Here is a 57,671-nt window from a genome sequence, read left to right as displayed (position 1 = left end):
TGTGCTCAGCGGGGGACTGGGTGCCGGCTCGCGTCTCGGGAGATTCGGCCCCGTCCTCAGCCAACACGGAATCTCCTTCGGTGGTCCGGCGATCCAGTCGGTCAGGGAGAACGTATTGAGGATAGCGGCGGGAATCAAAAAGTTACTTAAGCACGGGTGAACGAAGAGTTACCTGGTATTTGATTACTCAGTGTCATCGAATCCGTTACGCTTCGCTACCAGGCTCATCGTGAGTTGACTACCTGACCCTGGAGTCCTGATGTACGAAGATCATATTTTCCCTATCCATTCGCGAGCGCGCCGCGCTCGTACCCGGCTGGTGGCGCTCGGCGCGGCCGCCGTTGTCAGCCTCGGGCTGGTTCCGGCCATGACCCCGCCGGCCGGCGCTCAGGTTCCGTCCACCGCCACGACGGCGGCCAAGCCACCGGTCTTCGCCTACTACTACCTCTGGTGGAGCGCCAACCACTGGAAGAGCGCGCTCGGCCCCAATTACCCCATCACGGCAAGCCCGTTGCCGCTGCCGGCGACGCTGGACTCGACCGGCTGTGGCGCCAGGACCCGGTACGTCGGCAACACCCTCACCGATGTGCCCAGCCGGATCTACAGCCAGGATGACCCGGGCTTCATCGAGGCCGATGTACGCCAGGCGGCCGCGGCGGGCCTGACCGGGTTCCTGGTGAACTGGATCGGAACCGGGTCGGCAACCCAGTCCACTACCAGCAACCCGTACAGCAAGCGGCTGCAGGTGCTGGTGAACGCGGTGCACAAGGTGAACGCCGCCGGCATTCCGTTCAAGCTCTGGCTCAGCTACAAGGCCTCGGCCAACGTGCTGACGGCCCCCTACATCAGCAACGATCTCGCCTACTTCGTCAGGACATATGGTTCCGATCCGGCATTCGACCGGGCGCAGTCTCCCAAGGTCACGATGATCTGGCAGGGCAGTCGCAAGTACCCCGCCTCGACGCTCTCCTCGGTCGGTGGCCCGCTGCGCTCGAAGCTGCGGATCCTCGGTGACGAGACGACCTGGTCCGCCAGCCGGGCGCCGTTCCTGGACGGCAACGCCTACTACTGGTCCTCGCAGAATCCGTACAGCAACCCGCAGTCCTTCCAGCAGCTGGCCACCCTCGCGGCCGCTGTCCGGGCCTCGGGCGCCAATCCGGACGGCACCGCAAAGGTATGGGTGGCGCCGATCATCCCCGGTTACAACAAGCAGTTGGCCGGTGGCTCCGCCTGCGTTCCGCGACGCGGCGGCCAGACCATCAAGACCCTGTACACCGGCAACGGCGCGACACATCCCAATGCCTTCGGGCTGATCAGCTGGAACGAGATCAGCGAGGGCTCCTACATCGATCCGATGACCCGGTACGGCTACCAGGACCTGAATGCGCTGAGTTCCCTGATCAGGTAGTGGGCAGATCCGTCGCGATCGAGCTGATCGCGGCGGAGAGGCTGCCTGCCGCGCGGCGTTGGCCGGTGCCCGACAGCGGTAACCGGTGTAGGCTGGGGCGCATCGCGGCTAGGCAAGCGGGGGCCCCAGCCGCTGACGGTGGAACAGCTGCCGGCTGACGCTCTGCCGCGCGGGAGACTGCAATGAGCGAACCCATTCGAGTGCTCGTAGTGCAAACCGGCGGCATGATGCGCCAGGCCGTCGTCCAGCGACTGCAGGCCAGTGGAGCGACGGTGGTCGGCCAAGCCGAGAACAACGCCGAAGCGCTGGTGGAATACGCCCAACGGCATCCGGATGTGGTGACGGTCGACGTCCGGCTGGGCGCCGAATCCGGCTTCGTCCTGATCGAGGACCTGCTCGAGTTCCACCCCGACGCCGTCGTGCTGGTGTATTCCGGACACGGTGACGCCCGCCTTGCCCGGCAGGCCCTTGCGGTGGGAGCCGCCGGCTATGTGTGCCGCGGCGCCAGCCGGGCAGAGCTGCGGGACTACCTGGAGTCGGCGGTGGCCGGAGTCCGGCCGGTGCTGGACCAGCGATTGGTCGAGGTGCGGTCCCAGGCCGCTCCGGAATCGGACACCGGCGCCGGCTCGCCGCCACCCCAGCTCACCGCCCGGCAGCGCCAGGTGTTGCACCTGGTGGCGGCCGGAACCACCTCGAACAAGGACCTCGCCAAGGAGCTCTTCATCTCGGAGAAGACGGTGAAGAGCCACATCGAGCGGATTGCCGCCAGCCTCGATGTCTCGCGCCGCACCCAGCTGCCGCTGCGAGCGGTGGAGCTCGGGCTGCTCCCCGTGCCGGACAAGCCGCCGGCCCGGGCCCAGCCCGACCGGACGGCCACGGCGCTGGCCGAATCGCGGCGGACAGGCTAGCCGCCTGTTTCGGCCGCGCTGACCGTGGGTGGCGTGGTGCACGGGCTGGCGGTCGTCTAAGCTTTGAACCACTGAGCAGTCAGTCCGGCCTGTCGTTCTGGGCCAAGAAACTAGTACCGCGCTGCCATCGTGCACCGGCACGGCTGAGGACCAGATGACCGACATCGTTGACCGCGCCAGGCCCCTCGAGCCAGAGCCCATCCTGGTGCGTCCGTCCCCGGCGCCTGCCAATCCGCGTGGCTCGGTGTTCCTGAACCTGCTGCGCACCACTGACCACAAGCTCATCGGTCAGATGTACCTGGTGACCTCGTTCGTCTTCTTCATGCTCGGTGGCCTGCTCGCCATGGTGATGCGGGCCGAGCTTGCCCTGCCCGGAATGCAGTTCCTGTCACCGGAGCAGTACAACCAGCTGTTCACCATGCACGGCACCATCATGCTGCTGCTATTCGCGACCCCGCTGGTGTTCGCCTTCGCCAACCTGGTGGTGCCGCTGCAGATCGGCTCGCCGGACGTGGCATTCCCCCGGCTGAACGCCTTCTCCTACTGGCTGTTCCTGTTCGGCGGCCTGACCGTGATCTCCGGCGCGCTGAGCCCGCAGGGCGCGCCCGACTTCGGCTGGACGGCCTACACCCCGCTGAGCAACGCGCAGCACTCACCCAATGTCGGGCCCGATCTGTGGATCGTGGGCCTGGCGGTCGGTGGTCTGGGGACCATCCTGGGCGCCGTCAACATGGTGACCACCATCCTGTGCCTGCGAGCGCCAGGCATGACGATGTTCCGGATGCCGATCTTCACCTGGAACATCCTGGCCACCTCGCTGCTGGTCCTGCTGGCCTTCCCGATCCTGACCGCGGCGCTGCTGGTGCTGTGGACCGATCGACATCTCGGAGCCCAGGTCTTCGAGGCTCGCAATGGTGGGCCGGTGCTGTGGCAGCACCTGTTCTGGTTCTTCGGCCATCCCGAGGTCTACATCGTGGCGCTGCCGTTCTTCGGCATCGTCACCGAAGTCATCCCGGTGTTCAGCCGCACCCCGTTGTTCGGGTACAAGGGCATGGTGCTGGCGACCCTGGGCATCACCGGCTTGTCGCTGACGGTGTGGGCGCACCACATGTACGCGACCGGGGTGGTGTTGCTGCCGTTCTTCGCCTTCCTGACCTACCTGATCGCGGTGCCCACCGGGCTGAAGTTCTTCAACTGGATCGGCACCATGTGGCGCGGCTCGATCACGTTCGAGACGCCCATGTTGTGGTCGCTCGGGTTCATGGTCACCTTCCTCTTCGGAGGCCTCACCGGTGTCATCCTGGCCGCACCGCCCCTGGACTTCCACGTCTCGGACTCCTACTTCGTGGTGGCGCACTTCCACTACGTGCTGTTCGGCACCATCGTCTTCGCCGCCTTCGCCGGCATCTACTTCTGGTTCCCCAAGTTCACCGGCCGCTACATGGACGAGCGGCTGGGCAAGCTGCACTTCTGGCTGACCTTCATCGGCTTCCACGTCACCTTCCTGGTCCAGCACTGGCTGGGCAACGTGGGCATGGCCCGGCGCTACGCCGACTACCTGCCTGAGGACGGCTTCACCACCATGCACCTGATCTCGACCCTGGGATCCTTCGTGCTGGGGGCCTCGATGCTGCCGTTCCTGTACAACGTCTACAAGTCCTACCGGTTCGGCGAGGTCGCCACCGCCGATGACCCGTGGGGCCACGGCAACTCGTTGGAATGGGCCACCTCGTGCCCGCCGCCGCGGCACAACTTCACCTCGATGCCGCGGATCCGGTCCGACCGCCCGGCGTTCGAGGCGCACTACCCGCACCTGATCGAGCGGCTGGACCGGGAGGCGCACGCCGAGAAGCGCCACCACTCGAACGTCGCGCGAGCCGGCGCGGTTGCCGTCGGGGCCGAGGGCGACAAGCCGCGCAGCCAGCGTGACCCGGACCCGGGACCCAGCTGACCGCCCTCGCGGAGCAAACCCAGGCAGGCCCGGCCGTTCGATGAACGGCCGGGCCTGTGGGCGTATCGGGGTCAGTGCTGGTTGATCGCGCCCATCACGACGCCACCGGCCGGGGCATCGTCGTCGGTCTGGCCGTCTCCCTCGTCATCCGGGGTCGCGGACGTGTCACGGCCCTCTTCGGCAGCGGCGTCTGCCTCCTCCACACCGGGCAGCGTCCCTTCGCGGGCCGCCTCCTCCAGCTCGCCGGTGCCAGTGTCGTTGTTCTCACTCATGGGTCGCCTCTCGACAGGTCCGCAGGTCAGGTCGGTCGTGGCTTGGCCGCCTCGCTCGCGCTGCTCCAGTCTCGCGCTGCCCGGCGAATTGACGCAAGCCGAGCCCCCCGCGCCCGTCACACGCCGAGGACCGCACAGCCGGAAGCTGTACGGTCCTCGGCGAGCTGGATCGTCGATGTGCTGGCTACCGCTCCGAGCTCACCCCTTCAACCCAGACCTGGAGACGCTCTCGATGACCTGCCGCTGCGCGATGATGAAGATCAGGATCACCGGCACGCTGGCCACCACGGCGCCGGCCATGATGATCGGGTAGTTGACCGTGGCGGCATTCTGCAGCTTGGCCAGACCAGAGGGCAGGGTCTGGGTCTCCGGGCTGAACAGCACGTACACCGGCCACAGGAAGTCGTTCCAGTTGGTCAGGAACGACAGCACTGCCAGCGTCGACAGAGCCGGCCTGGACAGCGGCAGGATCACCTTGACGAAGATCTTCCACTGGTTGGCCCCGTCGATGATCGCGGCCTCTTCCAGCTCCTTGGGCAGCGTGGAGAAGAACTGCCGGAGGAAGAACACCCCGAAGGCGCCGCCTGCGCTGGGCACGATGATCGCCCACAACGAGTCCAGCCAGCCCAGCCGGCTGACGATCAGGAAGTTCGGGATCAGGAAGACGAACGCCGGCAGGAAGATCGTGGTGATCACGCTGGTGAAGATGAGCTTCTTGCCCGGGAAGTCCATCCGGGCCAGCGCGTAGGCGGCGGCGGCGTCCACGGCCACGATCAGCACCGCGTTCGCCGCCGCTGAGAACATGCTGTTGAAGAACCAGCGGAGCACCGGGTTGGCCGATCCGGCGCTGAACAGGGTCTGGTAGGCCGAGATGTCCCAGGGTTGGGGCAACCAGGACAGCTCCAGGCTGGTCGAGGCTTCAGGGGTCTTGAACGACGTGCTGATCATCCACACCAGCGGCGCCAGGAAGATGATGGTCAGCACCCCCAGCATCAGCCAGAAGAGGAACTGACCCAGCGGCGTCTTGGCGGCCGGCCGGGCCGGGTGAGCGTTGCGAGCCGGCTGCTGCGCATCAGGGCCGGTGGCGGCGGTCGCGCCGCCGGGTGCGAGGCTCGTCATGACTCTTCCTTCTCGCGGAACAGTCTGAAGTTCAGCAAGCTGATCAGGATCAACATCAGGGCCAGGATGTAGCTCATCGCCGCGGCGATGCCTTGCCGGTACTGCTGGAGCCCGACCTGGGAGATGTAGTAGATCGCCGTTCGGGTGGCGTTCTCAGGCGCGCCCTTGGTGATCAGGTACGACTGGCCGAACATGTTCGCCGAGGCCAACAGGGTCAGGGTCAGGACGAACAGCAACACCGGACGCAGCCCCGGCAGGGTCACGTTGCGGAACTTGTCCCACGCGGTGGCCCCGTCCACCTCGGCAGCCTCGTACAGCTCGGGTGAGATGTCCTGCAGGCCGGCCAGGTAGATGATCGCGTTGAACCCGAGGGTCCACCAGACCGTCATGCCGACCAGGCCGACCCAGGCCCAGGGAACCTGGGTGGTCCAGGGATAGTCGCCGCTCAGGCCGATCTTTCCCAGGTAGAAGTTCAGCATTCCGATGGTGGGGTCGAGCAGGAACCGGAACAGCACGCCGACCACGGCCACGCCCAGGACGTAGGGCGTGAAGAAGACCGCGCGGAAGAACGTCCGCCCGGGGAACTTGCGATTCAGCAGCAGGGCGATCGCCAGTGGGATGACCACCAGCAGCGGCACGCTGAAGACGGTGAAGATCGCCGTGGCCCGGATGCTGCGCCAGAAGTCGGAGCTGTCCCGGGTGTCCGCCTTGAACAGGTCGAGGTAGTTGTTCAGCCCGACCCAGGGCTGTCTCGGCAGCAGGTAGTTGTAGTCGTGCAGGCTGATCCAGATGCCATAGATCGCAGGCAGCAGGATGAACCCGATGAACAGCACACCGTACGGAGCCAGAAACAGGTAGGGAGTCGCCCAGCCACTGCGGCGGCGCCGCCTGCCAGTAGACCTGGCAGGCGGCCGCTCTACGGCGGTGGCCTCAGTGGTGCTCGTCATGCTCAGCCGTACTTCTTCTTGTTCTGCGTCAGGATCTGCGACGCCTTGTTGGCCGCGCTGCGCAGCGCCGAGGCAGGGTCGGACTTGCCGAGCACCGCGGCGTTGACCGCGTCGTACATCGCCGTCATGGCGTCGCTGATGCCGGCCACGGCCGGCGGGAAGTGCACGTCCGGCACCTCCTTGGCGAACGGCTGCAAGCCCTCGATCGAGGTGAACTCCGAGCTCTCGGCCTGCTTCTCGACCGCCGGGACCTTGCCGCTCTTGGCCCAGTCGGCGCTGTTCTGGGTGAACCAGTTGACGAAGTAGGCAGAGGCCTCCACCTTGTTCTGGTCACTGCCCTGGGTGCGCGGCAGCACGAACTGGTGCGAGTTGCCCCAGACGCCGCCCTTGTCACCGATCTTGGGCAGCTCGGCCAGGCCGATCTTGGCGGTGGTCAGCTTGGTGACCTCGTTGACCTGCCAGATCCCCTGCCAGTTCAGGGCATTCCGGCTGTTCTTCAGCGCGACGTAGTCAGCGTCCTGGCCGACGTTCTTGGGGCTGTAGCCGTTCTTGACCAGGTCGGTCATCCAGGTCAGCGCCGCGACTCCGGCCTCGGAGTCCCAGGTTGCCTTGGTGACGTCCTCATTGAACAGCTCGCCGCCGAACTGCCAGAGCAGCGACTGGTACATCAGGCCGCCGGTGAACTGGAACGGGCTGACCCAGCTGCCCTGGATGCCTTTGGACTTCAGCTTGTCCAGGGCGTCCATGTACTCGTCCTTGTTGGTCGGCGGCTTGTCCGCGTTCAGGCCGGCCTTCTCGAAGAGATCCTTGTTGTAGAACAGGCCCAGGCAGTGCACGTCGATCGGAATGCCGTAGCGCTTCTCCTGGTAGATGCCGCCCTGCCAGACGGCCTCGGCGTAGTCGCCCTGGTTCAGCTTGAGGCTGTTGGCGACCGCGTCGATCGGCACGATGACCCGCTGGGCGGCCTGGGTCGGGATGGCGTCGATGTGCATGACCGCGATGTCCGGGCCGTTTCCGCTGGTGACCGCCGCCGGCATCTTCTGGAAGAAGTCTGCCCACTGGAAGACGTTCATGTTGACTTTGACGTTCTTCGTCTCCGAGTTGAACTTGCTGACCATCTGCTTGGCGTAGTCGCCGTCCGCGCCAGTCCAGCCGTTCCAGAACGCCAAGGTCACGTTGGGGCCGTTGTAGGCGGTGCCGGCCCCGGACGCGGTGGGCCCGGCGCCGGCGCCCGGAGGCGTGCTCTTGCCGCCACAGGCAGCCAGCGCGAGCGCGCCACCGACGGCTCCGGCCGCCCCGATAAAGCCACGCCGGGACAGCGGAACGTTGAGCTGGTTCATCGAGGATCTCCTTGGAGGTGAGAAGTCAGGGACGGCAGAGCAGAGCGGGTGTCACAGCTGGGGGTCCAGGGAGTGGCACCGGGGCTACGACGGTCATCAGAGCCCTCACGGCCACACTCGCTGACGCGCTGATGGCATCGGGATGCCAAGGTGTACCCCAATCGTGAGGGGCTCTGATGGTCTGGTTTGACCCTGAAGATCGGCAACGGTTCGATCTCCACGGTCGAAGGTAGCGGCAGTGGTGGAACGCCGGGCACAGGCTGCAGCGCATTGGTATCAATCTGTGCCGAAGAAACGGGGGCTTGCTGGTGTCGCATCCGGACATTACCGGACAGTCCGGCGACTCTGCTCGGTGACCGCCGCCCTCGAGTACTGCGGGCGCGCAGCAACCTCGGCAGGCCGGGGCACGGCCTTGGCGGGGTCCAGTTCACAGAGCGGCCTTCCGTCGGGTCCACCCCTCGTTTTACAACGTGGGGTATCTGGTGTAAAGAGTTGATACTTGAGTGATTTAGATGTGCACCTCTGGTCTGGCTGCTTGCGGATCAGCGCTCTTTACAACGTTAGAAGCCTCGGTCAGGATGGCTAGACCGGTCGCTGTTGCCCAATTCGGAGGTTGTCCATGCGCTGGTCCACAAGAATCGTTGTGCCGATGGTCGCGCTGGCCACAGCAGCGGCGACCATCGCCGTTGCCGGCCCGGCACCGGCAACTAGCGCCGGCCCGGCGCAGAAGCAGCAGGGTCACCACCGGGTCGCACCCTCGTACACCAACCCGCTCAAGCTCAAACTACCCTCCGGCGCGCTGGCCGAGAGCTGTGCCGACCCGGACGTCCTGCGTGGACGGGGCACCGACAGGCACTGGTACCTCTACTGCACCACCGACGCGCTCACCGCGAGCGAGGTCGGCCCCAACGGCAGCCCGGTGCTGCACAACGTGCCGATGTTCAGCTCGCTGGACCTGATCAACTGGACCTACGAAGGTGACGCCTTCCCGACCAAGCCGGCCTGGGTGACCGGGTTCGTCTGGGCGCCGGAAGTCGTCTACCGCAATGGCAAGTACATGCTGTACTACGGCGCCTCGGACACCTCGTTGCCCGGTGGCGGCTCGGCGATCGGCGTGGCTACCAGCGACAGCCCGACCGGGCCGTGGACCGACAGCGGGCAGCAGGTGGTGGAGCCGCAGGGCGCGCCAGGCAGCCGTCGTTGGATCTTCGACCCCGAGGTGCTCAACGCTAACGGTGTCAGCTACCTCTACTTCGGCAGCTACTTCGGTGGCATCTCGGTGCGCCGGCTCTCGGCCGACGGGCTTTCCACCGATCCGGCAAGCCAGACCCAAGTCGCGATCGACAACCGGTACGAGGGCACCAACATCATCAAGCGTGATGGCTGGTACTACCTGCTGGCCTCGGCCACCAACTGCTGTGCCGGCCCGCTGACCGGGTACTCGGTGTTCGCGGGACGCTCGCGCAGCCCGCTCGGGCCGTTCGTGGACCGCCATGGCGTCTCGCTGCTGGCCGGTCGGGTGGGTGGCACGCCCGTGGTGGCGCAGAACGGCAACCGGTGGGTGGGCGTCGGTCACCACACGGTGATCACCGACTTCGACGGTCAGCAGTGGATGGTCTACCACGCTGTCGACCGCAACGACCCGTACTACGCGGACGAGGTCGGCTACACCAAGCGGCCGGCGCTGATCGACCCGCTTGACTGGAAGCACGGCTGGCCGACGGTGCGCGCCGGTCGCGGCCCGTCGGACGACCCGATGCCCGGCCCGGCCGCACAGCCTGGCCAGCGGACCGCGTACAAGCCCCGGTTCACGCAGGAGCCGCGGCCGACCCGGCTCTACAAGTCACTGTCGGATGAGTTCCGGTCAGACACGTTGTCCAAGCAGTGGACCTGGATCCGGCAGCCGGAGGCTGGCAGCTACCGTCTCGACAGCGGGCAGTTGCGCTGGCAGACCCAGGCCGCCGACATCCACCCGCCGGCGACCCCGCTGGCCTCGGTGCTGACCGAACCGGCGCCCAAGGGCAACTACGTCGTCGAGACCAAGGTCCGGGTCACCACTCCGCCGGAGGGCTGCTGCTACAACTACGTCCAGGGTGGGCTGGTGATCTACAACGATGACGCCAACTACCTCAAGCTGACCTCGGCCTCGATCTGGAACACCAGGCAGACCGAATTCGGCAAGCAGATGACACCGGTAGCGGCCGGATACCCCAGCTACGGCAATGCCGTGGTCGGGCCGGTCGGCACTGCCACCTACCTGCGGCTCGTCCGGATCGGTGAGCGCTACACCGCCTACACCAGCCTGGACGGCAAGCGGTGGGACAAGGGCGCGACCTGGACGCAGGCCAGCAGCCCCAACACCAAGATCGGCCTGGTCTCGATGGGCGGCGCCGGTTTCAGCAGCAACTTCGACTACGTCCGGGTCAGTGCCGTGCACATCCCGCGGCACTGGGGCGACTGATCGCAAGTCCCGGTTGACGGCTGAGTAGAAGCCGCGGCGCCGGCAGGCCTACCAACCTGCCGGCGTCGCGGCTTTCTGCTGCGCGGCGCAAGCTCAGCAGGGCTGACCGGTGGCCTCGTCGTAGCTGCGGTAGCCGGTGGGAATGCCGAACGCCGGTGTTCCGTCGGTGTTCCAGCCGGCCGGCTGGGCGAAGATCGCCCGGTCGTTCCAGCCGTTGGCCGTGCTGGTCTTGGCGTGGTGGACGAGCCAGTTGGTCCCGTTGGGGCCGGGCACCGGGATCGACGCACCGGCGGTGCCGTAGACCCCGTTGGCGGAGGAGAACACCGGCCCGCGCTTGGTGTAGGACAGGTAGGTGGTCAGGTCACCACCGCGGTAGACCAGCTGGCCGAGGCTGTAGGACGTGGTCCAGCTCGCGTTGGCGTTGTAGACGATGGTCAGGGCGTTGTTCGGTCCGATCCACGCTTCCGGACCCTCTTCGATCGCCTGCACCGAGGTCTCCCACGGCTGGTCGGGGTTGGCGATCAGCCGGCGGTAGTCCTGGTCGATGTGCAGCGGGTCGCTCATGTGCGCGATGTAGAGCTGCTGCGGCGGCGAGCCGCCGTTGCCGGTCGGGGTGCCCGACCACAGCATCCACCAGTTGCTGTTGTAGTAGAAGACGGTCGGGTCGATGGCCCACTGGTTGGTCGAGTCGCTGATCTTGCCGAAGAAGGTCCAGCTGCCCAGCGGGTCCTGGGTGTTCGCCGTGATGGCGAAGATCCGGTGCGTGTTGTTGGTCGCGGGGTCACCGCCCTTGTCGGTCGCGCCGGCGAAGTAGATGATCCAGCGGCCGTTGAGGTACTCCAGCTCCGGCGCCCAGATCTCGGCGCTGTGGTCGGTGCGCAGGGGCGCTGTCCAGATCACCCGCTTGGTCGCGGTGTTCAGCCCGCCCAGAGTCGGCGATACCCGCAGGTTGATGCTGCGGGCGCCGTCGGACTGGGCCAGGTAGTAGTTGCCGTTGCGATACCAGACCGACGGGTCGGCGCCCGCGGACAGCACCGGGTTCTTCAGCGCGCAGGTGGCGGCCACTGCCGTGCTGGCGCGATCGGAACTCGCCACCAACGCGCCGGGTATCAGGCACAGCGCAGACACCAGCGCGATGCAGCGCCGTGCGGTCAGCTTCCGGCGGCGGGGAGTGGTGTCAGTAACAACGCTGTGAGCCATGCCCGGAATCAGAGCACCGCAGTGGTGAGGCGTCAAGCCAGGGTGTGGTGCCCGGCTCAGGCCGCGCCCATCACCAGCCCTTCGATGGTGTGCTTCTGAGCGATGGGGACCAGCTCGTCCACGATCGGGCAGTCCAGGTGCCGCCTGATCGATTCGGGCAACGCCTGCCAGTAGTCCTTGGTGACTGCGAACTCGTGGCGCGCAGCGCCCATAGCCTCCGGTCCTACCACCCCGAGGATGAGCACCGGGCGCAGCTTGCTCGAGTGGTTCGTGGTGCCGCGGTGGATAGCCAAGGCCGACCGGGCTGAGATGTCGCCCATCTGCGGGTACTTGCGAACCGCCCTCGCCTCGTACTCCGGATAGCGCGATTTCGGCGGGAACATCGCATGCTCGAAGCCGATGCTGTCGTCGAACTGGGTGCCCTGGGCGATCTCGAAGGGGCCCATGTCATCGGTGGTGTCCACCGTGGTCACATTGAAGGCCAGCGAGGTGAGCCGCCGCTCGTCGTTGGTCTCCTGGGGGGTGGGGAAGTCCCGGTGCCACGGCTGGTTCACCGCGCCCGGAAAAGGGATGTCGAAACCGACTTCGACGATCCGGTAGGAGGGGCCCAGCACCGCCTCGCTGACCGCCTGGATCCAGGGATGGCTCACCAGCTCCGCGAATCCGCGCAGCGCCTGCGGATGGATCTGGACGTACCAGCGGTTGGGACCGCGCCCGACCGCGCCGTACGGGCGGTTGAGAGCATCGGCGAAGGCCGCCATGACGTCCTCGCCGAGGACTTGCACCCATTCTCGGGAGAAGGCTCCCTTGCGGCCGACGATCCCGTCCGTGTAGAGGGCCGTGACGGCCTCGGTGACCCCGTTGTCATCGTCGAGCGGTTGAATCGGTAGGAACTTGGAGGGAAGTGTTTGAGTCATGAGCCGCTCCATGCAGACACGAGGGACGCCGTGTAGGTTACATCGGCAGATACGCTCGGAACATGCATGAATTGCTAAAGTTATGGTGACAATTTCTACCAGGTTCGATCATCAGGTTCGATCACCGGGCAGCTAGACCCGATCGGTGACCTCGACGCCCTGGTAGTAGTCCTCGGTGGGCGCCTTGGCCGGGCGCCACCAGCTCTCGTTCTGCCGGTACCAGTCGATGGTGGCTGCCAGGCCTGCCTCGAAGTCCTGGTAGGCGGGACGCCAGCCGAGCTCGGTCCGCAGCCGCGTCGAGTCGATGGCGTAGCGCAGATCGTGCCCGGCCCGGTCGGAGACGAATTCGATGGGAACCGTGACCGACATCAATCGGGCAAGGGCTTGCACCACTTCAAGATTGGACCGCTCGCCATTGGCGCCGACCAGATAGGTCTCGCCAAGCCGGCCCTTGTCGATGATGGTGAGGACGGCCGAATTGTGATCGTCTACATGGATCCAGTCACGGACATTGCGGCCACCGCCGTAAACCTTGAATGGAATTCCGTCGAGGGCATTCGTGATCTGGCGGGGGATGAATTTCTCGACGTGCTGGCGCGGGCCGTAATTGTTCGAGCAATTCGAAATGGTCGCGGCGACGCCGAACGAGCGTACCCAGGCGCGGACCAGATGATCTGCGCCGGCCTTGGTCGCCGAGTACGGGCTCGACGGGCGGTACGGGGTGTCCTCGGTGAAGGAGGCTGGGTCATCGAGCTCGAGGTCGCCGAAGACCTCGTCGGTAGAGATGTGATGCAGCCGTCGCTCGTGCTTGCGGACGGCCTGCAGGACCTCGTAGGTGCCGATCAGATTGCTGTGGAGGAAGCGGCCCGGCGAGGTGAGCGCGACGTCGTTGTGGGATTCGGCGGCAAAGTGCACGACGATGTCACTGCGTGCCACCAGCGGATCGAGCACCAAGGGGTCACAGATGTTTCCGGTGACCAGCTCGATATCGTCGGCGACCTCGGCCAGGCTCTGCTCATTCGCGGCATAAGTGAATGCGTCCAGCACGATCACTGATGCGGCTGTGCCGCTGGCCAATACTGAATGGACGAAATTGGAGCCGATAAATCCGGCGCCGCCTGTCACGAGATATCTCGAACCCGCCACCGATTACCGCTCCCTTTCGACCGCCGCATCCGCTGACCGCACTATCGACGATACCGCACTGCGAAATGTCCGATCACGGCTCGAACAGCAGCGGAAACGATCAACCCAGCGGCCTGCGGGCCACCGCTCAGCCCGTGGCCAGCTCGTGCAGCTTGGTAACCGATTTCCAGTTGCGGGTCGTCGCGGCGACACCGAGCACCCTGGCCAGGTAGGCGTTGTTGAGCTTGCTCCTGCCGTAGCCGTCCGGCGCGTGGACGTAGACCTCGCGGCCCGCGAGGGCCACCTCACCGGTCTCGCCGGCTGGCGGCTGCTGCAGCCGTGCTGCCCGGTCGGCGGCGGGTTCGGCGGACAGGAAGGTGACCAGCAGCTTCGTCGGATCGTCCTGCCGCTCCAGGAACGGGTTGCCGGCCACCACCGCGGCCAGTTCCGGCGCGGTCCGCAGCAGCACCTCGATGTCCCAGCCGAACGTGGCCGACAGCGCCGGACGGATGGCGGCGATCACCTTGCCCTCGTCGCCGGTGTCTTCGGCGAAGACGACGTTGCCACTCTGGATATAGGTCTGGACGTCCCGGTAACCGAGATCGGCGAAGACGGTGCGCAGCTGGGCCATCGGCACCGTCGTCTTGCCGCCGATGTTGATACCGGCCAGCAGCGCTACCCATCGCGTCATGGCTGTCCTATCGACCTTGACCCTCCCCAGCACCCTACCGGCCGGGACCGGCAGTCCTCCGGGGTCTCAGGTGGGGCAGACCCTGACCCGCACAGCCGTCACAACAGGGGTCGTCTCAGGGCCGTCCCGGAAGTTTCGGCGCCCTGCCGGGGCCAGGCTTGCTTCATCGAGCCGCAACCCGCGGCGGGGCCCAAGCGGGCCGATCTCCAAGGAAAGGTGCAGGGGTTATGCCTGTCCCAACGTTGACCACGAAGCGGCGAGGGCCGCGTTCATGATCACAGTCGAAGCGCTCACCAAGAAGTACGGGGCGTACACCGCCGTCGACGGCATCAGCTTCACCGCCAGGCCGGGCCGGGTGACCGGGTTCCTCGGTCCCAACGGCGCCGGCAAGTCGACCACCATGCGGATCATCGTCGGCCTCACCCCGCCCACGTCCGGAGCCGTCACCATCGCTGGACGCAGGTACCGGGACCTGCCCAACCCGGGGCTGGAGGTCGGGGTGCTGCTCGACGCCTCCGCGCAGCACGCAGGCCGCACCGGCCGCGAGATCCTCACCATCGCCCAGCAGACGATGGGGCTACCCGCGGCTCGGACCCGCGACATGATCGAGCTGGTCAGCCTCACCGGCGCCGAGGCCGACCGCCGGGTCGGCAACTACTCGCTCGGAATGCGTCAGCGGCTCGGCATCGCCACCGCCCTGATCGGCGATCCGGAGGTGCTGATCCTCGACGAGCCGGCCAACGGATTGGACCCGGCCGGCATCCGCTGGATGCGCGACCTGCTCCGCGACTACGCCAACCGGGGCGGGACCGTGCTGCTCTCCTCGCACCTGCTCCACGAGATCGAGGTCATCGCCGACGACATCGTGGTGATCGGCAACGGCCGGATCGTGTCGCAGGGCACCAAGACCGAGCTGCTCCAAGCGGCCGGCGCCGTCGTCCGGGCCGCCGACCTCAGCCAGCTCGAACGGGCTTTGCATGCCTGCGGACTCGCCGCAACCCTGTCCGACGGCGCGCTGCGCACCGACGCCGACCCGGTGCTGGTCGGGAAGGTGGCTCTGCAGGCAGGGATCGCCCTCACCGAACTGCGGCCCGCCGACGGCGCCGGCCTGGAGGAGATGTTCCTCGAGCTCACCGCCACCACCCAAAGAGAAGGAGCAGCGGCATGACCGCCGTCCACGCCGAACCCGTCCTGCACCAGCGCCGGATCATCCGGCACGTCCCGATCGCGCCGGTGCCGCTGTCGCGGCTGACCAAGGTCGAACTGCGCAAGATGTTCAACACCCGCTCGGGGTTCTGGCTGATGGCCAGCATCGCTATCACGGCGCTGATCGCCACCACCGCGGTGATCCTGTTCGCCCCGGACAGCGAGCTCACCTACGCGACGTTCGGCGCGGCGATCGGCTTTCCGATGGTGGTCATCCTGCCGATGGTGGCGATCCTGTCGGTCACCAGCGAGTGGAGCCAGCGCAGCGGGTTGACCACGTTCGCCCTGGTGCCGCACCGCAGCCGGGTGATCCTCGCCAAGGCGATCTGCTCGGTCATGGTCGGGGTCGTCTCGATGCTGCTGGCGTTCGCGATCGGCGCTCTCGGCAATCTGGTGGGCACCGCGATCACCGGCACCCCGGTGGTCTGGGACATGTCGCTGGTGGAGTGCCTCTGCATCGTGCTGGCCAACGTCCTGGGCCTGATGACCGGTTTCATGCTCGGGGTGCTGATCCGCAGCTCGTCGGGCGCCATGGTCGCGTACTTCGTCTACTCGTTCGTGCTGACCGGCGTGCTGGAGGTGCTGGCCATCAGCCAGGACTGGTTCGAGAAGCTGCGGCCGTGGGTCGACGTCAACTACGCCCAGGGCGTGCTGTTCAACGGCTCGCCGACCAGCGCGGAGTGGGCGCACCTCGGGGTGACCGAACTCGTGTGGCTGGTCATCCCGCTGGCCGTCGGGCTTCGGCTGGTGATGAGGTCGGAGGTCAAGTAGCCGCTCCTGACCCGGCGCGTTCTAGCCCAACAAACAGACAGGCCCGCCCCGGAGATCCGGGGCGGGCCTGCTTGCCTGCTGCGAACGACGTCAGGACGGGTTGTTGACCGTCACGGCGAGCGTTCCGTTGGTGACCTGACTCGTCACGGTCATCGTGACGCCGTGACCTGCGACGTACGCCGAGGACAGCGGGTTCGCCGAGGACCAGTACCGGTCGGTGACCGAGTCGTTGAAGGTCGGGATACCCGCGTTGGACGGGGCCGAGGCAGTCAACGTCTGGGTCGTGGCGTTCTTGCCGCTGCCCACCGTGACCTCCTTGTGCAGCGCGACCGCGTCGGTCGCCTGCAGGCCGAAGGTGGCGTCGAACGGCTGCCGCCGATTGCCCGGCTGAGTGCCGTCGGAGTACTTGAACGGAGCCGGCCGCGCGTCGACCGGCAGCGCCAACCCGTGGCCCTGGTGGTCGATCGTGTTGTTGTCGGTGTACGTCTCGTCCACGGCCCACACCAGCAAGCCGTCCTGGTACGGGAACCGCTCCACCCAGTTCGGCGCGGTGATGCCCTTGCTGAACTGGTACGGGCCGGTCTGCAGCGTCGCGTCGTAGCCGACGTACGTCCGGTTCTCGGCGAGGTAGTACCGGTCGCCGGTCGTCGACTCGGTGCCGGTGCTGCGCTTGAACCCGCCGGCAGCGGTCCAGCCGTTGTCACCGGACTCGACGTTGTCGCTCAGCAGCGTGGTGCCGCCGGACTTCACCGTGATGTCGTCGAGGAACGCGTTGGCCAGGTGCACGCCGCTGTCGCTCTGGAACCGGTAGCGGAACAGCGTCGGCTGACCACCCGGAACGGAGTACCTCAGGGTGCCCCAGCGGCCGTTGGACGAGCCGGTCAGCGGACTGCCGATCTCGGTCCAGGTGGACCCGCCGTTGGTCGAGTACTCGGCGTGGAGGTAGTCGTAGCCCTCCTCGATGTCGTACCACGCGCTGGCCTGGACCGTCGCGGTGCGCACACCGGTCAGGTTGAGGGTGCGGGTCAGCGTCGAGTTGAGGTTGTCAGCGCTGCCCGTCCACCAGGCGTAGCTGCCCGAAGCCGGGGTGGCCAAGGTCTTCTGAATGGCCTGGTCAGGCACATCGACGACGAGCGCCTGGGGTTGGCCAGTGGTCTGCACGGCAGACGGGCTCAGCGTGTAGCTGCCGCCCTGCCCCTGCGACACCACCGAGTAGGACAGCCAGCCCAGCTGCATCTTCTCCCACGGGCCCATGTGGTTCGGGGTGGTGCCGATGTCGACGGTGCCGTGGTTGAGCCAGGAGCCCGCGGACATGATGGTCCAGAAGCCGGTGCCGTTGTCGCCGCCGTTGGTGTCGTACAGGTCCGGCAGGCCGAGGTCGTGGCCGAACTCGTGCGCGAACACCCCGAGGCCGCCGTTCTCCGCCTCGACCGTGTAGTCACCGATCCAGATGCCGGTGTTGCCGATCTGGGAGCCGCCGAAGCGGACCTGCGTGCCACCGACGGTGGGGCCGGTCATGCCGTAGTCGGTCTGGTTGACGTACCAGCGGTGCGACCAGATCGCGTCCTCGCCGCCGTTTCCGTCCTCGCCCTCACCGGCGTGCACGGCCTGGAAGTGGTCCAGGTAGCCGTCCGGCTCGTCGAAGTTGCCGTCGCTGTCGTAGTCGTAGCGGTCCCAGACGTCGAAGGTGGCCAGCTGCGCCTTGATGTCGGCATCCGAGCGGCCGGCGGCCTTCTGGGCGTTGTACCACGCGTTGCCGGAGTCGGAGATGAACTGCCAGGCGCCGCCGTTGTTCTCCACGGTGTTGTCGCCGTAGGTGGAGGCGTTGTTCGGGACCTGGACCCAGTTGCTGACGTCGCCCTCAACCGTGTAGTGACCCGCCGACTGCGCGGTGTAGAAGTTCTTGAACGACTCGCCTGAGCCGAAGAGGAGGTTGAGGTAGTACGCGCGGTTGAAGTCGCTCGTCCACGCGGTGCTGTTGTCGACGGTGCGATTCGGCTGCGCGATCTGGTTGTGCAAGGGGCCGGGGGTGCTGCCGAGCTTGCCACTGCCCGTGGCGCCGAACTCGGAGAGGATGGTGAAGACGCGGCCGGTGCCGGACACCGCCGCCTGGTAGTACTTGTCGTCGGCGAGCTGGACGACGCCGTCGGAGTTCGGCGATGCCTTGCCGGACCGGATGAGCTTCTGCGCTTCCTTGCGCCGGGCTTCCTGGCGAGCGGTCAGCGGGCCCGGGTGGTTGTCCGAGCGGTGAGCGGCCGAGGCCGGCGACTCGTTCCGCGGCGCAGCAGCCGTGGCTGCTGAAGGGATGACCGCCATGCTGGTGAGCATGACGGCCACGGCGCCCAGAACGCCGTATGTGTGTCGATGCACAGGCCTTTCCTCTGCTGTGTGAGGGGGGTGAGGTCTGCCACTGTAACCGCAGCAGTGGCAGAAGTCAGTAGTGCTGCTGCATTCGTCTGCCACCTGCAGCGGACAGGAAGGCGCACGTATGCCATCAGGGGTTGCGTCAAGGTGCGCCGGCACCGGACGCTACCGATCGGCAAGACAACCGCATGACGTAAGGACGACTTCATGACAGCCAAGACCGTGCTCGACCGCTTGAGCGAGCTTTCGACGACCAGCCTGGTTGACGCCGCGCCGACGTTGCGCGTCCTGCCCGCTTCCCTGCGCCCGGTTGCGCCGGGCGGCCACATGGCAGGGCGGGTTGTTACAGCTCGGGCGAATCGCGACTTGATGTCTGTCATCCATGCGCTGCGGGAGTCCGGTCCGAGGGATGTCCTGGTCGTGGACGCTGGCGGCGAGGACCGGGCTGTCGCCGGTGAGCTCTTCGCCACCGAGGCGCAGCGCCGAGGCTTGGCGGGGCTTGTGATCCTGGGGCGTTCACGTGACACGGCCACCCTCGCTGGACTGTCGATGCCGGTGTGGTCGACCGGGTTTGCCCCCAACGCTTACCCAGCAAAGTTACTTCCCGAGATCGGGCTCAGCCTTTCCCTCGGTGGTGTGCGGGTCGAGCCCGGCGAGTTGATCGTCGGCGACGATGACGGGCTTGTCATTGGCGCGCAGGAAGAGTTCGCTGCCGCGGTCGACGTGGCGGAGGCGATCGAGGCCAGAGAGAAGGGGCTGCAGGCTCGGATGCTCGAGGGGACTTCCATCTTCGACCACCTGAACTATGACGAGCACTTGGCCGCTCTCCGCGAAGGTCGCCCGGGAGGGTTGGCCTTCGGCTGAAACCTGCCGGGCACCTCCGAGGAGCGACCTCGGCGGACGGGAGGTCAACGGCGTCCCCGGGAGTTCAGGACAACTGATTGGGGGCGAGACTCGGTCCGCGGAGCGGTGGGCGGATCGCCGAAGATCATCACTTCCCCAGAGCGGCCATTCGACGGTGGCCGACCCCCACCGGAGCTGGCACACCGCCCAGGTCCGGCAGTGGGCCCCGTGGGACTCGAACCCACAACCTACGGATTAAAAGTCCGCAGCTCTGCCATTGAGCTAGAGGCCCGGAGAGCGCCGAACATGCCGGGTCTCCGCAGCACAGTGTTTCAGATCCGCGGGGCGTCGAACGTATCGGCCGTGGGACCGCTTCGCTGCCGGCTGCGCTAGGACGGAGTCGGTGAGGCGTCCGGGCTGGCCGACTCCGAGGCCACCGGAGACTTGGGCGGCGTGCTTGCCGAGGCGGCCGGGTCCTTGAGCTTCGGGTTCAGCGCGATCGCCTTCTTGACCTCGGCATCGCCTTGCGCCTTCTGGCCGGTGGCGCGCAGCAGCAGGCCCAGGTTCAGGTGCGCGGCGGCGTCCTTGGGTGCTGCGGCGATGGCCCGTTTGTACAGCGAGATGGCTTCGGCGTTGTTGCCCTTGGCCTTGACCAGGATGGCCAGGTTGAACAGGGCCGGCTCGAACGCGGGGTCGATCGCGAGCACCACCCGGTACTTGTTCTCCGCCTCGCCGTAGTTCGATCGGGCCGCGTCGATCAACGCCAGGTCGTACAGCGCGTACTTGTTCTTCTTGTCGTACTTCAGGGCCTCGTTGTACTGGGCGGCCGCCTCGTCGAGGTTGCCCTTGGCCTGGGCGTCCAGGCCGGCGGCCAGCGCGTTCGCCGCCTTCTTCGGATCCGGCTTGGCGGTGCCGTCGTCGTCGCCTCCGCAGGCGGTCAGCCCCAGGACGGCGACGCACATGATCAGCGCGACGAAGCGGCTCCCGGCCCTCTTCAGGAACGTGTCCGATGTGCCACTGCGCATGATCTTTCTCCAGCATCCTGTCGTGGTGTTCTACCTGCCGCTGGACGTTCAACGGCGTCTGTGATCTAACAAGGAAGTAACGCTCATCTTAGCCCGGGACGCCCGGCTGCTCAGGCATCTGCGATTGGTCACAGCGAACTGGTGGGGTAATCGTGACCGGCATCGGTATTGCCGGGGCTTGACCAAGAAGCAGGGCCCGCCAGTTGCCTGGCGGGCCCGCTTCCTACGGTCTTACCGCGCTACTTGCCGATCAGGAACCGCAGATCGCGTACGCGGTGATCGTGACGTTCCCGCCACTGCTAACGGTGACGACGGCGTTACCTGACCAGGTGGTGGAGCTGGATGGGTACGACGCCGAGACTGCTCCCCGAGCACCCGACCCTTGCGTAACTGTCGCACCGCCACCAAGAAGCTTAGTCCCAGCGGGGCAAGTGGCAGTTGAGGTGGGAGATGTGGTGCCCACCGCCGGGTTGCCACCCGTCGAGGCCGGAGCTCCGGTCACGATGGTCGTGTTCGCGACGGTTCCAGCCGGACCCTGCGCACCGGTTGCACCCGTGGCGCCGGTCGGACCAGCCGGGCCCTGCGGGCCAGCCGGGCCAGCTGCACCAGCCGGGCCGGTAGCTCCGGTGTCACCCTTCTCGCCCTGGGGGCCAGCGGGACCTGTGGCTCCAGCGGGACCCGTGGCTCCAGTCTCGCCAGCGACACCCTGCGGACCGGCAGCGCCCTGCGGGCCGGTCTGGCCTGCCGGACCCATCTCGCCGGTGTCGCCCTTGGCACCTGCGGCCCCGGTCTCACCCTGGGGTCCCATGGGGCCCTGCGGACCCATCGGACCGGCATCGCCCTGCGCTCCCTGCGGTCCTGCAGGACCGACCTCACCCTGGGGGCCGGCGGGACCAGTCGCGCCGGTGGCACCGGTCTCGCCCTGGATACCTTGTGCGCCAGTCTCACCCTGCGGGCCCTGAGCGCCGGTGGCTCCGGTAGCACCAGTCGCGCCGGTGTCGCCCTTCTCACCCTGCGGCCCCTGCGGACCTATCGGGCCAGCCGGACCGGCCTCGCCCTGGGGGCCCTGGGCGCCGGTGGCACCAGTCGCGCCGGTCTCACCCTGGATGCCCTGCTCGCCCTGCGCGCCGGTCTCGCCCTGGATGCCCTGCGCGCCGGTCTCGCCCTGGATGCCCTGCGGGCCCTGCGCTCCGGTGTCGCCCTTCTCGCCCTGCTCTCCCTGAGCGCCGGTGGCACCAGTCGCGCCGGTCTCACCCTGGATGCCCTGCTCGCCCTGAGCGCCGGTGGCACCGGTCGCTCCGGTGTCACCCTTCTCGCCCTGGGGGCCGGTGGCACCAGTTGCGCCCGTGGCGCCGGTAGCACCAGTCGCGCCCGTGGCTCCGGTGTCGCCCTTCTCACCCTGCGGGCCGGTGGCACCAGTTGCGCCCGTGGCGCCGGTAGCACCAGTCGCTCCGGTGTCACCCTTCTCGCCCTGCGGACCCATGGGGCCGGCCGGTCCTACCTCGCCCTGCGGACCCTGAGCTCCGGTGTCGCCCTTGGGGCCGGTGGCTCCCTGGGGTCCAGTGGCTCCGGTTGTGCCCTGGGGTCCGGTTGCGCCGGTGTCGCCCTTGGGGCCGGTGGCTCCCTGGGGACCAGTCGCGCCGGTAGCGCCCTGAGGTCCGGTTGCGCCCTGGGGACCGGTTGCGCCGGTTGCACCCTTGGGGCCGGTGGCTCCGGTGGCACCCGTCGCGCCCCGAGGCCCGGTTGCGCCGGTGGCACCCTTCTGGTTCCAGGTAATCGCCTTCTCGTTGTACAGGCACTTGGTGCCCGCCTCGACGATGCGAGTCTGGCCGTTCTTGGCGTCATAGCAGGCGCTGATCACGCCGGTGGAGCTGGGGATGGAAGCCTGGGCAACCGTGATGCCGCCCAGCAGGGCGATGCCTGCACCCGCGGCGACCGCGGCAACCGCACGGCGATTCCGGCGCGTGCGACGTGATGAGCTGTGACGAGTAGACATGGAGTGACCCATGCTCCTTCCCCCGCGTGAGTATGGAGTACCAAATCGCGCGTGGGTTCGCCTCTAGCTCCCCGTCAGGCCGAAGGGCGACCATAATGCCTGATGGATCTGTGCCCGCTCGGCCAATTGGCCGTAGAGCCAAACTAACACGAGCTTTAGATACCTGGCTAGGGGCAGTTTATTTCTTGTCAAGTTCTTGAGGAATGCCTTCGCAAATAAAGGTAACTGGTATAAATCTCGTCCCAGCGGAGCTAAATGTGACCTTCTGGAACTGAGCATTAACTTACCGTAGTTGTATCGAATATCGCGCCGGTGGAATCGATCGCTTCTACCTTCGCCGTTCCTGTGCCGAGGGTGACCCGGACGTAGTGATACACCTGCGCGGTCGACGTCGGCTTGGCTGCGCCGTTGCACGCGCTGCCGCCAGTGCTGCTCCACCCGCGGGCCACTGCCACCACCGCCCCGCCGGTGTCCGGATAGGTCTGCGAGCACCGGCCGCCGATCGTGGTGTCCACCGGATTGAGGCCAGCGCCACCGCCTCCGGTCACGATCGACACCATGCCGCGGTGCGGGCGGTTCCGCTCGTAGATGTGTGAATGTCCGTTCAGTACAAGCTTGACGTTGTGGCTGGCCAGCAGGCTCTCCACGCTCTGGCTGCCGTCCGGCGGCGCAGTGAGGTAGGTGTCCTGGACATCCCCATGGCGCACCGCCGAGTACAGCGGGTAATGCATGACCGCGATCTTGGGAATCGCCGCGTTGGCCGTCAGATCATTGGTCAGCCAGGTGCGCTCTGCCGCCCCGGCGCTCAGTGCTGCTTGTAGTCCACGGCATACGGATTCCTGACGCTGCTGTCCGACCAGGCCGCGGTGAGGATGTAGAGCCGCCAGCCGCGGACGTTGAAGGCGTACCAGTAGTCGGGGGTGGCCACCGAGACGCCGTTCACCGTATGAGTGCTGGTGGACGCCCTGCCGCGCGACGTCGCGGCGATCGAGGTCGAGGGCCACATGTCGCTGAACGTGCTGGTGTAACCGTGGTTGCCCGGCGCGGGGTACATCGGCAGCTTCTTGCCGGCGACCGGCCAGTAGCGCGGCCCGAACACCGCGCTGACGTCCCGGCCGATGTGCTGCAGATCGCCGTAGGTGGACTGGGTCCCGCTCGGATAGCCGATGTCGCCGGTGGAGACGGCGAAGTCCGAGCCGCCACTGGCCATCCGGGAGATGACGTTGGCCTGCGCGCTGTTGAGGTAACCCGGCGCGGCGCTGCCGGTCTGCCCCCAGTCGCCGATCACAGCGAACCGGTCGGGCGGCGCCATGCTGAAGGTCGGCGAACTCACCGTCGAGCCCAACAGGTCGACATAGGTGGTCGACGTGGCGCTGGTGGCGCCCTCGAGGCGATAGCAGTAGGCGCCGCTGGTCAGCGCGCTGAGCTGCGCCTTCCACTGATAGACATTGCTCGTCGCGGTCCCGGTGCTCGTCGGGTACGTGATCGTGTGGCCCTGCCTGCTGGTCGTGGCAGCCGTCGCCTTGGTCGTGCTGCAGCTGCCGCCGCTGGACAGCCCGTACTTGATCCGGACCTTGACGATCGGCGCGGTCGTCGCGAAGTTGACCTTGACGGCGGAGGCCGTCCGATCGGTCAGGTAGGGCGCCCGGGTCAGATAACTCGAATAAGCCGCGGCCGGAGCTGCCACGCTCGCCCCGATTACCGAGGTGAGCAGGCTCGCGCCGGCCAGGGCAAGGCACAGTCGCTGAGCGTTGCTCAACTTCATGATTCCCCCGTGAGAAACAGACGGTAATCGATCGTCTGCAATGCGTGCAGGGCCTTGCTCGCCCGGCAGGAGTGCTACCTAGCGGATCCAGTGAACCTGCCCTGGCGCCACCCGGCAAGGGTGAGCGCCACGACGCCCAGGTGCTGAACCGGACCGGCTAGGAACCCGTCTTTGCCTCAGCCGCATCACCCGTGGGGGCGGGGGTTCGCCCGGTGGATCGCTTGGGTTGCTTGGGTCGGGCTGCCGGGGCCGGCTGCCCGCTCAGCTTCTCGATCTCGGCCTGCAACTGAGCATTGGCGGTACGCAGGGCGAGCACCATCTCGATGCCGGCTAGGTTGAGCCCGGCATCGAGCAACCCGCCGATGTCGCGCAACCGGGTGAGGTCGTTCTCGCTGTACCGGCGGGTGCCGCCGGCGGTGCGCTGCGGAGTGACCAGGCCGCGTGCCTCGTACTGGCGCAGGTTCTGCGGACCGCTGCCGACCAGCTCGGCGGCCACCGTGATGCCGTACAGGCCGCGGTCGGGATCTGGCTGGGGGATCTCCATCGGACAACCTCCTCTCTGCTGCTTGCATCAGTCTAGAAAATTTGATACAACAAATCTACATCAGCCAGTGCACATTAGGTGAGTTGGCAGATGCGACTAAGGAGACACTTCAACCCGTCACTTGTGGAGGTGGCAACGATGCTCATCCGTACCGACCCGTTCCGTGAACTCGACCGCATGGCCTCCCAGGTCTTCGGCACGGTGGCACGGCCGACCGGTATGCCGATGGACGCCTGGCGCGAGGGCGACCGCTTCATCGTCGAATTCGACCTGCCCGCCGTCGACCCGGAGAGCGTCGACCTTGACGTGGAGCGCAACGTGCTGACGGTGCGTGCCGAGCGGCGCCTGCAGTCGGACAAGGACATCGAGCTGATCGCGGCCGAGCGCCCGCGCGGGGTGTTCAGCAGGCAGGTCATCCTGGGCGATGCCCTCGACACCGACAAGATCGAGGCCAGCTACCAGGCCGGCGTGCTGCGCCTGACGATCCCGGTCGCCGAGAAGGCGAAGCCCCGCAAGATCATGATCCAGAGCGACGCCCAGAACCGGCAGGCGATCTCGGTCTGACCCTTCTGGCGGACGGTTCGATGGCCCGGAACGGCGCTGCCGTTCCGGGCCAGCCTGTGTCCGGACTGTCTGGGTCCGGCCCGCCTGTGTCTGGGCTCGCTGTGCCTGGGCTTGCTGTGCCTGGACCCGTCAGCCCTGCCAGGGCGTCGGCTCCTCGGTCGGCGCCAGCCGGTAGTGGACGGTGTCGTGCTTCAACATCCGGTGCAACAGCGGCACCAGGCGCCCGTGCAGGATCGGGAACCGGCCAGCCAGAAGCGTCCGGGCCCGCTCGGCATCGACGCCCGACAACAGGCTGGCCAGCGCCGGCTGATCCGAACCCTGCGGGCGTCCGGTGAGCGAGCACGGCGCGACCCGGACGCCGGGGAAGTTCCGCAGCCGCCGGGCCTTGCCCGAGGTCGACCAGGTCCGGAAGTACCCGATGCCCTGATCGTCCACCGCCAGGTTGACCGGGGTGTCGACGGTAGAGCCGTCCCGCCGCCTGGTGCTCAGCAGCACGGTGTCAGCCCGCCGCAGGTGCTCGAACGTCTCCATCAGCGGTTGAACGTCTCCATCAGCGCGGGAACGTCGTCATCAGCGCGTGAACCGTCGTCATCAGCGGCTGCCGGCGCCCGACGTGGTCAGCACACCGCCAGCCGAGCTGATCTCGGCGCGGGCGGCCGCGCCGGACTCCTCGGTGACCGGAACGGTGAGGTCGGTCAGCAGCCGCACCGTCAGCCCCGCCGCCAGGGCGTCCAGCGCGCTGGCACGAACGCAGTGCGATTCGGCGATGCCGCACACATCCAGCTCGTCGATCCCGGCGGAACGCAGCACCTCGGCCAGCGTCCGGCCGTCCGGCGCCGTTCCGTCGAACGCCGAATACGCCGCCTGGCGCAGCCCTTTCTTGATCGTCACATCAGCACCCGAGGGCGCCAGGGCAGCAGCCACGGCGGGGTGCAACTCGGCGTTCGGGGTGCCGGCCAGTCCATGTGGCGGCCAGCTGTCGACGAAGTCGGGATGCTCGGAGAAGTGCGCGCCCGGGTCCTGGTGCCAGTCCTGGCTGGTGATCGTCAGCCGGTAGTCGTCCCGGTGCGCCTTCAGGTGGTCGGCGATCCGGTCAGCTACCAGGTTGCCGCCGGACACCGCCAGCTCCCCACCCTCGCAGAAGGTCGGCTGTACGTCGACTATCAGCAACGCCCGGGAACCGGTCATCGAGGCCCTCCTCCGCAGTGGATCTCCGCTGCACCCTACGACAATCTGCCGCGCGGGTATCGATCGTGTCAGCAGATCGCGCGCTGCCGTCCGAACCGACCCTATGCCGCGGGGATTTCCCCGGCCGCGTCGGCGCTAACCCTCGCGGGCTGGCAGGATGACTAGGTGGATATCGCGGTCGGCCTGGTGGTTCTGGTGGCAGTGTCGACCCTGCTGGCCGCCGCGGCCCGCCAGTTCAAGGTCTCCGAGCCGCTGGTGCTCGTCCTCGCCGGCATCGCCGGTTCCTACCTGCCGTTCGTGCCGGACGTGGCGCTGACCCCGGACCTGGTGCTGCTCGGATTGCTGCCGCCGCTGCTCTACACCACCGCCATCCGCACCTCGCTGGTGGACTTCAAGGCCAACCGGCGCTCGATCGGCCTGCTGTCGGTGGGACTTGTCCTGTTCACCACCTTCGGTGTCGGCCTGGTCGCCTGGCTGCTGCTGCCGGTGCCGTTCGCGGCCGCCGTCGCGGTCGGCGCCGTGATCGCTCCGCCGGATGCGGTGGCGGCCACCGCTGTCGCCCGCCGGGTGGGCATGCCGCGTCGCATCGTGACGATCCTGGAAGGGGAATCGCTGTTCAACGACGCCACCGCGCTGGTGGCGCTGCGTACCGCGATCGCTGCCTCCGCCGGATCGGTGACCGTGCTGCACGCTGCGGGAGACTTCGTGCGGGCGGCCGGTGGCGGGGTGCTCGTCGGCGCCGCGGTGGCCGTGCTGCTGGGACTGCTGCGCCGCCGGATCACCGATCCGGTGCTCGACACCACCGTCTCGTTCCTGGCGCCGTTCCTGGCCTATCTGCCCGCGGAGCAGATCCACGCCAGCGGAATCATCGCGGTGGTGGTCGCCGGCCTGATCCTGGGTCATCGCGCGCCGGTCTGGCAGAGCGCGGCCTCCCGGATCGCCGAACGGACCAACTGGCGAACGGTCGAGTTTCTGCTGGAGAACTCGGTGTTCCTGCTGATCGGGCTGCAGGTACGGGTGATCGTCGACAACGCCTGGCGCTCGCCGCTCAACCACTGGCACCTGATCGGCTCCTGCCTGGCCATCCTGGCGGCCGCGGTCCTGTTGCGCCCGCTCTGGGTCTTTCCCGCGACGTACCTGCCCCGCAAGCTGTCCCGCCGGATCCGCGAGGCCGATCCCTCGCCACCGTGGCGCTATCCCGCAGTGATCTCCTGGGCCGGCATGCGTGGAGTGGTCACGCTGGCCGCGGTGTTCCTGCTGCCGGAGGACATCCCCTACCGGGACGTGCTGGTGCTGGCCGCGCTGGTGGTGGTGGGCGGCACCCTGTTGCTGCAAGGCACCACCCTGCCGTGGCTGGTGCACCGGCTGAACCTGCGCGGGCCCAGCCGGGCCGAGGACGCGCTGCAGGAAGCGGGCCTGATGCAGCAGGTCACCGACGCGGGTTTGCGGGCGTTGGAGGAGCACTCCGACGAGGACACCCCGGCCGAGGTGACCGAGGGCCTGCGCCAGCGGGTCGGTCACCAGGTGAATGCGGCATGGGAGCGGCTCGGCCCGGACGAGTCCGACCTGCTGACACCCAGCGAGCACTACCGGCGGCTGCGGCTGCTGATGCTGCAGGCAGAGCGCGAGGAGTTGCTGAAGGTGCGCGACTCGGGGGTGCTCGATCATGAGGTGTTGCAAGCCGTGATGCGGGTGCTGGACCTGGAGGAGTCGCTGATCGACCGCTTCGACGAGGGCGAGGACGAGCTGCCCCGGGACGAGCCGTTGCGCAGCCTCATCTCCGGTCAGGAGTGCGACCATCTGGAGGCCGCGGGCCGGACCGCCCGGCCGGACACCCCGGGTAAATGCCAGGAATGCCTCGACGAGAAATTGAGCTGGGTGCACCTGCGGATGTGCCTCACCTGTGGGCACGTCGCCTGCTGCGATTCCTCGGACGGCAAGCATGCCGACAAGCACTACGCCCACACCGATCACCCGGTGATGCGCAGCGTGGAGGCCGGCGAGGCGTGGCGCTGGTGCTACGTCGATTCGCAGCTGGGTTGAGCCTGCTCAGCTCAGCTGGTGCGGTTGGCCTCGAAGTAGGCGGCCAGCGCTTCTTCCACGACGGTCACCCGGTTGGTCGGCACGCCGCGGCGGGCGCCCAGGATGACCGACATCCGGTCGAGCTGGCGGTACAGGTCGGCCCGGATCCGCATGTTCAACTGCTCGGTCTCGGGCTTCTGGCCGCCGGCCTGCGCAGGAACCCCTGCGCCGGAGAACATGGCGCTGCCGTGGGATGTCCTGGCGTTCGGGGTGCTCTCAGATGCTGCCGGGTTTTCAGCAGTGTTCACAGTGTGATTCTCCATGGTGGATAGAGCCGGCGGGGACGTGCGGGCCGCCGGAGGATGCGCTGCCGGGCACTGCTCGCCCGAACGGGTGTTCAGGTCACGCTGGGGTTGGGCAGAGGCATCAGGCCGTGCAACGTGGGAACGCCCCGAACGTTGATCATGGACGGCTGCGCACGTCCCTCGGCTACCAGTTGCTTGGCGTGCAAGGCGATCAGGTCCGAGCTGACCCCGAACGCGCGGGCCAGATCGCCGAAGGTGGCAGGCCTTCCAGAGGCATTCATGCCCTGTAGGACGGTAAGAATCTGTAATTCCATGTCATTGGGCACAGCTTCAGCGTAGCCCCTTCTGACTGACAAAGCGGGCCGCCTCCAAAGAGGCAACCCGCTCCGGTCAGATGTCCCTCAGTCGTCCCAGGGACCGTAGTCGTCGGTATCCACGACGGTATTCCTTTCACCATCGGTCTATCGGCGGGCCGGTAAGGGCAGCCGCGATGACCGTTTCTGCTACCTGCTTGGGGGCCATTGTCGAGCCACGTCACAGACCAGGCGCGTCTCATGCGCTACCTGACAGCCGCTAGGTGGGCTGCTGGGAAGCAACTATACAGCCCATACCGGCTGGCCGAGCCTCAATCGCCAGATCGGGTCAGGACCCGGTACGCCGGCCCCGCGGACGCGCGCCGGCCGAGAAGGCGGCCGCGCCGGAGACCCGAGGGCCTGCGGTCCTGCTCTCGCTGGTGTGCGCCGGAGTGCTCGACGAGCCCCGTACTGCGGAGGTCCGCCCCGATGCGGGCCGGCCGGTGGAAACCCGCCCGGCGCCGCCCTGGCTCGAGCCCCGCCCACCGAATCCTGAACCGGTCGCGGGCTTGCCCCGGCCGCCGCCGGGCCGGCCGCTGGAGCCGCGCCCGGAGCTGTGGCTACGTCCAGCCGGCTCCGCGGTGATCGAGCCGGGTACCGGCGTCACGAACGCCCGCTCGCCGGGAGCGAGTTGGGCCAGCAGCGGGTGGCCCGGCCGGGTGCGGGTGACGGTCGGGCTGATCGCCGCCCGCCGGGTGAGGTCACGGACGTCGGCGACCTGGTCGTCGGTCATCAGCGTGATCACGGTGCCGCCGGCCCCGGCGCGAGCCGTCCGGCCCGATCGGTGCAGGTAGGCCTTGTGCTCGACCGGTGGGTCGGCATGCACCACCAGGCCGATGTCATCGACGTGGATGCCGCGGGCTGCGATGTCGGTGGCCACCAGCGTGTGCGTGCTGCCGTCGGAGAAGGCCTCCAGGTTGCGGGTCCGGGCGTTCTGGCTGAGATTGCCGTGCAGTTCCACCGCCGGCACACCGGAGGCGATCAGCTGGCGGGTGAGCTTCTTCGCGCCGTGCTTGGTGCGGGTGAACACTAGGGTCCGCCCGGGCGCCGCGGTCAGCTCGACGAGCACCGGCAGCCGGTCATCGGCCGCCAGGTGCAGCACGTGGTGGGACATCTGCGAGACCGGTGACTGGGCCGAGTCGACGCTGTGGGTGATCGGGTTGTGCAGGTACCGCTTGACCAGCACGTCGACGCCGGCGTCCAGGGTGGCCGAGAACAGCATCCGCTGGCCCGCGGCCGGAGTCCGGTCCAGCAGCCGCCGGACCGACGGCAGGAAGCCGAGGTCAGCCATGTGATCGGCCTCGTCCAGCACGGTGATCTCGACATCGCTGAGGTCGGCGTGCCCGCTGGAGATCAGGTCCTCCAGCCGGCCGGGGCAGGCCACCAGCACGTCGACCCCGGACCGCAGGCCGCTGACCTGCGGGCCGGCTCCGACGCCGCCGAAGACGGTGAGGGTACGCAGCGACAGCGCCTTGGCCAGCGGTGCCAGGGCCGCCTCGATCTGGCTGGCGAGCTCCCGGGTCGGGGCCAGGATCAATGCCCGCGGGCGCTTGGGCCGCCGCGGCTTGTCGCTGCCGGCCAACCGTGCCAGCACCGGAAGGGCGAAGGCGTAGGTCTTGCCCGAACCCGTCCGGCCCCGGCCCAGCACATCCCGGCCGGCGAGGGAGTCGGGCAGCGTCGCGCGCTGGATCGGAAAGGGAGTGGTGACGCCGTTGGCGGCCAGCACGGCCACCAGAGCGCTCGGGACGCCGAGTTCGGCGAAGCCGGCGGGCGAGGATTGGGAGGTAGGAGAGGATGAAACGGACGAACGGGGGCGGTCAGCCGCCATAAGAAGAACTCCAGAAACTAGAAGGTCGTCCTGCCCGGCGCAGACCAGCGGTCGCGGCGCGTGGTGTGGGACCAAAGAGAGCCGGAGGCAGAACTGTGCCGGCTACCAAGGACCAGTCTACCTTGCCCAGAACCTCCACGTTGCCCGCCCTTGCCCGGGCACACCGTGGCCCTCCGCTCAGCCGTTAGGGTGAGACGTCGACCACAAGGAGGACAGCGGTGTTCAGGCGGGTTGCCATCGTCAATCGGGGTGAGGCCGCGATGCGCCTCATCCACGCCGTGCGCGAGCTGAACGCCGCCGGCGGCGACCAGATCGAGACGGTCGCGCTCTACACCGACGCCGAGAGCTCGGCCAAGTTCGTCCGGGAAGCCGACCTCGGATACCCGCTCGGTCCCGCATCGGCCCGCCCCTACCTCGACTACGCGGTGCTCGAACGCGCGCTGCGGGAGACCGGCGCCGACGCCGCCTGGGTGGGATGGGGATTCGTCGCGGAGGATCCGGCCTTCGCCGAGCTGTGCGAGCGGCTCGGGGTCACCTTCATCGGGCCGAGCGCGGCAGCGATGCGGGCGCTCGGTGACAAGATCGGGTCCAAGCTGCTGGCCGAGAAGGTCGGCGTGCCGGTCGCGCCGTGGAGCCAGGGCGCCGTGGACGACCTGCGCTTGGCGCTGACCAAGGCCGAGACGCTCGGCTACCCGCTGATGCTCAAGGCCACCGCCGGCGGTGGCGGCCGGGGCATCCGGGTGGTGCGGTCGGCGCAGGAGCTGACCGCCGCCTTCAACCAGACCCGGGACGAGGCCGTCCGGGCCTTCGGCAGCGGCGTGATGTTCCTGGAGACCATGCTGTCGGGCGCCCGGCACGTCGAGGTTCAGGTGGTTGCCGACGGCCAGGGCAACGCGTGGGCCATCGGGGTCCGCGACTGCTCGGTGCAGCGGCGCAACCAGAAGGTGATCGAGGAATCGTCCTCGGCGGTGCTGGCGCCGGCCCAGGTCGCGACATTGAAGGCATCGGCCGAACGGCTCGCCCTGGCGGTGGACTACCGCGGCGCGGGCACCGTGGAATTCCTGTACCGCCCGAGCGACGGGATGTTCGCCTTCCTGGAGGTCAACACCCGGCTGCAGGTCGAGCATCCGATCACCGAGCTCACCACCGGCCTCGACCTGGTCAAGATCCAGCTCGAGGTCGCAGCCGGCGGCCGGCTCAACGGCCAGCCGCCGGCCGAGCTGGGGCATGCCGTCGAGGCGCGGCTCAACGCCGAGGATCCCGACCGGGACTTCGCCCCGGCTCCTGGCCGGATCGCGGTGCTGGACCTGCCGGACGGGCCCGGTGTGCGGGTGGACACCGGGTTCAGCAGCGGCGACGCCATTCCCGCCGACTTCGACTCGATGATCGCCAAGATCATCGCCCACGGCCGGACCCGGGACGAGGCGCTGGCCCGGTTGCGCCGGGCGGTCGCCGACACCACCGTGATCATCGAGGGCGGCGCGACCAACAAGAGCTTCCTGCTGGACCTGCTGGCCGAGCCCGAGGTGATCGCGGCCACCGCCGACACCGGCTGGATCGACCGCACCCGCGCCGAGGGCGGCCTGGTGTCACACCAGCATGCCGGCATCGCGCTGGTGGCCGCCGCGATCGAGGCCAACGAGCTGGAGGAGGGCGCCGAGCGGCTGCACTTCTTCGCCACCGCGCACGGCGGCCGGCCGCAGGCCCGGCACAAGGTCAGCCGGGCGATCGACCTGAGCCTGCGCGGGACCAGCTACCGGGTGAACGTCTCGCAGCTGGGCCCGAACCGCTACCGGGTGGGCGTCGGGCAGGACGACGAGGCCCGGACCGTGGATGCCCGGATCGAGCGGTTGAACGGCTACGCCAGCCGTTTGGAGGTCGGCGACCAGCGGTACCGGGTGATCAGCGCGGTGCACGGGGCGATCAACCTGGTCGAGGTCAACGGCGTGACGCACCGGGTCAGCCGGGACGAGGGCGGCGTGCTGCGCTCGCCGGCGCCTGCTCTGGTGGTGGCGGTCCCGGTGGCGGTCGGCGACGAGGTCGCGGCCGGCGCCCCGGTGCTGGTGCTGGAGAGCATGAAGATGGAGACGGTGCTGTCGGCGCCGTTTGCGGCCAGGGTGCGCGAGCTGCTGGTCTCCACCGGTGGGCAGGTCGAGACCGGCACGCCCATGATCCGGCTGGAGCCCATCGTCGAACTCGACGCCGTCGACGAGAGCGCGGCGCAGGAGTCCGAAGCCGTGGAGCTGGAGCTGCCGACCGGGCGCAGCGGCTCGGCGGCGGCCCGGGCCGCGGGCTGCCTGGACGACCTGCGCAGCCTGCTGCTGGGCTTCGACCTCAGCGAGGACGACGCGGTCCGGACGCTGAGCGCCTACCAGCGTTTCCGGGCGGAGCTGGTCAGCAGCGGCCACAACCCGCTGACAGCCGAGCTCGGGGTCTTCCGGGCCTTCGCCGACCTGTGCGAGCTGAGCCGCAACCGTCCTGGTGGCGAGGAGCTCCCGCACGAGAGGGTGCACAGCCCGCGGGAGTACTTCCATTCCTACCTGCACAGCCTGGACGTCGATCGTGAGCAACTGCCCCCGGCCTTCCGGCAGCGGTTGTCCCAGGCGCTGACCCACTACGGGGTCAGCGACCTCGAACGCACCCCCGCGCTGGAAGAAGCCGTCTACCGGATCTTCCTCGCCCAGCCGGTCGCTCCGGCGCATCTGCGCCTGGTCGCCGAGCTGCTGCAGCAGTGGATGCTCGACGACGCTCCTGGCGAGGACATCGCCGAGCAGGTCCGCGACGTGCTCGAACGGCTGGTGGCCGCCACCCAGCTGCGGTACCCGGTGGTCGGTGACCTGGCCCGCAGCGTCCGGTTCCGGTGGTTCGACCAGCCGCTGGTGGACACCGTCCGCGCCTCGGTGCTGGCCGGGGTGCGCGACGAGGTCCGTTACCTGGCAGCGAATCCGGACGCGCCGGACTACGCGCAGCGGATCAACGCGCTGGCCGCGATTCCCGAGCAGATCGTGCGGTTCCTGGCCGAACGGCTGGAGGCCGGCATCGGCGAGCACGAGCCGATGCTGGAGGTGCTGGCTCGCCGGCACTACCGCGAGTACGAGTTGCACGACCTGCGCAACTTCGACGTGGCCGGCCGGCCGTTCGTGGTGTGTGACTACACCCTGGACGCGCGGCCGACCCACCTGGTGACCACGGTCGCCGACCTGTCGGAGCTGGCGCCGGGCTCTGCCCTGGTCACGGCGCTGGAGCAGCAACTGAAGGATGCGCCGGCTGCCCACCAGTGCGTCCTGGACCTGTACGTGCGCTGGCCCGAGGTGCCGGACTCGGCCGCCGAGGCCTCGGCGGAGCTGAACGCCATTCTTGCCAAGCTGGAGCTCACCCGGCTGGTTCGCCGGGTGGTCACAGCCATCTGTCCGGGCTCAGGCCGATCGGTGTCCTACTACACCTTCCGGCCGCAGGTGGGGAGCGCGGACGCGCTGGTCGAGGACGACCTGGTGCGCGGGATGCACCCGATGGTCGGCCGCCGGCTGAAGATGTGGCGGCTGAAGAAGTTCAAGATCACCCGCCTGGAGGCCCCCGAGGACGTGCTGCTGTACCTGCTGGTGGCGCCGAACAACGAGGCGGACCGGCGGCTGGTGGCCCTGGCCCAGATCCGGGAGTTCGCCGTGGTCCGCGATGCCGACGGCCATGTCGTGGCGCTGCCGCACGCCGAGCGCGCGGTGGCCAGCTGCGGCGAGGCGATCAGGCGGGCCCGGGCCAGCCTCGGCGGCGCCCGGCTGGACATGAACTACGTGGCGCTGCACATCTGGCCCACGGTGGACGCCCCGGTCTCGGAGCTGACCGCCCTGCAGCGCACCATCTCACCGCTCACGGTGGGCGCCGGCATCGAAGAGGTGATCGCCGAGGGCATGGTGGTCGCGCCGGACGGCCGAGCCCGCAGCACCGTCGTGCGTTTCTCCTTCCAGCCCGGCGCCGGTGTGGTCACCTCCGTCAGCGGCCGGTTGACCGACTGGCTGCACCCGTTGGACGACTACGCCCAGAAGGTGCTCCGGGCGCGCCGGCGCGGCACGGTTTACCCCTACGAACTCGTGGGAATGCTCACCGGCCGGGACGGCAGGTTCACCGAGTGCGACCTGGACGAGAACGGCAGGCTGGCCCCGGTGCAGCGGCCGCCGGGCGGCAACCGCGCCGGCATCGTGGTGGGCCTGGCCAGCACCCCGACCGACCGGCACCCGCAGGGCGTCACCCGGGTGGTGCTGCTGGGCGATCCGACCCGGGCGCTGGGCGCGGTCGCCGAGCCCGAATGCGCCCGGATCATCGCCGCCCTGGACCTCGCCGAGGAGCTCGCGGTTCCGGTGGAGTGGTTCGCGCTCTCGGCCGGCGCCCGGATCTCGATGGACTCGGGCACCGAGAACATGGACTGGGTGGCGCGCGCGCTGCGCCGGATCGTCACCTTCACCCAGGCCGGCGGCGAGATCAACGTGGTGGTCGCCGGCATCAACGTCGGCGCCCAGCCGTACTGGAACGCCGAAGCGACGATGCTGATGCACACCAAGGGAATCCTGGTGATGACTCCGGACAGCGCGATGGTGCTCACCGGCAAGCAGTCCCTGGACTTCTCCGGTGGGGTGTCGGCCGAGGACAACTTCGGCATCGGCGGCTATGACCGGGTGATGGGGCCCAACGGCCAGGCGCAGTACTGGGTGCCCAACCTGGCCGCCGCCTGCGAGCTCTTGATGAGTCACTACGCGCACAGCTACATCGCGCCGGGGGAGGACACCCCGCGGATGGCCAAGAGCTCCGACCCGGTCGAGCGGGACATCAGCGACTACCCGCACCAGCTGGCCGACAGCGAGTTCCGCACGGTCGGCGAGATCTTCTCCCCGACCGGCAACCCCGATCGCAAGAAGCCTTTCGACATCAGGTCATTGATGCGGGCGGTCGCCGACCAGGACCTCTCGGTGTTCGAGCGCTGGGCCGGAATGGCCGATGCGGAGACCTCCGTCGTGTTCGATGCCCACCTCGGTGGCCGTCCGGTGTGCCTGATCGGCATCGAGTCCCGGGCCATCCCGCGGCGCGGCTTCCCGCCCAGCGACGGCCCGGACCTGTGGACCGCCGGCACGCTGTTCCCACGCTCGTCCAAGAAGACCGCCCGGGCCATCAACGCCGCCAGCGGCAACCGCCCGGTGGTGATGCTGGCCAACCTGTCCGGCTTCGACGGCTCGCCGGACTCGATGCGCAACCTGCAGCTGGAGTACGGCGCCGAGATCGGCCGAGCAGTCGTCAACTTCAAGGGCCCGATCGTGTTCTGCGTGGTTTCCCGTTATCACGGCGGGGCATTCGTGGTCTTCTCCAAGGCGCTGAACAGCGAGATGACGGTGCTGGCGATCGAGGGCTCGTACGCCTCGGTGCTCGGCGGCGCGCCTGCCGCGGCGGTGGTGTTCACCGGCGAGGTGGACGCCCGGCTGGCTCGCGACCCGCGCATCGTGGAGCTGCAGGAACGCGCCGCCGCAGCGACCGGGGTGCAGCGGGCGGCCCTGGCCACCGAGCTGGTGACGCTGCGCAGCACCGTGCGGGTCGAGAAACTGGCGGAGGTGGCGGCGGAGTTCGACGCCATCCACAGCATCCAGCGGGCCGTCGAGGTGGGCTCGGTCGACGCGGTGATCGGGGCGCACGAGCTGCGTCCCCGGCTGATCCAGGCGCTGGATGCCGCCGACGCCAGGCGCCGAGCCACCGCCCTGACCGCGAGCGGCCGGCTGGAGGCCGTCGACTAGAGGGCGCCCGCTGATCCGGCCGGCTGGCAGGACGGGCACCAGTACAGGTTGCGCCCGACCAGCATCTCGGTCCGCACCTCGGTGCCGCACACCCGGCAGGGCAGCCCGGCCCGGCGGTAGACATAGCCGGCCTCGTCCCGGGCCAGCGGGCCACGCTTGCGGGGACGGTCCTGCGGATAGAGCGTCTCGATCCGGCCGACCCGGACCCCGGCCCGCATCAGGGTCACCAGGTCGTCCCACATGGCCAGCCAGGTGGGCAGGCTCACGGCCTGGCCCGGCAGGTAGGGGTCCATCCGGTGGCGGTACAGCAGTTCAGCCCGGTAGACATTGCCTATTCCGGCGACCACCGTCTGGTCCATCAGCAGCGCCGCGATCACCACCCGGCTGCGGCTGATCCGGCGGTAGGCCAGCAGCGGGTCGGCGTCCCGGCGCAGCGGATCCTGCCCGAGCCGGGCGAACAGCGCGGCGGCCTCGTGCGGCTCGAGCAACTCGCAGGTGTTGGGACCGCGCAGGTCCGTCCAGACATCCTCGCCCACCAGCCGCAACCGCAGCGCTCCCTTGGGCTCGGGCGCCAGGCCCGAGCCGGTGGTGAAGCTGCCGTACAGGCCGAGGTGGATGTGCAGGGTGGGGCCGTCCTGGTAGTGGTGCACCAGGTGCTTGCCCTTGGCCTCGGTACGCCGCAGCACCAGGCCGTCGATGGCGCTGGCGCCTTCTGCGAAGGTGCCCTGCGGGCTGCTGGCCCGCACCGTCCGGCCGGCGAACAACCTGCGTTGCTCGCGAGCCAACCGATGCAGGGTATGACCCTCAGGCACGGCTGCGGCTTCCGGTCGCCGGGTTGCCGGAGATCACCAGATGCATACCTACGAACCTAGCCGGTGCCCGCGGGGTGCCAGAATCGCGGTATGTCTGCATGGATCTGCTGGACCTGCGGAGTGCAGCAGGCCGACACCGATTCCCTACCCGCGAGCTGCCCGATCTGCGAGGACGAGCGGCAGTACGTCGGCTGGGAGGGCCAACGCTGGACCACGATGGCCGAGCTCGCCGCCGACCGCTCCAGCGTGCTGCGCGAGGAGGAGCCGGACCTGCTGGGCATCGGCACCGAGCCGTCGTTCGCGATCGGCCAGCGCGCGCTGCTGGTCAGCACGCCGGGCGGTAACGTGCTGTGGGACTGTGTCTCGTTGCTCGACGACGCTGCCTATGCCGAGGTCTCCCGGCGGGGCGGCATCCAGGCGATCTGCCTGTCGCACCCGCACTTCTACGCGGCGTGCGTGGAGTGGGCCGACGCGTTCGACGCCCCGATCCTGATCCCGGAGGCTGACCGGCAGTGGATCCAGCGCCCGTCTGATCGGGTGCGGCTGTGGCAGGACAGGGTCGAGCCGGTGCCGGGGCTGACCCTGGCCAGGATCGGCGGTCACTTCGACGGGGCGGCGGTGCTGCACTGGCCGGCCGGCGCCGAGGGCCGCGGCGCGCTGCTGACCGGCGACACCATCACCGTGGTGCAGGACCGGGAGTGGGTCAGCTTCATGTGGAGCTTTCCCAACCTGATCCCGCTGGACCCGGCCACCATCAACCAGATCGTGGAGCGGATCGCGCCGTTCGACTTCGACCGGATCTACGGCGGCTGGTGGGGACGGGTAGTGGTGCGCGACGGCGCCGCGGCCGTCCGGCGGTCGGCGCAGCGGTACCTGGACCGGCTGGCGGGTGAGCGTCCCTGACCGGTCCGCGATCAGCCGGAAGTATCCGGACGGACAACCTCGACACAGTGGGTGTAGCTATGCCAAAGTAGCGCTCCCCCGTGCTTCGAAGGAGACATGTCATGACCGCTCGTCTGTTCGCTCGTCTGGTGGCCGTACTGGCGTTCGTCTTCACCATGTCGGTGGCTCCGGCCGCCCATGCCTCACCGCTCACGGTGTCCGCGAGCTGCGTGGTAACGGGCCCATACGCCCCCGACCCCGCCAACTACGCCACCTTCTCCTGCACGGCCAATCCGTCGGGCGGCACCGGTAGCTACAGCTACTACTGGACGGTCTTCACCTGGTGCTGCGGTGACCAGTACTGGGCCAGCACGCAGACCATCACCGGAAACTGCAAGTGGAACACTGTCCGCATCTTCAATGTGTACGTGACCGACAGCAGCGGCGCGGCGACGAGTGCGAGCGCCACCGCCAATTGCAGGAAACCATAACGCAGGCCTGTATCGGCCAGCCGGCCCGGCACGTGCCCGGGCCGGCACCCTGGAACATCCACTTACGGAGAGATTGGGGCCCGGCTGTTAGTTGGCCGGCCCCTGCCTCAGCACACCTCAGGACGCCCCGAGCAGGGAATCACGCACCGCTTGGAAGGCCGCCGGAGCGTCGTTCGGTGACCCACCGGCGCCCTGCGCGACGTCGGCCTTGCCGCCGCCACGAGCGCCGAGGGACTGCGCCAGCACCTTGACCAGGTCACCGGCCGACCGCCCGGCCGCCACGCCGGCGGAGTTGACGGTGGCCACGAAGGACAGCCGGTCCTCGGTGGCCGAGGCCAGCAGCACGGCCGCCGGCCGCGCCTGATCCAGCCGGTCCCGGACGTTGACCGCCAGGGTGCGCAGGTCATTGACCGCGACCCCGGGCGGCACCAGCTCGGTGAGCAGCTGCACGCCCGCGACGTCGGTCGCGCGCTGGGCCAGCGGCCCCGCCTGCTGCAGCACCTGGCCGGCCCGCAGCCGGTCCAGTTCGCGTTCGGCATTGCGCAGCCGGGTGATCAGCGACTCGATCCGGTCCGGCAGCTCCGCCGCCGGCACCTTCACCAGGTCCGACAGCGCGGCCACCAGGGCACGCTCGTTGGCCAGGAACTTGATTGCGTCCAGGCCGACGTAGGCCTCGATCCGGCGTACCCCCGCGCCCACCGAGGACTCGCCGGTGATCGCCAGGGCGCCCACCTGGGACGAGTGCGACACGTGGGTGCCACCGCACAGCTCACGTGACCACGCGCCACCGATCTCGACCACCCGGACCTCGGCGTCGTAGGTCTCGCCGAACAGCGCCAGCGCGCCCTCTTCGCGCGCCTGGGACAGCGGCATGTACCGCACCGCGACCGGCAGGTCCCGCCGCAGCGCGCGGTTCGCCGTCTCCTCGATGTCGGTACGGGTCCGCTCGTCCAGGCCCTTGGACCAGGCGAAGTCCAGCCGCAGGTAGCCCGGCTTGTTGTACGAGCCGCTCTGCAGCGCGGACGGGCCGAGCACCTCACGCAACGCCGCGTGCACCACATGGGTGCCCGAGTGCGCCTGCCTGGCCGACAGCCGCCATTCCGGGTCCACCTGCGCGACCGCTTCGACGCCGGTCCGCAGCTCACCGGACTCCACGTGCACCCGGTGCACGATCAGCCCCTTGATCGGCCGCTGGACGTCGAGCACCCGCAGCCGGGTCTCCGAGCTGGAGCTGGGGACGACGATGACGCCCTCGTCGGCGATCTGCCCGCCGGACTCGGCATAGAACGAGGTCGCATCCAGCACCACCTCGACGGTCTCGCCGGGGCCCGCCACCTCGATCAGCTCGTCCTTGCGGATGATGCCGCGGACCCGGGACTCGGTCTCCAGGGTCTCGTACCCGGTGAAGATCGTCGGCCCGTGCTCGCGCAACTCGCGGTAGGCAGCGGTGCTGGCCACCCCGGACTTCTTCGACCGGGCGTCGGCCTTGGCCCGCTGGCGCTGCTCGGCCATCAGCCGTCGGAACTCGTCCTGGTCGACGCTCAGGCCGGCCTCGGCCGCCATCTCGATGGTGAGGTCGATCGGAAAGCCATAGGTGTCGTGCAGCGTGAAGGCGCGCTCACCCGACAGCGTCGGGCGCTTCTCCTGCCGGGCCTCGCGCACCGCGACATCGAGGATGGTGGTGCCCGAGGTCAGCGTGCGGCGGAAGGCGTCCTCCTCGCCGTAGGCGATCATCGCGATCCGGTCGTAGTCGGTGGCCAGTTCCGGGTAGCTGGGCGCCATCGCGTCCCGGGCCACCGGCAGCAACTGCGGCAACACCGAGCCGTCGGTGAACTCGCCGCCGAGCATCCGGGCCGAGCGCACCGCCCGGCGCAGGATCCGGCGCAGCACGTAGCCGCGGCCCTCGTTGCTGGGCGTGACGCCGTCGGCGACCAGCATCAGGCCGGTCCGCACGTGGTCGGCGATCACCCTCAGCCGGACGTCGTCCGGCGTGGCCTCGGCCGCCGACGGGCCGGACTCGCCGCCGTACCGCCTGCCGGCCAGCTGGGCCGCCCGGTCGAGCACCGGACGGGTCTCGTCGATCTCGTACAGGTTGTCCACGCGCTGCAGCAGGGTCGCCATCCGCTCCAAGCCCATGCCGGTGTCGATGTTCTTGCGGGGCAGCTCGCCCAGGATCGGATAGCCCTCCTTGGCCGGGCCGGCGCCCCGCTCGTTCTGCATGAAGACCAGGTTCCAGAACTCCATGAACCGGTCCTCGTCGACCGCCGGCCCGCCTTCGGGTCCGTAGGCCGCGCCCCGGTCGTAGTACAGCTCGCTGCACGGGCCGCACGGGCCGGGCACCGTCATCGACCAGAAGTTGTCGGCCATCCCGCGCCGGACGATCCGCTCAGCGGGCAGCCCGATGACCCGGCGCCAGATGTCGATGGCCTCGTCGTCGTCGAGGTAGACCGTCGCCCAGATCCGCTCGCCGTCCAGGCCGTAGCCGCCGTCGCCGACCGGCTTGGTGGCCAGCTCCCAGGCCAGCGCGATCGCCTCTTCCTTGAAGTAGTCGCCGAAGCTGAAGTTGCCGTTCATCTGGAAGAAGGTGCCGTGCCGGGTGGTCTTGCCGACCTCCTCGATGTCCTGGGTGCGCACGCACTTCTGCACGCTGGTGGCCCGCGACCACGGCGGCTCGAGCTGGCCGGTGAAGTACGGCACGAACTGCACCATGCCGGCGTTGATGAACAGCAGGTTGGGGTCGTCGAAGGGCAGCGGTGCGCCGGGAACGACCTCATGCCCGTGGCGGACGAAATGATCCACGAAGCGCTGGCGTACCTCGGCGGTTTTCACGGCTCTCCTGTCAGAACGTGGCGGGTGCTAGGTCCCATTGTCTCGGATTGGCGCCACTGCATTCCATCCGGGCCAGATTCTCTACTGGACGTGCCACGCTGGAACAGCGGACGGTGTATACCGCTTCGCGACGGATCCGACGTTCAGAACCAGCAGCCGGCCACCTGGGCGCCGGACGGCGCGGAGATCGCCTGCGCCACCATGGGCCATCGCCGGACGGTCACGCTAGAGCTGGCCGCGCCGCTCGGAGGCCGGGTGCTGCTCACTGCCGACGGTGCTCCGATCGCGGTCAGCAGCCGCTGACCGCGAACTGGCCAGGCAGGTCGTGCAACATCACCGCGCGCCGGCGCATCTATGTTGTGGGCGAAGAGGAGAGCCAGATGGGCGACGAGGCAGGGTTCCATGCGGTCAGGTCGAGCTGCCGCATGTCCAGGTGGGCAGCAGTGGCGGTCACGGTCGTGCTGACGGCCTGCGGCCCCGGTTCCACCGGTCCGGGAACCGGCGGCTCCGCCGGCCCCGGCCCCGGCGCCACCGACGGCGTGGGCCGGGCGCCGGCCACCGCGCGCCCGGCCGATGCGCTGGCGAAGTGGCAATCCTTTCCGGTCGCCGCTGATCCCCGGCCGTTGATCCTGACCAATGGCGCGGTGATCGATCCGGCGACCGGGTTCCTGACCGACGAGGGCAAGCTGGCCTACCTCGCGGGCAGCTTCGAGCTGGCCACCACCGCGCCCACCGGTCCGGTGAGCTCAGCCGGGTACGACATCGTCTCGGCCATGGCCGCGCTCGGCCGGCTCCGAGCGATCGGAACCCCTCAACCGGGGACCCGGCCGCTGCGGATCGTCAAGGTGTCGCTGGCCCAGGCGGCGTTCGACACCGACCGTGGCCCGCGGACGCTGCCGGCCTGGCGCTTCCAGCTGGACCAGGTCACCAATCCGGTCCAGGTGCTCGCGATCGACTCCAAGTACCTGTGGCGCTCGACGACAGGGGACTCCACCGGGCTCGATCGCCGGGCGAGCGTGAGCGAGGACGGGCGGTCGCTGACCTACAGCTTCTACGGGAGTCCGGCTGGTCCGTCGCCGTGCGGAGCGGACTACACCGCCGACGTGGCCGAGTCCAGCACCGCCGTCGTGGTGACGCCCCGGGAGGTCACGCCGAACCCGCAAGGCAGCACGTCCTCGCAGGCGTGCCCGGCGATAGCCGCCCGCCGAACGGTGACGGTGCAGCTGTCCGAGCCCCTCGGCGCGCGGGTCCTGCTGACGGCCGAGGGAGCAGCGATCCCGGTGACCAGCCCATGACCGGTCGGTAACTGCCCAGGCTGCTGTTCCAAGGCCAAGTGGCCCGCCTCGAAGGCCGAAGGTCGACCTGGTGGGAAACACCGGCTCGCACTGGTGGCCAGGGGCAGGATCGAACTGCCGACCTACCGCTTTTCAGGCGGTCGCTCGTACCAACTGAGCTACCTGGCCGTGCACCCACGGACGCGATCCGCGAGCGTCCGGAAGTCTACCCGAGCGCCCTGGGGGTAGCGCCGATGGTCACGGCCACAGCGTCCGGACCGCCTCGTCGTAACGGTCCCAGACCACCTCGGCCACCGCCGGATGAGCTCCGATCGGCCGCGTCACCCGGTCGAGCCCCAGCTCCGTCCGGCCCAGGCCGGCCAGCCGGTCGGAGAAGTAACCCGGCGCAAGCAGGTAGCTGGCCACCGTCACCCCGGGCGGCAGGCCGTCGCGCCACCGCGGGTCGGTCAGGAACCGCGGGTAGACCGGGCAGCCGGCCTGCTCCGCCAGCTGGTCGGCGGCCACGGCCAGGTTCTCGGCGGCCTCCGGATCGCTCGACCCGGACGCGAGCAGCACCGCTCCGGCAGCGGGCACGCCACCGGCCTCGCGCAGCCGCTCCCACACCACGCCGGTGATCCGGGGGTCCGGGCCCAGCTGTCGGGCCACCGCGGTGTCCGGACGGCCGCCGACCACCGAGGCGATGTCGATCTTGACGTGGTAGCCGGTGGACAACAGCAGCGGCGCCACCACCACCGGACCGGTGATCGCCGGGAGCAGCTCCGCCAGCAGTGGTGAGGCCAGCTCCAGCCAACCCAGCCGCACCTCGACATCCGGCCGCGCCAGCTGTACCAGCTCGGCCAGCCGCTCGATCTCGGCCACTCCGGCGCGGTCCCGGGTTCCGTGCGCCACCGTGACCAGCACGGGGGTCCGGTGCTCGCTCACCTGGCTCGACCTCACGACACTCACGTAACGACCATGCCCGTAACCACTCTGGCCATAATCACTTTGTCTGAATCCATTTCGTTCGTATCCACGGTGCGTTTACCCCCCCGTCCCGTAGCCACTGTGCCCGCAACCCCTGTGCCCGGCCGTCAAAGCCATGCCAAATTCTTCTAGGAGGTAGCCCGTGGGCGGTTCAGAATGGACCCTGATGTGGCTCGTTCACCTGCGGGGGCTGCCGTGAAAAGGCTGATCACGTCCACGTTCACTTCGCTCACCGGGCGCCTCTTCGCGTTCGTCCGCGATCGGTGGCGCACCCGGTCGTTCCACCCCGACAAGCCGCGGACGGAGATCCTGATACTCGCCGATCGACGCGGCCGTGCGCGTGGGCAGCACTGGGCCCGGGCCCTTGCCGACGGAGCGATCGCACAGCCAGCGACCTTACGGGTGCGCAGCTTGGCCGATGACGTCGCCGCTCCGATGAGTCACCTGACCCAGACGACGCTGGAGGCCATCCGAGAGGCCAAGGTCGTCATCATCAACTGGGACGCGGCCAACGGTGATCCGGACTTCGGCGCGGACGCCGCCCAGCATTGGCTTCGGCACCGTCGGTCCAACCTGCTCGACTGGGTCTGCGACGGCGGCATCCTGATCGTGGAGGGACAGGCCAACCTGGGCGTGCCTTCACAGGAAGCATATGACGCCCTGTTCGGGACTGACGAGGTGCAGGTGTGCGGCCCGGAAGATCCGATGGTCCCGCGGCTGCAGACCCGCCGGGTGGGGGTGCAGTGCCAGCTCACCCGCGCTGCCCTGACCTCGAGCTTGTTCAGGTCACTGCCGGAGCATGTCGGCATAGCCGGTAACCGGAGCTATAACGACATGTTCGCATCCGATGAGGCCGGGCGATTGGTAGCTCCCTTCCTGCGGGAGGGAGCCTGGCCCCTTCTCTACCGTGGATGGTTCCGCCGCCGGCCCTTCAAGCGTCAACGGCTCGGCTGGGTACCGCTGGTGAAGAGCAAGGGGCGCCGGTTCAATCACCCCACGCTGCTGGTCGCACGAGCCGGTGCCGGAGCGATCTTCGTGAGCACGATGTTACTTGCCAGTAGCGACTGTTTCGGGCTGATCAGAGCCATGATCAACGCTCGGGGAAACGTCGAAGGCCTGCCCCAGCGCCAACGACTCACCACGCTGATCGCCGATCACAAGACGGACGTCATCCTGCCGCTCCTTGCCGCGCTCGCCTCCATTCCGGCGACAGTGCTGCTGCCGGTGCCGAAAGAGTGGGACCGCGTCTGGGATTTCGCCGTGTGGGCCGTAGTCGGAATCCTGCTCGCAGCGCTCATCTTCAGCGGGCGACGGGTGTGGTCGCTCCTACGCGAGATCCGGGGTGTGTGACGCGCCCTATCGACCTTGCCCCGCGAGCCGGGCGGCTACGGCTGTTGCGGGCACAGCACAAGGTCCGGCTCCCTCGCGAGAGGGAACCGGACCTAGGTGCGACCCCGACGGGACTCGAACCCGCGACCTCCGCCGTGACAGGGCGGCGCGCTAACCAACTGCGCTACGGGGCCTAGAAACAATCTGAAACAATCTGCGGCAACCTGCGAAACCATACTACGTGCCCGGCCGGTCATGCCTGCCGCGTACCCCCAACGGGATTCGAACCCGTGCTACCGCCGTGAAAGGGCGGCGTCCTAGGCCACTAGACGATAGGGGCTTACTCGAACAGCCGTCCTAGTTTAGCCAGGCTGCCAAGCTCGGCCGGCACAGGGCCAGCGGAGACGGCCGGCTCAGCGCGGCGCCAGGCCGGTCAGCACCAGCTGCACCACCGTCTCGGGCAGATCGACCCGGTCAGCCCGGCCGGGCCGGTACCACTCGGTGAGCGAGTTGATCATGCCGAAGATCAATCGGGTGGCTACCGCGGCATCCAGCCGCGGGTCCACCTCGCCGTTGCGCTGGGCCTGCAGCACCAGGTTGGCCACCAGCTGGTCGAACTCCCGCCGCCGGGCCAGCGCGGCCAGCTCGGTGGGGCTGTTGCCCCGCACCCGCAGCAGCAGCGTGACGTAGGGCAGCTCGTCGAGCAGGACCGCGACCGTGCCCCGGATGACATGGGTCAACCGGTCCACCGCGGGCCCGGTCGTCGCCCCGGGCTGGGTCAGCACCGCGAACAGCCCGTCCAGCGCCCGGTCCAGGGCCAGCGCCAGCAGCTGCTGCTTGCCCTGCACGTGGTGATAGATCGAGGACTTGCTCAACCCGGCGGCGGCAGCCAGATCCTCCATCGAGGTGCCTTCGTAGCCCCGGGTGGTGAACACCGTGACCGCTACGTCCAGCAGCGTCTCGGTGGTGTACGCGGGACGGTTGCCGCGCATCCGCTGGGGCCTGACCTGCTCGCTCGATTCGGACATCTCAGCCGCCGCTCAGTGGAACTTGGCGTCGGCCGGCAGCAACTCATAACGCGGGTTGGCCAGCGCCAGATGGCCCTTGTACTCACCGACCGTGCCGGTCACCCGGACCATCGACCCGGGCTCGATCCCCGGGATCCGGGTGCGGCCGAAGAACAGCAGCCGCATGCCGCCGGTGGAGTCGAAGACTTGGGCCTCCAGCGACTTGCCCGCCGTGGTGCCCACCTGCACGATCTTGATCCGGCCCTCGATGGTGACCCGTTGCTTCCACTTCACCGCAGCGATCGGCAGCACGCCGTTCTCATCCGGCTCCGTCTCGACCCCCGGGTCGGCCCGCGTGTCAGGCGCACTGCCGGTTTCCGCGGTCGCCGGCTGGAGCTGGCGACCGTCCGGCGTACCGGGTTCCGTGCTCAGCGCGGCGCGCTCATTGGCCTTGGCGCGCTGGCGTTCGAGTTCCTCCTCCTGCGCCTCGTTCAGCGTGGTGTCGAACGGGACGATGGTGGCCGACACGTGCGGCAGCTTGGCCATCGCGCCGGCGATCCGGTCGGCGGTCCGGTCGTGCAGGATCCGCTGGGAGAATCGCTTGAACGTCCGGCGGGGCAGCAGCACCGTCACCTCGGCACGCTCACCGATCACCGCGCCCAACGCCGTCTCGGCGACCGCCCGGACCAGCCGGCGGTCCGGGCATTCGACCACCTCCAGCGGCACCCGGTCGCCGAGGCCGCGCTCGATCCAGGACCGCTCCAGCTCCGCGGCCCGGTCGCCGTCCAGCGAGACGTGCACGGCGCGCAGATCGGTGGGCCGCAGGCTGCCGGCGTACCGGAGGCCCCGGACGACGGCCAGGTCCAGCCGGTCCACCAGCACCAGCACGACGTGGCGGGGGTAGTTCGGCAGCGAGGCGCCCTTGCCGAGCGCGTTGGTCACCAGGTTCAGCGCGCGGGCCTCGTCGCGGTACTGCTGGTTCAGGCGCATCAGGCCCAGCCACATGATCGGCGCCAGCACCAGCACCAGCCAGGCGCCCTCGGTGAACTTCACCACGGCGGTGATCAGCACGATCGTCAGCGACAGGCCACCACCCGAGGCGTTGATCCACCACTTCTTCCGCCAGCCCGGCTGCTTGTGGATGGTGTGGTACTTCGCCATCCCGAAGCCGGCCAGGGTGAAGCCGGTGAACACCCCGAGGGAGTAGAACGGCACCAGCTTGTCGACGTTGGCGTTGCCCACCACCAGCAGCAGGATCGAGAACAGCGTCAGGATGAAGATCCCGTTGCTGAAGGCCAGCCGGTGGCCGCGCCGGGTCAGCTGCCGCGGCAGGAAGGAATCCTCGGCGACGAAGTTGGCCAGGAACGGAAAGCCGGTGAACGGGGTGTTCGCGCCGGTGATGAGGATCAGCGCGGTGGCGAGCTGCACGATGCCGAATCCGATGTCGCCGACCAGTCCATGGCCGAAGGCCGCCTGGGCCACCTGGGAGATGACGGTGGGAGTGCCCTCGCGGAACGGGGCCGAGTGGGTCTCCATGGACAGCCAGCCGACGCCGCAGACCAGGAACGCCAGCATCGCCGACATGATCCCGAGGGTGCGGCGGGCATTGGGCCCCGGTGGATGCTTGAACGCGCTGACCCCGTCGGAGATCGCTTCCAGTCCGGTCAGCGAGGCGCCGCCGTTCGCGAAGGCCTTGAGCAGGTAGAAGACCGCCAGCGAGGAGAAGATGGCGTGGCCCTGGTCATGGATCGGCAGCTGGTGCTGGCCGCCGACGACCCGGTCCATCTCATACCTCGGCAGCTCGCCGAGCACTTCCCGGATCAGCCCGACCACGATCACGACCGTCATCGAGGTGAAGAAGAAATAGGTCGGAAACGCGAACGCCTTGCCGGCCTCCCTGACCCCCCGCAGGTTGGCGTAGGCGAGCAACAGGATGATCAGGATGCAGAGCTCGACCTTGTAGGCGCTGAGCTCGTGCACCGCGGAGGTGATCGCGGCCACCGCGGCGGCGACCTGCACCGCCACCGTCACGACGTAGTCGATCAGCAGGGCCACCGCCGCGATCTGCGCCGTCTTGTACCCAAAGTTCTCCCGGCAGACGACATAGCTGCCGCCGGCCCGGGTGTAGACCATGACGACCTCGCGGTAGGACAGCGTCATCAGGGTCAGGATCACCAGGATGACCGCTGTCATCGGCGCCAGGATGTGGAAGCCGGCCAGCCCGAACACCGCGAGCAGCACGATCAGCATCTCTTCGGTGCCGTAGGCGGAGGAGGAGATGCAGTCGGAGGAGAGCACGCCCAGCGCCGTCTTCTTCGACAGCTTCTCCTCGTGCAGCTGCGAGGACACCAGCGGCGGGCCGAGAAGCACCCGCTTGACCCGGTAGCCGAGCCGCTCGGGAAGCGAGACGCTGGCGGCCAGTGCGGGCGCCGCTGCCTGCTCGGTCCGAGTGGGCTGGACGTGAGTCATGGGCTGAAGGCTACGACCTCCCGTATCCGGCTGTGCCCTCAGGCGCGCGATCGCGACTGGCGCAACCGACCACCGGCGCTCACCCGATCACCCGGCGTTCACCCAGCCCCCGGCGTTCACCCGACCGGCGTCCACCCCAACCCCCTACGTTCACCCGACCACCGGCCTTCAACCCACCACCGGCCGCAGCCGTCCCACCGGCCGCCCGCCGCCGAGGACCGGCTGGGCGCCGAGCTCGTCCAGGGCCGGGCCGCTCACCCCGAGCTGCCGCAGGCCGAGAACGACGGCCAGCTCCGCCGCCCGGGACGCGCCGTCGTCGATCTTCAGCGCCACCGCCCCGCCGTCGGGCAACGCCGCGGCGTAGACGCCCTCCGCGCCGTCCTTGGCGATCAGGCCGGGCACCGCCTGGATCAGCCGGGTCACCCCGCGACCGCCGCCGCCCAGCAGGTCCGGATGGCTCCGGATAGCCTCGGCCACCCGGCGCAGCTCGGCCTGGCCGGTGGCGATCCGGCTGAACGCGCCGGCCAACCCGGTCAGGCTGATGGCGAACAGCGGGGCGCCGCAACCGTCCACCCCGGTCGCGGCGATCGGCTCGCCGGTCAGCTCGGTGACGGTCGCGGCCAGCAGCTGCTGCAACGGATGGGCCGGCGCCAGGTAACCGGAGATCGGCCAGTCGTTGCGCAGGCAGGCCAGCAGCATCCCGGCATGCTTGCCGGAGCAGTTCATCGCCAGCCGGGATTCGGCAAGGCCGGCCATCAGGTGCGCGCGGCGTTCCGGCTCACCCACCGGCAGGTCCGGCGGGCACTCCAGGTCGTCCTCGGTCAGCCCGGCCGCGTGCAACTGGTTGGCGATGAGCTGCCGGTGCTGGGGGGATCCGGAGTGCGAGGACGCTGCCAGCGCCAGCTCCGAGGACTCGAAGTCGACCCCTGCGCGCAACATGCCGACTGCCTGCAGCGGCTTGAGCGAGGACCGGCCGAACACCGGCTGGCTGACGTCCCCGGCAGCGAACCGGACGCTGCCGTCCGGCGCCAGCACGACGAGGTGGCCGGTGTGCACCGACTCCACCACGCCGCTGCGCTCGAGCTCTATCAGGGGCACGCCGGTGCGGAGTCTGATCACGCTGCCAATTGTGTCCGACCCGGGTCGATCAGCGCACCGGACGCATGCCCAGCAGCCGCAACTCGCCGAGCTCCGGGCCGTCCTTCTCGACCACCGCGGTGATCCAGCCGCCATCGCGACCGTGCTGGCGCAGCGCCTCGGCATCGACCGGCAGGTCGACCGGGCCGAACTCGCGGCGCTCCCACTCCATCCGGGCCCGGTGTCCGGCCTCGGCCAGCGGCAGCACCGAGCCGCCGGCGGCCAGGGTATCCCGGCTGGAGGTCAGCCAGGCGATGGCATCGTCGAGGGCGGAGATCAGCGCGGGGTTGCCGTCGCACCAGGTCGCGACCAGCTCCGGCCTGGTCCGGGCGACCCGGCTGCCGGAGGTGTAGGACCCGGCGGCCAGCGAGAGCCCCAGCTCCCCGCCGCGCAGGCCGGTCAGGGCCAGCGCCTCGCCCAGCATGTGCGGCAGGCCGATCACCCGGGCGATGGCGGCATCCTGCTCGGCCGCGGTGGTCGGCACCGGCTTGGCGCCGAGGTCGCACAGCAGCACCGCCAGCGACAGCCATGCCTGCAGATCGGTGTCCGGCTCCAGGATCAGCGCCCAGGGCGCGTCCCGGAACAGCAACGGGTGGCCGGCCAGGAACCCGGACTGCTCGGTGCCGGCCAGCGGGTGCCCGCCCACGAACCGGGCGCGGGGCAGGCGCCTGCGTACTGCCTGCAACACCGGCGCCTTGAGGGTTCCGACGTCGGTGAGGACGGCGTTCGGGGCGACTGAGGGGCTGATCGCCTCGAGGGCGGCGTCCAGGTGTGGCAACGGCATCGCCAGGACGATCAGGTCAGCGCCGGCCACCGCGTCGAAGGCGCTGGCGGCCACGGTGTAGCCGATGCCCCGAGCCGCGCCCGCCTCGACCGGGTCGGGGTCATATCCGGTGACCGTGTACCCGCCACGCGCGAGCGCTTGGAGGAGGGAGCCGCCGATCAGGCCGAGCCCCAGCACGGCGATGCGGTCGAACGAATCTGGCACCACTCGAACGTATAACCGGCGCCGCTCAGCTACAGACCGTTGGTAGCGGAGCGTAACCGTACCGATGCCGGGCCGACACCGGACGGGAACGAACCAGCCCGGGCCGCCCCCACCACGCGCCGCCATGGGGCGGCCGCGCCCGATCCGTCGCGGGCTTTGTTGGACACCCGATCCATGCCAGGATCTCCCCCAAGGTCAGTTCGCTACTACATCGGCTCGACACCGTTTGGCACTGCGAGGGGCTGGGGTCATGGGAGAAGGCAGTTACGCGGTAGCGGCATTCCGCGAAGGTGGGGTGTGGCGCTGCGATGCGCTCCCCTCGGCCGTCCTGGAGGACCTGAGCGTGCTGCTGTCGGCACTGCGCAGCCAGCCGCCCGAGGGTGGCCCGTTCGTGGTCGCCAATGTCGATGACGAGTTCTTCCTGATCGCCCGTTCGCACGGCCCCCGGATCGATCTGCTGCTGTCGGACCTGACCGCCTCGGTCGAGTTCCCGTTGGCGGCCCAGGTGCTCAGCAGGCTGGGGGAGGACCCGCCCGAGGACGACGAGCTCGATGAGGTCTGGCCGATCGGCGAGCTGGACCTGTTCAGCGATCTGGAACTCGGCGAGGACGAGATGGAATCGATTCTTGACGATCTGGATGCCTACCCCGAAGACATGCTCGATGCCGTGATCGCACGGATCGGGTTGGAGGAGGAATTTCGCAGGGCTCGCTCGGCCGGCCGGGTGGCTCTGTGAGTTACTTCGCGCTCGCCCTGCTGGGCAAGGATCAGGCCGGCTCCCGCTGGCTGCTGGAGGAGGTCAACCTCGACGCGTGCGAGTCGATCGACGACGTCTGCGACGTCCTGCGCGACTTCGATCACCCGGTCCGGCTGCTGGCGGTGGAGCAGGACGACGAGTACGCCGTGCTGGCCCGGCTGGACGCCGCGGCCGACCAGGCCGCCGAGCCGATCCGGGTGTTCCTGTCCAACGGCCACGCCGCCGATGACTACCCGATCGCGCAGCTGTTCGCCGACGGGCTGCCCGAGATCGGTGGCGACCCGCTGGACGGCGACGAGGACGCACCGACCGGCGTGCACGACGCCGCGCCGTTCGGAGATCCGCAGCTGCTTGCCGACCTCCGGGTGCCGGCGCCGGAGCTGATCGAGCTTGCGGTGCACGAGGGCACCCTGCCTGCCGACCTGATCGAGACGGTCTGCGACCGGCTGGGTTGCCTGGCCGAATTCGAGGCCATCCGCGGGTGAGCTGGACCGGGTGAGCAGCGAGGTCACCAGCGACCACGAGGCGATGGGTGTCGCGCTGCGCGAGGCAGGGGCGGCGCTGGCCGCTGGCGAGGTGCCGGTGGGGGCGGTGGTGCTCTCGGCGCAGGGCGCGGTGCTGGCCACCGGTCACAACCTGCGTCGGCTGAGCGCCGATCCGACCGCGCACGCCGAGGTGCTGGCGCTGCGGCGGGCCGGGAAGGTGCTGGGGGACTGGCAGCTGACCGGGTGCACCCTGGTGGTGACCCTCGAGCCCTGCACGATGTGCGCCGGCGCCGTGGTGCTGGCACGGATCCGGCGGCTGGTGTTCGGCGCCTGGGACGACAAGGCCGGCGCGGCCGGCTCGCTGTGGGATGTGGTGCGCGACCGGCGGCTCAATCACCGTCCCGAGGTGCTCGCCGGCGTCCGGCAGGACGAGTGTGCCGAGTTGCTGACCCGCTTCTTCGCCGACCGCCGGTGACTGTATTGTCGTCCGCGGTGGCGTGTCCGAGCGGCCGAAGGAGCACGCCTCGAAAGCGTGTGAGGTGAAAGCCTCCGTGGGTTCAAATCCCACCGCCACCGCCACACATCTTCACCCGCTGCCCCCTGCGGCTGTCGGACGGCGCCGCTGTCAGCCGGTGTGCCGGTCAGCTCGTTGCCCCTGCCGGGGTCGCCCGCTGCATCGATTTTGGCCGGGCCGGACTCGTCAAGGTAAAAGTTATCTGCCTAAACTAAGCACCTCATCGGCGACAGCAGACCGCCTGCCTGATCGGGGATCATGTGACACCACAGCGGAAACGCGACAATACCGGGGAATACCGACCGGTCGGCATGCGGCCACCCGGTCACACCGGTTGTGGCCGCCGACGCGGTCCGGAAACAGCCCCGCACAAGTTGGCGCGGCGCTGCAGGAGTTGACCTGACTCCGCGCGCCGCTGGAGGCAGACTAGCCCGATGGGCCGGAAAAGTAAACCGACCAGGCGGTCTTTTTTATCGGTGAGACAGTGCTTATCGGGCAAACCGGTGCAAGCATGCCGCGAGAGCGGGCCGATACACTTCACAACTCGCAAGATCAAGGAGGAATGCGCCAGTGGCGATGCAGCAGCGAGCGGTCCTGACCCGCAGCCGGGTTTTGATCGCCGCTGCCGAGGTCTTCGCGCGGACCGGCTTCCTGGCGGCCAGCATGAACGACATCGTGGAGGCCGCCGGGGTCACCAAGGGCGCGGTGTACTTCCACTTCCCCAGCAAGGAAGCGCTCGCCGTCGCGGTGGTCGAGGAGCAGTTCGCGCAATGGCCGCCCGTGGTGGAGGGGATCATCCAGCACTCACCCGACGCGCTGACCGGCATCGTCGCGCTGACCTACGAGGTGGGGAGCAGGTTCCGCGACGACATCCTGACCACGGCCGGCGTCCGGCTGTCCTTCGAGCGCGAGCTGGTGAACGCCGCCATGCCGACGCCGTTCGTGGGCTGGGTCGCCATCCTGCAGGAGCTGTTCGCCCAGGCCCGCCGGGAGGGGCAGCTGCGTCCCGGGCTGGTGCCTGGCGCCACCGCCCGGGCGCTGGTCGGCAGCTTCTTCGGCATCCAGCACGTGTCGGAGATCCTGACCAACCGGGTCGATCTGGAAACCCGGCTCGACGAGTTCTGGAAGGTGTTCCTCGTCGGGGTGGCCGTCGACCCCGATTGGTCGGCCACCCAGCGCGCGGTGCGACGGGTGCGAGCCGCGGTTCGCCGGACACCGGACGCGGCGGACCCCGACTTCGACTGAGCATCGACCCGCGGGCGCTGGCCGCAGCGGGAGCCAGGGGTCAGGATGCCGCTCGCAGGGATCCCGACGCGGTCTGACGCCCTTGCTGTTGCACGGCGAACTCGGTGGTATCGCTGGACACCTGCCGGAGCACGATGTCGGTATCCACGCCCAGTTCGGTGAATACCGAACAATCCAGGGTGCAGGCGACCAGCCGGGCGCCGTCGCCGCGCTGCTCCGCCACGGCCTGCCAGGCGGCATCGATGAGCAGCATGCCGGGCGCGTGATCCAACGGGTGGTCGAAGTAGACGGGATGATCCAGGGGCACCACCAGACGCCGCCTGCTGCCCAACCCGGCCTTGCGGCTGAGCAGCACGTCCTCGGCGGCACGCACCGAGGAGGCCCTGCGCGTCGGGATGACGCTGCTCCACCGCAGTTGGTCCCAGTCCAGCCGGATGCCGCTGCGAGCCCGCAGTGCGGTGTAACTCTGCGACGAGATCCATCGGACGGTTCCGTGCCCGGTGGCGAAGGGCAGCCCATCGGCGGAGAAGGACAGCTCGATGGTCATGCCGCGCAGCTGATCGCCCCGCATGATCAGATCCCGGCATCCGACGGTGATGGCGAGGTTGGTCGAGGACAGCAGCGCCCGCGGCTCGCTGCGCTGATCGAGGACGAAACCGACGTCCCGCATCAAGGACTGCTGGTCGTAGCCGACCCCGAATGCGTAGTGCGACACGGCCAGCCCGGTTTGCCGGATGGATTCCAGGAGCAGCATGGGGTCGTGGCGGCCATAGCGGTCGGGCCGGTACACCCGATGCGATCTGGGCCACTGGGCTGCTACCAGCAACTCCGTCTGGTCGAGCCTGATCAGATCCGTGAGCAGGACCTCGGCGACCGAATTCCGATGCACCAGGGCGCGATCGATGGTGCGATCCCAACGCAGGGTCGTCTCAGCCCGCATCGCCGGATCGGTCGTACGCAACGAGCCCTCCCCCGTAAGCAGAGCATGAAGTCGAACGGACCGTATCCGCTGGCTGTTGACTACGGAAGTCTTTACGCTAATTAAACATAAAGCCGTGATCTAGCGTCGGTCGCAAGCGGTCTCCGGCGTGATCTTGTTGTGCTGGCGGCGCAAACTCCCCGGTTGGTCCAGTGTGCCCGCCAGGACCGGTGCAAAGTTGCAGACACCGGTCCTGCAGTGGATAACGACCGGGTACCTTGCAGGAATCGCTCGGCCGGGCGGAGTGGGACCGCGGCGACAGCGAAAGGACGACAGCGGATGGCCGCCAGCATGAAGGACGTCGCTCGGCTGGCCGGCGTGTCGATCAAGACGGTGTCCAACGTCGTCAACGACTACCCGTTCGTCAGCGCGGACACCCGGTCGCGGGTGCGCGCGGCCCTGGACGCGCTGGACTACCGGCCCAACACCTCCGCCCGCGGGCTGCGTACCGGCCGGACTGACCTGATCGCGCTGGCGATCCCGGCCTTGGACGAGCCCTACTTCGCCGAGATCGCCAGCCTGATCGTGGACGCCGCTGAGCGGCGCGGCTGGATGGTGCTGATCGACCCGACCGGCGGTGATCGGAGCCGGGAGAAGCTGGCAGCCGGCGGCTCGCGATCCAGCCGGATCGACGGGTCCATCGCCAGCCCGCTCGCGCTCACCGGCGCCGATGTCGCGGGCCTGGCCCGGCAGCGGCCGATGGTGCTGCTCGGGGAGCGGTTCGCCAGTGCCGCCACCGACCACGTCGCGGTCGACAGCGTGCGGGCAGCGCACGAGGCAACCCGGCACCTGATCGACCTGGGCCGCCAGCGGATCGCCTTCCTCGGAGCGCACAGCCGGATGCGCACCGCGGCGGTGCGGCTGTCGGGCTTCCGGGCCGCCCTGGCCGAGGCCGGCCAGCACGTCGATCAGGACCTGGTCGTCCGGGCCAGCCCGTTCGGCCGGGCCGAGGGCGCGGCGGCGATGGCCCGGCTGCTCAGCGCCAGGAAGAGGCCGGACGCGGTGTTCTGCGTCAATGACCTGCTTGCCATGGGGGCCATCCGGACGCTGCTGTCCAGCGGGCTGCGGGTGCCCGAGGACGTCGCGGTGGTCGGATTCGACGACATCGAGGAGGCCAGGTTCAGCACCCCCAGCCTGACCAGCATCGCCCCGGACAAGCAGGAGATCGCCGAGATGTCGGTGGACCTGCTGTGCCGCCGGGTCCGCGACGGCGCGGACGGGCCGCCGGTGGATGTGGTCGTCGGGCATCGCCTCCAGGTGCGCGAGTCCACCGTCGGCGCCGCCCCGCTCACCAGCGATCCACCCGGGTGATCCGCAGCACCGCCTCGCCGGCCTCGTCACTGGCGGCAAGGTCGACCTCGGCGCTGATTCCCCAGTCGTGGTCGCCGTTCGGGTCCTGGAAGGCCTGCCGGACCAGCCAGCGCCCCGGCTCGACAGTGACCCCGAACAGGCTGGGGCCTCGGGCATCGGATCCGATGCCGATCCAGTCGTACTCGCCGAAGTACTCGCTCAGCGCGGCCTCCCAGGCCTCGGCATCCCAGCCGTCGCCGGCGTCGAGCTCGCCCAGCTCCAGGTAGCGGCGCCTGGCGGCCAGCTCCACCCGGCGGAACATGGCGTTGCGCACCAGCACCGTGAAGGCCCGGGTGTTGGCGGTCAGCGGCCGGGTGGGCGCTGACAGCACAGCGGCGGGCTCCAACCCCGACTCCGGATTGGTCAGCTGCTCCCATTCATCGAGCAGGCTGGAGTCCACCTGGCGCACCAGCTCACCCAGCCAGCTGGTCAGGTCCTCCACCGTCTCGGTCCGGGCGGCGTGCGGCACACCGGCTCGCAAGGCGCGGTAGGCGTCACTGAGGTAGCGCAACAGCAGGCCCTCCGAGCGGGTAAGGCCGTAGAAGGAGACGTACTCGGAGAAGCTCATGGCGCGTTCCCACAGGTCGCGCACGACCGACTTGGGCGAGAGCTGATGGTCGATCAACCAGGGGTGGCCCTTCAGGTACATCTGGTATGCGGCCTCGAGCAACTCCGCGAGCGGGCGGGGGTGGGTCACCTCCTCCAGCAGCACCATCCGTTCCTCGTACTCGACGCCCTCGGCCTTGAGCTGGGCGACCGCCTCGCCGCGCGCCTTGGACTGTTGGGCGTACAGCACCTGGCGCGGGTCTTCCAGGGTCGCCTCGATAACGGACAGCACGTCCAGGGCGAAGGTGTCGGACTCGCTGTCGAGCAGCTCGATGGCCGCCAGCGCGAAGGTGGACAGCGGTTGGTTCAACGCGAAGTTCGGCGGCAGGTCGACGGTGAGCCGGACGGTCCGGCCGGTGTCGTCGGGAACCTCCAGCCGTTCGATCACCCCGGCCCGCAGCAGCGACCGGTACGCCTGGATCGCAGTCCGCACGTGGCGACGCTGGGCGGCCCGCGGTTCGTGATTGTCCAGCAGCAGGGTACGCATCGCGGCGAAGGCGTCGCCGGGCCGCGCGACGACGTTGAGCAGCATCGAGTGCGAGACCTGGAAGTGCGAGGTCAGCGGCTCCGGCTCGGCGGTGATCAGCCGATCATGAGTGGCCTTCGACCAGGACACGAAGCCCTCGGGCGCCTTCTTGCGCTGCACCCG

At 68.8% G+C, this 57,671-nt stretch carries 49 protein-coding genes and 5 tRNA genes (1 of these 54 running past the window's edge); 21 read left to right on the top strand and 33 right to left on the bottom strand.

Annotated features, from left to right (window positions below; translation table 11 throughout):
* Window positions 1-67, bottom strand: the beginning of a protein-coding gene (locus VF612_RS02190; protein ID WP_408658208.1) for a hypothetical protein. Its footprint begins 212 nt before the window's first position; 67 of the gene's 279 nt are visible here — the first part of the coding sequence; its start codon is at window positions 65-67; the stop codon falls past the left edge of the window.
* 300 nt (window positions 68-367) lie between these two features.
* Here VF612_RS02190 and VF612_RS02185 point away from each other — a divergent pair, with 300 nt between their 5' ends.
* From VF612_RS02185 to ctaD, 3 genes are all read left to right on the top strand, one after another.
* Entirely contained in the window at window positions 368-1,408 is a 1,041-nt protein-coding gene (locus VF612_RS02185; protein ID WP_408658207.1) for a hypothetical protein, read from the top strand.
* Window positions 1,409-1,590: 182 nt separating this feature from the next.
* Window positions 1,591-2,316: a response regulator gene (locus tag VF612_RS02180; protein WP_408658206.1), complete on the top strand. Its 726-nt coding sequence runs from the start codon at window positions 1,591-1,593 to the stop codon at window positions 2,314-2,316.
* A 154-nt stretch (window positions 2,317-2,470) separates the two neighbouring features.
* Window positions 2,471-4,267, top strand: coding sequence for a cytochrome c oxidase subunit I (ctaD, locus tag VF612_RS02175; RefSeq protein WP_408658205.1), 1,797 nt, complete (start codon window positions 2,471-2,473; stop codon window positions 4,265-4,267).
* Between the two features lie 71 nt (window positions 4,268-4,338).
* On the opposite strand, the gene VF612_RS02170 is transcribed toward ctaD, so the two are convergent.
* The 4 genes from VF612_RS02170 to VF612_RS02155 all read right to left on the bottom strand — a co-directional run bounded on the left by VF612_RS02170 (window position 4,339) and on the right by VF612_RS02155 (window position 7,945).
* A complete protein-coding gene (locus VF612_RS02170; RefSeq protein WP_408658204.1) occupies window positions 4,339-4,539 on the bottom strand; it encodes a hypothetical protein in 201 nt (66 codons plus the stop codon).
* Between the two features lie 198 nt (window positions 4,540-4,737).
* Entirely contained in the window at window positions 4,738-5,658 is a 921-nt protein-coding gene (locus VF612_RS02165) for a carbohydrate ABC transporter permease (protein WP_408658203.1), read from the bottom strand.
* Entirely contained in the window at window positions 5,655-6,605 is a 951-nt protein-coding gene (locus VF612_RS02160; protein ID WP_408658202.1) for a carbohydrate ABC transporter permease, read from the bottom strand. The genes VF612_RS02165 and VF612_RS02160 overlap by 4 nt, the downstream gene beginning before the upstream one ends.
* A gap of 2 nt (window positions 6,606-6,607) precedes the next feature.
* On the bottom strand, window positions 6,608-7,945 hold the full coding sequence (locus VF612_RS02155; RefSeq protein ID WP_408658201.1) for an ABC transporter substrate-binding protein: 1,338 nt from the start codon (window positions 7,943-7,945) through the stop codon (window positions 6,608-6,610).
* 649 nt (window positions 7,946-8,594) lie between these two features.
* Between VF612_RS02155 and VF612_RS02150 the strand changes: the two genes are divergently transcribed.
* A complete protein-coding gene (locus VF612_RS02150; RefSeq protein WP_408658200.1) occupies window positions 8,595-10,406 on the top strand; it encodes a family 43 glycosylhydrolase in 1,812 nt (603 codons plus the stop codon).
* A gap of 93 nt (window positions 10,407-10,499) precedes the next feature.
* On the opposite strand, the gene VF612_RS02145 is transcribed toward VF612_RS02150, so the two are convergent.
* From VF612_RS02145 to VF612_RS02130, 4 genes are all read right to left on the bottom strand, one after another.
* A complete protein-coding gene (locus VF612_RS02145) occupies window positions 10,500-11,606 on the bottom strand; it encodes a family 43 glycosylhydrolase (protein WP_408658199.1) in 1,107 nt (368 codons plus the stop codon).
* A 56-nt stretch (window positions 11,607-11,662) separates the two neighbouring features.
* Window positions 11,663-12,523: a phytanoyl-CoA dioxygenase family protein gene (locus VF612_RS02140; protein WP_408658198.1), complete on the bottom strand. Its 861-nt coding sequence runs from the start codon at window positions 12,521-12,523 to the stop codon at window positions 11,663-11,665.
* 132 nt (window positions 12,524-12,655) lie between these two features.
* Window positions 12,656-13,648, bottom strand: a complete 993-nt coding sequence (rfbB, locus tag VF612_RS02135; RefSeq protein WP_408658197.1) for a dTDP-glucose 4,6-dehydratase — start codon at window positions 13,646-13,648, stop codon at window positions 12,656-12,658.
* A gap of 148 nt (window positions 13,649-13,796) precedes the next feature.
* Window positions 13,797-14,339 carry a DUF1697 domain-containing protein gene (locus tag VF612_RS02130; RefSeq protein ID WP_408658196.1) on the bottom strand — a complete coding sequence of 181 codons (543 nt, stop codon included), beginning with the start codon at window positions 14,337-14,339 and terminating at the stop codon, window positions 13,797-13,799.
* Between the two features lie 271 nt (window positions 14,340-14,610).
* On the opposite strand from VF612_RS02130, the gene VF612_RS02125 reads away from it, so the two are divergent.
* Both VF612_RS02125 and VF612_RS02120 read left to right on the top strand, forming a co-directional pair.
* Window positions 14,611-15,507 carry an ABC transporter ATP-binding protein gene (locus VF612_RS02125; RefSeq protein WP_408658195.1) on the top strand — a complete coding sequence of 299 codons (897 nt, stop codon included), beginning with the start codon at window positions 14,611-14,613 and terminating at the stop codon, window positions 15,505-15,507.
* A complete protein-coding gene (locus VF612_RS02120) occupies window positions 15,504-16,316 on the top strand; it encodes an ABC transporter permease (RefSeq protein ID WP_408658194.1) in 813 nt (270 codons plus the stop codon). The genes VF612_RS02125 and VF612_RS02120 overlap by 4 nt, the downstream gene beginning before the upstream one ends.
* Window positions 16,317-16,406: 90 nt before the next feature.
* Here the strand turns inward: VF612_RS02120 and VF612_RS02115 are convergent, their stop codons facing one another.
* A complete protein-coding gene (locus VF612_RS02115; protein WP_408658193.1) occupies window positions 16,407-18,632 on the bottom strand; it encodes an immune inhibitor A domain-containing protein in 2,226 nt (741 codons plus the stop codon).
* Window positions 18,633-18,887: 255 nt separating this feature from the next.
* On the opposite strand from VF612_RS02115, the gene VF612_RS02110 reads away from it, so the two are divergent.
* Window positions 18,888-19,544 carry an RraA family protein gene (locus tag VF612_RS02110; protein ID WP_408658192.1) on the top strand — a complete coding sequence of 219 codons (657 nt, stop codon included), beginning with the start codon at window positions 18,888-18,890 and terminating at the stop codon, window positions 19,542-19,544.
* A 199-nt stretch (window positions 19,545-19,743) separates the two neighbouring features.
* On the opposite strand, the gene VF612_RS02105 is transcribed toward VF612_RS02110, so the two are convergent.
* From VF612_RS02105 to VF612_RS02080, 6 genes are all read right to left on the bottom strand, one after another.
* A tRNA-Lys gene (locus VF612_RS02105) sits at window positions 19,744-19,815 on the bottom strand.
* A 97-nt stretch (window positions 19,816-19,912) separates the two neighbouring features.
* Entirely contained in the window at window positions 19,913-20,548 is a 636-nt protein-coding gene (locus tag VF612_RS02100) for a tetratricopeptide repeat protein (protein ID WP_408658191.1), read from the bottom strand.
* Between the two features lie 250 nt (window positions 20,549-20,798).
* Window positions 20,799-22,409, bottom strand: a complete 1,611-nt coding sequence (locus tag VF612_RS02095; protein WP_408658216.1) for an exosporium protein — start codon at window positions 22,407-22,409, stop codon at window positions 20,799-20,801.
* 413 nt (window positions 22,410-22,822) lie between these two features.
* Entirely contained in the window at window positions 22,823-23,275 is a 453-nt protein-coding gene (locus tag VF612_RS02090) for a metallophosphoesterase family protein (RefSeq protein ID WP_408658190.1), read from the bottom strand.
* A gap of 74 nt (window positions 23,276-23,349) precedes the next feature.
* Window positions 23,350-24,309 (bottom strand): hypothetical protein, encoded by a 960-nt coding sequence (locus tag VF612_RS02085; protein WP_408658189.1) that lies wholly within the window; start codon window positions 24,307-24,309, stop codon window positions 23,350-23,352.
* Between the two features lie 157 nt (window positions 24,310-24,466).
* On the bottom strand, window positions 24,467-24,853 hold the full coding sequence (locus VF612_RS02080) for a MerR family transcriptional regulator (RefSeq protein ID WP_408658188.1): 387 nt from the start codon (window positions 24,851-24,853) through the stop codon (window positions 24,467-24,469).
* A 138-nt stretch (window positions 24,854-24,991) separates the two neighbouring features.
* Here VF612_RS02080 and VF612_RS02075 point away from each other — a divergent pair, with 138 nt between their 5' ends.
* On the top strand, window positions 24,992-25,417 hold the full coding sequence (locus VF612_RS02075; RefSeq protein WP_408658187.1) for an Hsp20/alpha crystallin family protein: 426 nt from the start codon (window positions 24,992-24,994) through the stop codon (window positions 25,415-25,417).
* Between the two features lie 129 nt (window positions 25,418-25,546).
* Here the strand turns inward: VF612_RS02075 and VF612_RS02070 are convergent, their stop codons facing one another.
* Together VF612_RS02070 and VF612_RS02065 are read right to left on the bottom strand one after the other, a co-directional pair.
* Window positions 25,547-25,948, bottom strand: a complete 402-nt coding sequence (locus tag VF612_RS02070; RefSeq protein ID WP_408658186.1) for a PPOX class F420-dependent oxidoreductase — start codon at window positions 25,946-25,948, stop codon at window positions 25,547-25,549.
* A 60-nt stretch (window positions 25,949-26,008) separates the two neighbouring features.
* A complete protein-coding gene (locus VF612_RS02065) occupies window positions 26,009-26,605 on the bottom strand; it encodes an isochorismatase family protein (RefSeq protein ID WP_408658185.1) in 597 nt (198 codons plus the stop codon).
* A gap of 165 nt (window positions 26,606-26,770) precedes the next feature.
* On the opposite strand from VF612_RS02065, the gene VF612_RS02060 reads away from it, so the two are divergent.
* Window positions 26,771-28,648, top strand: coding sequence for a Na+/H+ antiporter (locus VF612_RS02060; protein ID WP_408658184.1), 1,878 nt, complete (start codon window positions 26,771-26,773; stop codon window positions 28,646-28,648).
* Window positions 28,649-28,659: 11 nt separating this feature from the next.
* Here VF612_RS02060 and VF612_RS02055 read toward each other — a convergent pair whose 3' ends face one another.
* The 3 genes from VF612_RS02055 to VF612_RS02045 all read right to left on the bottom strand — a co-directional run bounded on the left by VF612_RS02055 (window position 28,660) and on the right by VF612_RS02045 (window position 31,113).
* Window positions 28,660-28,935, bottom strand: a complete 276-nt coding sequence (locus VF612_RS02055) for a hypothetical protein (protein WP_408658183.1) — start codon at window positions 28,933-28,935, stop codon at window positions 28,660-28,662.
* Window positions 28,936-29,024: 89 nt separating this feature from the next.
* Window positions 29,025-29,258 (bottom strand): hypothetical protein, encoded by a 234-nt coding sequence (locus VF612_RS02050; protein ID WP_408658182.1) that lies wholly within the window; start codon window positions 29,256-29,258, stop codon window positions 29,025-29,027.
* Between the two features lie 316 nt (window positions 29,259-29,574).
* On the bottom strand, window positions 29,575-31,113 hold the full coding sequence (locus VF612_RS02045; RefSeq protein ID WP_408658181.1) for a DEAD/DEAH box helicase: 1,539 nt from the start codon (window positions 31,111-31,113) through the stop codon (window positions 29,575-29,577).
* 218 nt (window positions 31,114-31,331) lie between these two features.
* Between VF612_RS02045 and VF612_RS02040 the strand changes: the two genes are divergently transcribed.
* Window positions 31,332-36,884, top strand: a complete 5,553-nt coding sequence (locus tag VF612_RS02040; protein ID WP_408658180.1) for a carboxyl transferase domain-containing protein — start codon at window positions 31,332-31,334, stop codon at window positions 36,882-36,884.
* Here VF612_RS02040 and VF612_RS02035 read toward each other — a convergent pair.
* Complete coding sequence (locus VF612_RS02035; protein ID WP_408658179.1) at window positions 36,881-37,696, bottom strand: Fpg/Nei family DNA glycosylase; 816 nt, start codon at window positions 37,694-37,696, stop codon at window positions 36,881-36,883. The two genes, VF612_RS02040 and VF612_RS02035, sit on opposite strands and share 4 nt — an antisense overlap.
* 90 nt (window positions 37,697-37,786) lie before the next feature.
* On the opposite strand from VF612_RS02035, the gene VF612_RS02030 reads away from it, so the two are divergent.
* On the top strand, window positions 37,787-38,599 hold the full coding sequence (locus VF612_RS02030; protein WP_408658178.1) for an MBL fold metallo-hydrolase: 813 nt from the start codon (window positions 37,787-37,789) through the stop codon (window positions 38,597-38,599).
* 101 nt (window positions 38,600-38,700) lie between these two features.
* Window positions 38,701-39,069 carry a hypothetical protein gene (locus VF612_RS02025; RefSeq protein ID WP_408658177.1) on the top strand — a complete coding sequence of 123 codons (369 nt, stop codon included), beginning with the start codon at window positions 38,701-38,703 and terminating at the stop codon, window positions 39,067-39,069.
* Between the two features lie 117 nt (window positions 39,070-39,186).
* On the opposite strand, the gene alaS is transcribed toward VF612_RS02025, so the two are convergent.
* Window positions 39,187-41,898, bottom strand: a complete 2,712-nt coding sequence (gene alaS, locus VF612_RS02020) for an alanine--tRNA ligase (RefSeq protein WP_408658176.1) — start codon at window positions 41,896-41,898, stop codon at window positions 39,187-39,189.
* Between the two features lie 90 nt (window positions 41,899-41,988).
* Here alaS and VF612_RS02015 point away from each other — a divergent pair, with 90 nt between their 5' ends.
* Both VF612_RS02015 and VF612_RS02010 read left to right on the top strand, forming a co-directional pair.
* On the top strand, window positions 41,989-42,201 hold the full coding sequence (locus tag VF612_RS02015; RefSeq protein ID WP_408658175.1) for a hypothetical protein: 213 nt from the start codon (window positions 41,989-41,991) through the stop codon (window positions 42,199-42,201).
* 140 nt (window positions 42,202-42,341) lie between these two features.
* Entirely contained in the window at window positions 42,342-43,193 is an 852-nt protein-coding gene (locus tag VF612_RS02010) for a hypothetical protein (protein WP_408658174.1), read from the top strand.
* Between the two features lie 91 nt (window positions 43,194-43,284).
* On the opposite strand, the gene VF612_RS02005 is transcribed toward VF612_RS02010, so the two are convergent.
* Window positions 43,285-43,361, bottom strand: a tRNA-Phe gene (locus VF612_RS02005).
* Window positions 43,362-43,430: 69 nt separating this feature from the next.
* Window positions 43,431-44,114: a sirohydrochlorin chelatase gene (locus tag VF612_RS02000; RefSeq protein ID WP_408658173.1), complete on the bottom strand. Its 684-nt coding sequence runs from the start codon at window positions 44,112-44,114 to the stop codon at window positions 43,431-43,433.
* Window positions 44,115-44,351: 237 nt separating this feature from the next.
* Here VF612_RS02000 and VF612_RS01995 point away from each other — a divergent pair, with 237 nt between their 5' ends.
* Window positions 44,352-45,506: a hypothetical protein gene (locus VF612_RS01995; RefSeq protein WP_408658172.1), complete on the top strand. Its 1,155-nt coding sequence runs from the start codon at window positions 44,352-44,354 to the stop codon at window positions 45,504-45,506.
* A 99-nt stretch (window positions 45,507-45,605) separates the two neighbouring features.
* On the opposite strand, the gene VF612_RS01990 is transcribed toward VF612_RS01995, so the two are convergent.
* The 6 genes from VF612_RS01990 to VF612_RS01965 form a co-directional block, all read right to left on the bottom strand.
* Window positions 45,606-45,679: transfer RNA gene (locus VF612_RS01990), tRNA-Asp, on the bottom strand.
* Between the two features lie 73 nt (window positions 45,680-45,752).
* A tRNA-Glu gene (locus VF612_RS01985) sits at window positions 45,753-45,825 on the bottom strand.
* Window positions 45,826-45,898: 73 nt separating this feature from the next.
* Window positions 45,899-46,513, bottom strand: coding sequence for a TetR/AcrR family transcriptional regulator (locus VF612_RS01980; RefSeq protein WP_408658171.1), 615 nt, complete (start codon window positions 46,511-46,513; stop codon window positions 45,899-45,901).
* A 12-nt stretch (window positions 46,514-46,525) separates the two neighbouring features.
* Window positions 46,526-48,961, bottom strand: coding sequence for an amino acid permease (locus VF612_RS01975; protein WP_408658170.1), 2,436 nt, complete (start codon window positions 48,959-48,961; stop codon window positions 46,526-46,528).
* A 168-nt stretch (window positions 48,962-49,129) separates the two neighbouring features.
* A complete protein-coding gene (locus tag VF612_RS01970) occupies window positions 49,130-50,080 on the bottom strand; it encodes an asparaginase (RefSeq protein ID WP_408658169.1) in 951 nt (316 codons plus the stop codon).
* Between the two features lie 28 nt (window positions 50,081-50,108).
* Window positions 50,109-51,086, bottom strand: a complete 978-nt coding sequence (locus tag VF612_RS01965; protein WP_408658168.1) for a prephenate dehydrogenase/arogenate dehydrogenase family protein — start codon at window positions 51,084-51,086, stop codon at window positions 50,109-50,111.
* Window positions 51,087-51,336: 250 nt separating this feature from the next.
* Here VF612_RS01965 and VF612_RS01960 point away from each other — a divergent pair, with 250 nt between their 5' ends.
* From VF612_RS01960 to VF612_RS01940, 5 genes are all read left to right on the top strand, one after another.
* Complete coding sequence (locus VF612_RS01960; RefSeq protein ID WP_408658167.1) at window positions 51,337-51,822, top strand: tRNA adenosine deaminase-associated protein; 486 nt, start codon at window positions 51,337-51,339, stop codon at window positions 51,820-51,822.
* Window positions 51,819-52,328, top strand: coding sequence for a tRNA adenosine deaminase-associated protein (locus VF612_RS01955; protein ID WP_408658166.1), 510 nt, complete (start codon window positions 51,819-51,821; stop codon window positions 52,326-52,328). Before VF612_RS01960 ends, VF612_RS01955 begins: the two co-directional genes overlap by 4 nt.
* 10 nt (window positions 52,329-52,338) lie before the next feature.
* On the top strand, window positions 52,339-52,803 hold the full coding sequence (gene tadA, locus VF612_RS01950) for a tRNA adenosine(34) deaminase TadA (RefSeq protein WP_408658165.1): 465 nt from the start codon (window positions 52,339-52,341) through the stop codon (window positions 52,801-52,803).
* Between the two features lie 16 nt (window positions 52,804-52,819).
* Window positions 52,820-52,907, top strand: a tRNA-Ser gene (locus tag VF612_RS01945).
* A 511-nt stretch (window positions 52,908-53,418) separates the two neighbouring features.
* Entirely contained in the window at window positions 53,419-54,087 is a 669-nt protein-coding gene (locus tag VF612_RS01940; RefSeq protein WP_408658215.1) for a ScbR family autoregulator-binding transcription factor, read from the top strand.
* A gap of 40 nt (window positions 54,088-54,127) precedes the next feature.
* Here VF612_RS01940 and VF612_RS01935 read toward each other — a convergent pair whose 3' ends face one another.
* Complete coding sequence (locus tag VF612_RS01935; RefSeq protein ID WP_408658164.1) at window positions 54,128-55,048, bottom strand: ScbA/BarX family gamma-butyrolactone biosynthesis protein; 921 nt, start codon at window positions 55,046-55,048, stop codon at window positions 54,128-54,130.
* A gap of 297 nt (window positions 55,049-55,345) precedes the next feature.
* Between VF612_RS01935 and VF612_RS01930 the strand changes: the two genes are divergently transcribed.
* Window positions 55,346-56,377, top strand: coding sequence for a LacI family DNA-binding transcriptional regulator (locus VF612_RS01930; protein ID WP_408658163.1), 1,032 nt, complete (start codon window positions 55,346-55,348; stop codon window positions 56,375-56,377).
* Here the strand turns inward: VF612_RS01930 and VF612_RS01925 are convergent.
* Window positions 56,355-57,671 (bottom strand): DUF3516 domain-containing protein (locus VF612_RS01925; protein WP_408658162.1); only part of this gene is annotated, 1,317 nt, incomplete at its 5' end. The two genes, VF612_RS01930 and VF612_RS01925, sit on opposite strands and share 23 nt — an antisense overlap.

The organism is Jatrophihabitans sp., assembly GCF_036388195.1.
Classification (GTDB): Bacteria; Actinomycetota; Actinomycetes; order Mycobacteriales; family Jatrophihabitantaceae; genus Jatrophihabitans_A.
Note: the sequence above shows the minus strand (reverse complement) of the source record. Positions and strands in the feature narration are given on the sequence as shown.

Coding starts and splice junctions, on each gene's coding strand:
- VF612_RS02185 (WP_408658207.1), top strand. CDS start 368: ATGACCCCGCCGGCCGGCGCTCAGGTTCCGTCCACCGCCACGACGGCG.
- VF612_RS02180 (WP_408658206.1), top strand. CDS start 1,591: ATGAGCGAACCCATTCGAGTGCTCGTAGTGCAAACCGGCGGCATGATG.
- ctaD (WP_408658205.1), top strand. CDS start 2,471: ATGACCGACATCGTTGACCGCGCCAGGCCCCTCGAGCCAGAGCCCATC.
- VF612_RS02170 (WP_408658204.1), bottom strand. CDS start 4,539: ATGAGTGAGAACAACGACACTGGCACCGGCGAGCTGGAGGAGGCGGCC.
- VF612_RS02165 (WP_408658203.1), bottom strand. CDS start 5,658: ATGACGAGCCTCGCACCCGGCGGCGCGACCGCCGCCACCGGCCCTGAT.
- VF612_RS02160 (WP_408658202.1), bottom strand. CDS start 6,605: ATGACGAGCACCACTGAGGCCACCGCCGTAGAGCGGCCGCCTGCCAGG.
- VF612_RS02155 (WP_408658201.1), bottom strand. CDS start 7,945: ATGAACCAGCTCAACGTTCCGCTGTCCCGGCGTGGCTTTATCGGGGCG.
- VF612_RS02150 (WP_408658200.1), top strand. CDS start 8,595: ATGGTCGCGCTGGCCACAGCAGCGGCGACCATCGCCGTTGCCGGCCCG.
- VF612_RS02145 (WP_408658199.1), bottom strand. CDS start 11,606: ATGGCTCACAGCGTTGTTACTGACACCACTCCCCGCCGCCGGAAGCTG.
- VF612_RS02140 (WP_408658198.1), bottom strand. CDS start 12,523: ATGACTCAAACACTTCCCTCCAAGTTCCTACCGATTCAACCGCTCGAC.
- VF612_RS02130 (WP_408658196.1), bottom strand. CDS start 14,339: ATGACGCGATGGGTAGCGCTGCTGGCCGGTATCAACATCGGCGGCAAG.
- VF612_RS02125 (WP_408658195.1), top strand. CDS start 14,611: ATGATCACAGTCGAAGCGCTCACCAAGAAGTACGGGGCGTACACCGCC.
- VF612_RS02120 (WP_408658194.1), top strand. CDS start 15,504: ATGACCGCCGTCCACGCCGAACCCGTCCTGCACCAGCGCCGGATCATC.
- VF612_RS02115 (WP_408658193.1), bottom strand. CDS start 18,632: ATGGCGGTCATCCCTTCAGCAGCCACGGCTGCTGCGCCGCGGAACGAG.
- VF612_RS02110 (WP_408658192.1), top strand. CDS start 18,888: ATGACAGCCAAGACCGTGCTCGACCGCTTGAGCGAGCTTTCGACGACC.
- VF612_RS02100 (WP_408658191.1), bottom strand. CDS start 20,548: ATGCGCAGTGGCACATCGGACACGTTCCTGAAGAGGGCCGGGAGCCGC.
- VF612_RS02090 (WP_408658190.1), bottom strand. CDS start 23,275: ATGCATTACCCGCTGTACTCGGCGGTGCGCCATGGGGATGTCCAGGAC.
- VF612_RS02085 (WP_408658189.1), bottom strand. CDS start 24,309: ATGAAGTTGAGCAACGCTCAGCGACTGTGCCTTGCCCTGGCCGGCGCG.
- VF612_RS02080 (WP_408658188.1), bottom strand. CDS start 24,853: ATGGAGATCCCCCAGCCAGATCCCGACCGCGGCCTGTACGGCATCACG.
- VF612_RS02075 (WP_408658187.1), top strand. CDS start 24,992: ATGCTCATCCGTACCGACCCGTTCCGTGAACTCGACCGCATGGCCTCC.
- VF612_RS02070 (WP_408658186.1), bottom strand. CDS start 25,948: ATGGAGACGTTCGAGCACCTGCGGCGGGCTGACACCGTGCTGCTGAGC.
- VF612_RS02065 (WP_408658185.1), bottom strand. CDS start 26,605: ATGACCGGTTCCCGGGCGTTGCTGATAGTCGACGTACAGCCGACCTTC.
- VF612_RS02045 (WP_408658181.1), bottom strand. CDS start 31,113: ATGGCGGCTGACCGCCCCCGTTCGTCCGTTTCATCCTCTCCTACCTCC.
- VF612_RS02030 (WP_408658178.1), top strand. CDS start 37,787: ATGTCTGCATGGATCTGCTGGACCTGCGGAGTGCAGCAGGCCGACACC.
- VF612_RS02025 (WP_408658177.1), top strand. CDS start 38,701: ATGACCGCTCGTCTGTTCGCTCGTCTGGTGGCCGTACTGGCGTTCGTC.
- VF612_RS01980 (WP_408658171.1), bottom strand. CDS start 46,513: ATGTCCGAATCGAGCGAGCAGGTCAGGCCCCAGCGGATGCGCGGCAAC.
- VF612_RS01975 (WP_408658170.1), bottom strand. CDS start 48,961: ATGACTCACGTCCAGCCCACTCGGACCGAGCAGGCAGCGGCGCCCGCA.
- VF612_RS01960 (WP_408658167.1), top strand. CDS start 51,337: ATGGGAGAAGGCAGTTACGCGGTAGCGGCATTCCGCGAAGGTGGGGTG.
- VF612_RS01940 (WP_408658215.1), top strand. CDS start 53,419: ATGCAGCAGCGAGCGGTCCTGACCCGCAGCCGGGTTTTGATCGCCGCT.
- VF612_RS01930 (WP_408658163.1), top strand. CDS start 55,346: ATGGCCGCCAGCATGAAGGACGTCGCTCGGCTGGCCGGCGTGTCGATC.